This window comes from Pseudoalteromonas ostreae, assembly GCF_018069805.1.
Taxonomy (GTDB): domain Bacteria; phylum Pseudomonadota; class Gammaproteobacteria; order Enterobacterales; family Alteromonadaceae; genus Pseudoalteromonas; species Pseudoalteromonas ostreae.
Map to the genome: position 1 here is coordinate 57,672 of NZ_JAGPYN010000012.1, position 57,671 is coordinate 115,342.

Here is a 57,671-nt window from a genome sequence, read left to right on the forward strand (position 1 = left end):
CAACACGGGTGTCGAGTTTAATTTATTTAACCCCACCCGTTACAACGCTCTGGGCGTGGGTAATGTTTGGTGAAGCAATCACGATACCTGCTATATTAGGTTTAGCTATCAGTGCAGTGGGTGTTTACTTAACCTTGATAAAGACAAAAAATCAGAGCATCGCAACAACACAACCGTGCAGATTAACCAAGTAATATGAGCAATAAAAAGCGCACCGGGCAGGGGGCGCTTGGGGTATCCTGTGCAGCATGTGCAACTGGATCAGAACTCAGGCGAATAACGCACTGCAACACCTACGGTACGACCAATCACACTGTAATCACTCACTGTGTTAAAGTGGTTTGCGCCAATTTCAGGGGTTGGTGGTGCTTTATCAAACAGGTTATCGATACCAAAGTTAACCGCGATAGTGTCGGTTGCTTGCCACGATGCAGCAAAGTCTATGTAATCTTGAGCATCGATTGTTTCAGTTCTATCTACAGCATATTCTACTTCACCAATTCTACGCCAGCCTAATTGGAAATTCATGGTATCTAGCTGCCAATCAAAGGTAGCGCGGTGTTTATAATCGGCTTGTAAGATACTCGCAAAATCGCCTGAACACGTGCTACCGTAAGTGCCTTTACAATCAACGTCGGCCACTGTGCTATTATTTTGGCGTGTTTGCTTGGTTACAAAGTTACCTTGGTATGAGAGCCTAAAGCGACCGCCTAACGCCATTGGTGCATCAAATACATAGTTAGCAGCGACATCAATACCTTCTTGCTCAATCGCTGCAAGGTTAAAATCATTTGCGATCGCGGTGCTAATAAAGCCCGTGTTTGGATCGCGAAGCACAGCACCACATAATGGGTTGTTTGGATTTGGATCGTCGATATAGCAGCTTTGTAATGCAGCAGCAGGTTGAATTTGACTTACTGCATCGGTGACACGAATGCTGTAATAATCTACAGATACATCAAAGCCATCGATATAACTGGGAGTATAAACTAACCCTAAAGTATCTGATTCAGCTTGTTCTGGTTTTATATCTGGGTTACCGCCGTAAGTATAAGCGGCAGAGCTGCTATCAAATTCACTACCAACTGCAGGTGCGCCAAATGCGGCACATTGCGCTGCGTCCCCCGTACCTAGCAAACATGGATCGCCATTAAAGCGACCGGCATAGTGTAATAAAAATTGGTCACTGCTTTGGTCAAATAAAGCAAATGATAACTCCGTGATCGGACTTGCGAATTCGCCTAAGTTTGGTGCTCTAAATGCAGTGAGCTTATTAGCACGGATACGGATATCATCGTTAATTGCCCAGTTTATGCCAAGCTTATAAGTGTCTTCGGCTTCGGTGTTTGAATAATCAGAAATACGATACGCGCCTTCAAAACTAAGCTCTTTAGCAAACGGCATATCAACTAAAATTGGTACTAAAAGTTCCGCATAAAACTCACTACTGTCAAAGTTGGCGTCCATATCAAACGCGCTAACTGACGCAAAGCTAGTGCCATTTCTAAATGCATCCCCTGGAGTTTGCTTGCCCGTTTCTTTGCGGTATTCATAACCAATTGCAAAATCAACATAACCGGCGGGTAATTCAAATAAGGCACTTGAATCGCCAGAGAGAGTTGCAGCAAATACACTTTGAGTACGTTCACGGGTGGTATATAACAGTGGATCGCTAAATTCATTTGGATCTAAATTAGGATCAAAAATATCGCTGCTATTGGCAATATTGCCAAAGCGACTATTGCCACTGTTATCATTTTTATAGCCATTGTTGTAAATTGTAGCGACTTCGTCAGTTTGACCATACTGACCATAAATATCGTAACGTAAATAATCGTTAATATCGCCTTTTAAACCCAGTTGAAATTGTAATGAATCACGCATGGCTTCAGTATGCTGAACGCCAAGGCCTAAATTACGTTCAACATTGACTAGCGCATTTCCATCAGCATCAAAGGTGAGTTGTTGGCGTAGTTCATCAGGAATATATTGGTTATCTTGTGTGAGGGTTACTTGTTCATTAACAAAAATAGGTGTTTGACCGCTAGCGCCGGCGCCATTAACGGTTACTTTTGAATACATAGCGCGGCCGTAAATGATTGCGCTGTCATTGGCATCCACATCAAATAATAACCCAGCAGAAAATCTATCCATTGGCTGAGTTAAATAACGGTCGCCGGTAAAGTCACTGGTTTGACGGTCGCTCACGACTTGCCCTACATCATTAATTGCTAAACTGTTGCCGCTGGCAACATCGGTGTAAAACCCGCCGCTATTAATCATAGTTGCACCATTCTCTAAGGCATAATCACGTTCACCAGCAAGTAACTCTTTACGTTCAGAATAACCAAGGTAGCCAGTAATATGGCCACTACCATCAGCTATATCGCCACCAAAAATGGCTTCAAAATTAAGTTTTTCATTGCCACCATCAGCTGTTTCATAACTACTTGAAAACTCAGCGCCGGTAAAGTCATCATCAAGCACAAAGTTAACCACGCCAGCTACTGCATCGGCACCATAAACAGCAGCCGCACCGCCAGTTAAAACATCAACACGTTTGATCAAACCTGCAGGAATTGTATTGACGTCAACTGAGTTACGAAAACTAAATGGCACAGCGCGCGTACCGTCAATTAATACCAAAGTTCGGTTTTGACCAAGACCACGTAAATCAATAGTCGATGAGCCAAATGAGTCACCTACCGTCGCACCTGTACTATTAGCTCCCGCTGCGGCTTGTGGTAATTTTGCGGTAATATCTTCTACATTAACTGCGCGATCTAGGTGTATTTGTGCTTTATCAACACTTACTACTGGACTGCTTGAAACTAATTCTGTGCGCTGAATACGCGAGCCAGTAACCGTAATTACTTCAGGTTTTTTTTGCTGTACTTGTTGCTGTTCGGCGGCCAATAAAGCAGGGCTAGTAGAGGCAATAACTGCCAGTGCAATTGGTGATAGCAGGTGGAGTGGGCGCATTGAGTTAGATTTGCAGTGTTTCATAGTCTGTTCCCGTGGTTATGTATTTTTTGCTATTATGAATTTTATCGTTGTCGGTACACTCAGTGTGTTGGTAAGTTTTAAAGCATTTTTAACGTATTTGCAATAATTATTCTTTAAATGTTTAAAGTTAAGGTATAAAGTATTCTTTAGTTTGAAGTGAATGTACATTCATTAGTATTTTGATTTTTAAGGGTGAAAAGAATGCATCAGCATATATTACAACTGTATAACAGCGCTAAAAAACAACAAAGATTAATAATTGGTCTGATGAGTGGGACTTCATTAGATGGGTTAGATGTTGCATTGTGCAAAGTCTCAGGGCATGGCATGGACACCCAAATTGATGTGTTAGCCTTTGACACCGTTGATTATGATGATGATTATAAACAGAAAATAAAAACAGTATTTGCCAGGCGCGAATGTGATTTGGAGTTAGTTACTTTACTTCACCCTTGGGTGGGGCAATTACATGGCAAGATGGTATTGCAGTGTTTAGCTAAATGGAAAGTTGATGCAGCTGATATTGATGTGATTGCAAGTCACGGGCAAACTATTTATCACTGCCCTAAAAGTCAGCATAACCAGAGCGATTTTAATCATGGCACTTTGCAAATAGGTGATAGCGACCATTTAGCGGTTACGACAGGTATTACTACGATTGGCGATTTTAGACAAAAGCACATTGCAGCGGGCGGAGAAGGCGCACCACTTGCGGTATATGGCGACTATTTATTTTTTAGCAGCTTAATTGAAAATCGTATATTACTGAATATGGGTGGCATTGCTAACCTGACATTTTTACCACAATCTGCTGATGCGAGCGCTGTATTTAGCTCTGATATTGGCCCAAGTAATACCATTATGGACGCTTATATACAATGTTATTTTGCGCCGCTTCATTATGACAAAGATAGTTTAATTGCCAACCGAGGCCAGATAAATCAGCCGTTGTTGGATGAGTTATGCCAAGATGAATTTTTTAATTTAGACTTTCCTAAGACGACAGGCCCTGAAGTTTTCAATTTGGCTTATTTACACCAAGCACAAACGACAACCAACACCCTACAGCTAAGCCACGAAGATGTGATGGCAACACTAAATCGATTTTCGGCGATGATGATTGCACAGGCTATTAATCAATGCAGTGAAAAATTAGCCGATGTTACAGTTTATGCCAGTGGTGGGGGAATACATAATCCACTGTTGATGAAGCATATTTTATCTTTGTGTCCACAGTTACATGAGATTAAAAATACCCATGCTCTAGGTATCGACCCAGATGCGAAAGAAGCAGTTTTGTTTGCGATTTTAGCGAACGAGTGTTTAGCGGGTGGCCAGCAACGTTTTGGTAATCAAGCGCAGGGCATACCCACCATTACTATGGGTAAAGTCAGCTTTGCGGATTAAAATAATGATAAAAATGAACTACTAAAGCTTGCCATATATTGGCGCATAGAATGACTTTTAGACGCCAGAGCCGGCTCGTATTGTGGTATATAACCTGCGCCATACTGCTTGATTGCGACATCAAATTCAGCACTGTCTTTGAGGGTTGCATGTAAGCCATGTAACATTAATTGCAGCACATATTCGTCGCTTTCATCACTGAGAGTTATTTTTTCAAGTGTCAGCTTTACCGCACCTTCTTCTATATCGCTCAGACGCAGTGTGTATTGCATAAAGTAACGCGCATCACGCGCTGCTATATGTGTTGCACTTAACGAAATAGTGTCGCCTTCATGCGCATCTTCTGGTAATACACAAAGCAGTGTAATTTCATGCTGCGCGTTTGCATTTAGATGCAGCGTATCGTACTCCATAGTATGTGCCATGGCAGCTGATAGCGGATCTTCAAAAGATTGCAGTGCAAAGTTCAAGCGCACTAAAGGAGTGGTCATTGAGGTCAGTCGTCTTTTCTAGGTTAATTAAATCGAATGGAAATTATCCTATAGTTTAATTGCAGATTTATGACTAATTGAGCGTATTTTCATCATTTTAAGTATTTACTTAATAGCAGCAAGAATGGCTGATTTACAAACGGGTAATAGCACTCGCAATAAACTGTGATTTGGGTATAGTCAACTTAATATAAATAGCCGAGAATTATCATGTTTAAACGAATAGCGCTCTTTTTATCAGTATGTTTAGTGCCGCTACTGTCTTTTGCTGTAGATAATAAGCCGTTTGTAGGGCAGATAAGTGCGGCTGATTTACTTAACGATTATCAGCAATTTTCCAGTGAATATAATAACTTTGTGTCAACTGTTGCCGATACACAAGCCATGCAAACACTCAAAGGTAAAGATATTTTGGTGTTATTTGGCACTTGGTGTCACGATAGTCAGCGTGAAGTACCACGGTTACTTAAATTACTTGATAGCTCCAAGGTGGCATTGGCCAGCTTAAAGTTGGTCGCTGTCGGTTATGATAAACGCGATCCTGAAGGGATTGCAGCACGCTACCAATTAAAGTATTCACCAACGATTATAGTATTAACAGCAGGCGAAGAGCTTGGGCGGTTAGTTGAAAAACCAAAGGCGTCTATTGCCAGCGATTTAAGTCAATTTAATTAACAGGATTAGCTAGTTAGGATTTGATTGTTTTTCTCTGACTTATTAGTAACGTGCTGATTAAAATAAGCTATTAGTAAAATAAACATAACCAGTAACTCATGTTGCAACAGGTAATTACCCTAATCGATGAGGTAAATAGTCAGGATCCTAATCAAGAATACTATGCAGGTAAAGTGTGGCTTATATTGCTACAAAGTTAAACTTTAATGCTGTTTTGATGAAGGACTAGGCTTGTACTAAGCAGATCAAAGTACCTTCAATGGCTCTTACGTAGGCATAATATTGAGTTCCTCTACAGCTAGGGGGGCAAAGAGGCTCTGCGCCAGCAAGCACTGCTTTATCGTAACTTTCACTGAGATTAGTACAGCTAAAGCGCAGCTCAAAACCTAGCGCTGGTTGCTTTGGGTGAGCGCGGATATAACCTTGTTTAAAATGGGCTTGAGCAGACGGGTGATTCGCAAAAGCAATTTTTACATCGCCTGTGGCAAGCTCTCCATATTCGGCATCATCGCTGAGGGCATGAGTGCCAAAACCAAACGCCTGATAATAAAAATCCAGGGTTTCTTCAACGTTATCAACATAGATAACTTGATTGATTAATTCCATTGATGACTCTATTTAAGTTTACATCTTTTAAATAAAGCACAGTTTCCTAAGATTTGCGACACAAGGTAAAGCTAAACACTTAAATTGGTTTATAAAAAAACCTTGTAAGGACGTGCCCAACAAGGTTCAATTTTTACAGCTTACAGCTTACAGCTTACAGCTTACAGCTTACAGCTTACAGCTTACAGCTTACAGCTTACAGCTTACAGCTTACAGCTTACAGCTCTATCATTTATTGCGGTTTTCTTTACTAAATGCGCGGATCTTACGTTTTTGCGAAAGCGTCACTTTATTAGTACGTCCTGCAAATGGGTTATCACCTTCTCTAAATTCGATTTTGATAGGCGTGCCCATAATTTTTAATGCTTTACGGTAGTAGTTCATTAGGTAGCGTTTATAGCTATCTGGTAAATCATGTACTTGGTTACCGTGAATTACGATACGTGGTGGGTTATAACCACCCGCATGCGCGTATTTAAGCTTAACACGGCGACCACGAACCAGTGGCGGCTGGTGATCAGCTTGTGCCATGTCCATGATGCGGCGCAGCATAGCAGTGCTAATACGCTTAGTTGCTGATTCATAAGCTTCGTCAATTGACTCAAACAAATGACCAACACCTGTACCATGTAAAGCTGAGATAAAGTGTAAGCGAGCAAAGTCGATAAAGCCTAAGCGACGGTCAAGCTCCGATTTGATACGATCTTTCACGTAATCATCAAGGCCATCCCATTTATTCACGGCAATAACCAGTGAGCGGCCAGAATTTAAGGCAAAACCAAGTAAACTTAAATCTTGATCCGAAATGCCAGCGCGGGCATCTACAACCAATAGCACCACGTTACAATCTTCGATTGCTTGGAGGGTTTTGATCACTGAGAATTTCTCAACCACATCGCTGACTTTTTTGCGTTTACGTACACCAGCGGTGTCGATCAGCACGTATTCTTTTTCGTTACGAGTCATTGGAATATAAATAGAATCGCGGGTTGTGCCCGGCATATCATAAACAATAACGCGTTCTTCACCTAATATACGGTTAGTCAGTGTTGACTTACCTACGTTAGGACGACCGATAATAGCAAGTTTTACTGGCTTATCTGCAAATGCTTCATGGGCTGTAGGATCTTCATCATCTTCAGAATATAAATCGATTAACTCGTCGTCATCGCCTTTGCCATCATCATTTTGCGCACTCAGCTCTGCAAGTAAAGGCTGTAAGGTGTGTTCAAGTAATAAGGTAATACCACGGCCATGAGCGGCTGCAATATGGTGTACTTCGCCCAGTGACAATTGATAAAACTCAGCACAGTTTGAGTCAGCATCAATACCATCAGTTTTATTGGCAACAACAAAGCTTTTCTTTTCTTGTTTACGTAAATGGTTGGCAATAGCTTGATCAGCTACTGTCATACCTACGCGTGCATCAACTAAGAATAATACGATGTCGGCTTCTTCAATCGCCAGTAGCGATTGATCAGCCATTTCGATTTCGATGCCTTCTTCAGAGCCATCAATACCGCCCGTGTCTACCACGATAAATTCATAGCCATCGTAATTAGCTTGGCCATATTTTCGATCTCGCGTTAAGCCTGGAAAATCGGCAACGAGTGCATCACGCGTACGTGTTAAACGGTTAAATAATGTGGATTTGCCCACATTGGGTCGCCCAACTAGAGCGATCACGGGAAGCATAAACTACCTCTTAAAAAAACAACAAAAGGCTTCGCATAGCGAAGCCTTAAAAAAAATAAATTAACTATTAATAACTTATAGTTATTTAGCAAATTAGTCCGGTATTTTTACCGCACTAACTTCACCATCTCGGGTGTATAAAATCAGTTTGTCGTCAGCAACAATTGGCTCAATAAAAAAGCCTGAACTGTCGAAGTCTTCACGCGATACAAGTTCGCCTGATTCTTTATTTAGCCAATGTAGATTACCTTCTTGGTCACCCATGGCTAAGTAATTTCCTGCTACCGCAGGCCCTGTTAAGTACCAACCACGAAGGGCTGGCTGACTCCAGCGTTCAATGCCAGAGGTTTTATCTAATCCATAAACAACACCATTACTATCTACTACGTAAATAGTTTGGGTATCCATGGCAAGGTCACGGTAACTGCTGTATTCGCGTTTCCAGACAACATTACCAGAGCGAATATCTACAGCTGCTAAGTTACCATTATAGGCAATTGCATACGCATAAGGACCACTGATCAGAGGTTGTGTATCAACATCGACTAAACGTTCGAATTCTGATGCGCCTTTTGGTGTAGCAATTTCAGCACTCCACGCAGAGTAACCACTGTCAGAGATCAGTACGCTTAACTTGCCTGTTTCAAGGCCAACTAATACACCACCGTTAGCAACGGTCGGAGAGCTTTGCCCACGTAGTGTTAATGCGGGTACTTCTTGCTCATGGCTCCAACGCTCTTCACCAGTATCAGGGTGAAGGGCTAATAATTTACCTGAGCCTAGGTTAACATATATAAGGCCATCACCGGCAGCTGGTTTTGCTAACACTTCACCGGGTACTTTTTTACGCCAAACAACTTCACCCGTTTCACGGTCAAGGGCAACTAAATAGCCATGTTCAGAGCCGATAAAAATTTTACCATAAGCCTGTAAAATACCGCCTGATAATTTTGCACTAATGTCGCTTTGCCATGGCCAAAAGGTCAAATTTTCGCGAACATCGGTCTCCCAAAGAGTATTTCCGTTTTCAAGCGATAGCGCTTCGACTTTACCTGCACGGTTAGCTACAAAAACGCGGTCTTTGTAAACAGCAGGTGTTAAGCGAGAAAAGTAATGCCCAACACCGTCACCAATGCTTTCTTGCCAAATTACTTTGGTTTCAAACTGATTAACGATTTCAGGTAACACCAGTTCGTCTTCGTCATCGCTTGATGAACAACCGACTAAGGTTGCCATACATAGCGCTATGGTTGCCGCTGTTAATTTTTTCATGGTAACCCCTTACGCCGTTGGGCTAGTTACTGCTAAGTCATCAAGTTTGATTTGCAATAATGGGTTATTCTCAATACCACCCGCATCGGCAGCAGTCTGATAAGCGGTGCGAGCTTGATTTGCATCGCCTTGAGCTGTGTAGATATCACCTTTTAGCTCAGCGACTGTTGCAGTGAATGAATCTGCAAGTTTAGCGTTAAGCGTTGTTAAAGCTTGGTCGTATTGCTGCTGTGCTATTTGCACGCGAGCTAAACGGGTGGTCGCCGTTGCTTTTAAATCTGCATTGGTAACATTAGTCATTATCCAGCTGAGCTTTTCACTGGCTACATCAAGTTGACCTTTTTCTACGGCTTCTTTAGCAGCAACAAAGGCTGCAAGTGCGCTGTAGTTAGTATCTTTGTGCTCTGCGATAAATGTATCTGCAGAACCTAATACTTCACCACCTTCAACCAGCTGTGTATATGCATCAGAGGCACTTTCAGCAGTTGTAATTTGATTTTGGTTATATGCTTTCCAGCCATACAGACCACCTAATCCTAGCACTACACCTAGCGCCAGTGATACACCATTTTCACGAAAAAAACGTTTGATCGCTTCAGCTTGTTGTTCTTCTGTTGAATAAATATCCATTACTACCTCGTCTTTTTTAGCTGTTTATTAGCTCAGCTAAAAGCGTTTTAATTTGTTCTAATTCTAAGGTGACCTGTTCTTTACGTTCACGTAAATACTTAACTGTCACTACGCCTTGTTCTAATTCATCTTCGCCGATAATCAGTGCAACGAGTGCATCGCTTTTATCTGCGCGTTTAAGTTGTTTCTTAAAGTTACCGCCACCGGCATGTACCATGATACGTAAACCAGGTACTTCAGCACGTAATTTAGCTGCAATAATAGGGGCTTGAATGCTGGCTTTGTCACCCATCGCTGCCAAATATACATCAGCATTGCGACGAATGTCACCAACACACTCTAATGCTTGTAACATTAACACTAAACGTTCCAGACCCATAGCAAAGCCCACAGCTGGCGTTGCTTTGCCACCTAATTGCTCAACTAAGCCATCATAGCGGCCACCTGCACATACAGTACCTTGTGAGCCGAGGCTATCTGTAACCCACTCAAAAACAGTGCGGTTATAGTAATCAAGGCCACGGACTAACTTTTCATTAACCGTGTATATGACGCCTGCGGCGTCTAAACGTTCACATAAATTTTCAAAATGTTCTTTTGATTCAGCATCTAAGTGTTCAGACAGTTTTGGTGCATCAACTAAAACCGCTTGTACATCAGGGTTTTTGCTATCTAGCACGCGCAGTGGGTTGCTGTACATACGACGTTTTGAGTCTTCGTCTAGTGCATCAATATGTTGCTCAAGATAAGCTACAAGTGCATCGCGGTATTGCCCGCGAGCTTCGTTTGAACCTAAAGAATTAAGCTCTAAACGAACATGTTCGCTGATGCCAAATTGTTGCCATAATTGCGCCGTCAGTAAAATCACTTCAGCGTCAATATCAGCGCTGGCAATACCGAAGGTTTCTAAACCAAATTGGTGAAACTGACGATAGCGACCTTTTTGCGGACGTTCATGACGAAACATTGGGCCCATATACCAAAGGCGTTGCTCTTGGTTATACAGTAAGCCGTTTTGATTACCAGCACGTACACATACAGCTGTACCTTCAGGACGAAGTGTTAAGCTGTCGCCATTATTATCGGCAAAGGTGTACATTTCTTTTTCAACGATATCGGTGACTTCACCTATTGAGCGTTTAAAAAGATCGGTTGATTCTACAATTGGAAAACGAATTTCTTGATAACCGAACGATGCTACTGTCTCGCGTAAGATGTTTTCTACTTTCTGCCAAACTTGGGTATCGCCCGGCAGACAATCGTTCATTCCACGTATTGCCTGAATTTGTTTTGCCACTGCTAAATCCTAAAAACTGTTTTTTTGCGTAATAAAAGATGACTACACAACAAGAATGCTAAAAATTGACCCGTCATTATAGCTGGCATGCGAGCGGCAAACCACCCAGTTTGCCGACTATATTGTATTTATTCGACGATTTTAATGTCGATAGGGGTCTGTTTTTCTTTTTGTGCGATAAAGCCGCGTACATAGCCTTCGAGTTGATCAACAATATTGTTGTTATCAATGCGGGCTTTTTGACGTTCACCATTAATATAAAGGCCAGAGCGGCGATTTGCACCAGCTAAGCCAATATCACTGACTAACGCTTCGCCAGGACCATTTACCACACAACCAATAACCGATACTGATACTGGTTCGATGATATCTTCCAAACGCTCTTCAAGTTGGTTCATGGTACTAACCACATCAAACTCTTGACGTGAACAGCTCGGACAGGCAATAAAATTAATCCCACGTGAGCGAATACGCAGTGATTTTAAAATATCAAAACCGACTTTGATCTCTTGCACTGGATCAGCCGCCAACGATACTCGCAGCGTATCGCCGATACCTTCGGCAAGTAACATACCTAAGCCTACGGCTGATTTCACTGAGCCTGAACGCATGCCACCTGCTTCTGTGATCCCTAAGTGCAGAGGTTGGTCGATTTCTTTAGCAAGTAAACGATAGGCACCCACAGCTAAAAACACATCAGAGGCTTTTACTGATATTTTAAATTGATCAAAATCTAAACGGCGCAAGATATTCACATGACGCATGGCTGATTCAAGTAATGCTTCAGGCGTTGGTTCGCCGTACTTTTCTTGTAAGTCACGCTCTAATGAGCCGCCATTAACACCAATACGAATTGGAATGTTATGCTCACGGGCAGCATCGACTACCGCGCGAATACGCTCTTCACTGCCAATGTTGCCAGGGTTAATACGTAAACAATCAACACCATACTTTGCTACTTGCAAAGCAATACGATAATCAAAGTGAATATCTGCAACCAGTGGAATGGTGACTTGCTCTTTTATGCTCCTAAATGCTTCGGCGGCGTCCATAGTCGGCACGGAAACACGTACTATATCGGCGCCAGCATCTTGAATAGCTTGAATTTGCGCAACGGTTGCATCAACATCCATGGTATCGGTATTGGTCATTGATTGCACGGCAATAGGGGCACCATCACCTATCGGTACGTTACCCACATTGATGCGGGTTGATTTTCTGCGTTTAATGGGAGATTCTGAAAACATAGTGACTACTCTGTTAACGGTAAATTAAATTTGGCTAAACGATTTTTTGGAAAACTGGAAATATCAATTTTTTCACCGTTAAGCGTGATATCAACAGCTTGATGCTTACCAAGCACGATAGAAAAAGGCAGATGACCTGATACTGTCATATTATAACCCGCTTTTTTAACACCGAACGCCACTTTATCGCCTTTGCCGTCATGAATTTCAACCCAACTTTCTTCATTGAAATGCATAACTATGGTGCCAAGGCCATCATTTTGTGGCTCGCTAGAGGTTTCGCTCGGGGCAACGTCTAGTTCGGTGGTATCGGCTTGTTGCTCCATCATTTGCGACGCAGTGGGGTCATCAATCGCTTCATCAGGGCCAGCTTGTTCTAGCTGGCTGATTGACGCTGCGTTAGGCTCTGCCTGTGCGACTGCTGTTGTGTTTTTGGTAAAGTTACTTAAAGATTGCGTTACAACTTGTTCGTCAAGAGGGGTTGAGTTTTGCCACCACCATAATGCGGATGAACCAATAACAATTGCCAGAATAACGTAACTTACCAGCATCAAGCGACTATCATGAGCTTCTTTTTCTGTTCGTCTAGAAAAGCTTTGCATGTTGGTTTTTTTAACGGTTTCCTGCGGTTCAGGGAACAGTGCTAAAACGGCCGCAGTATCTAAATTAAAGGCGCGACAATAACTTTTTGCATAACCTTTAACAAAGGTAGCAGGGCCGATTAAGTGGTGTTCGTCATTCTCAAGACGTTGTAATTGCAACACCGATAATTTTAAATTTTTTGCCAACTCTTCTAAGCTGACATTCGCTTGCTCGCGGCTACTTTTTAAAGTTTGGCCAAGAGTGAGCGTTGTTGATTCTGTATTTTCATCATTCATAATGAGTATGATTCAGGGTCCACTAGTAACAGTCTATGCCCAGGTTTAAGTGCAACATCCGGGCTTAATTTATTCCATCGCATTAACTGATCAATTAACAAGCGACGCTTGGTGGCAATACTATACAAAGTATCACCGACGTTAATTTCGTAATAAATGTTGGGATCGTTGAGAAAAACTTTCGTCCCATTGACCACCCGATCAGATTCTTTCAGACCATTCCATTGGAGTAATTTCTGTAGTTTAACATTGTATCGTACTGAAATGCTAAATAGGTTTTCACCATCTTGCAAAACATGATAAGGCGTAGTTAACTGTGGGATCCGCGAATTTAGCAACGGTGCGTGAGTATTTTGTTGCGGATCTTGAAAACGGATCTCAGCTGCAGAGCTATGTCCTGATTCTGCGAAGACGGCGGCGTTGCGTTTTGGCTGGTAAAAAACCACCTTTTCGTCATCCGTTAATTCATCACTAAATTGTGCTTGGCTTGGGGTTGAAGCTTGGCTGCTATTTGCAATTGCTTGGCTATCCGTTGGTGCTCCAAAAGAAACAATTTTCACATCATCTTGTGTTTTGCTCGGTGTTTTTGCGACCACCAGAGCAGACATTACAGCGGAGGGATCATTATTGTTTTCAGGGGGGATGATCTGTACAGCGGTAGTATCAATGCTTGCTTGCACCGGTGTTGTTATTGCTGTGGTAGTACTTAAAGCCGCCAAAATACCTCTTGTATCGACAAGTGCCGATGCTTGCCTTTGTTGAGTACTTTGCGCTGGCGTACTAGTTGTTGGCGCTTTTTTCTTTTTTACAATGCGTATTTTGGGTGCAGAGATAACCTCTCCTGCAGGGCTATTTGCTTGTAGCTCATCTAATTTTGCTTGGCGATATTGTGAGCGCAGTATTTCAAACTCACTACGTTTTATTTTTTGCTCGCGAATGATCCCCGCTTCACTTGAGGTTGGGTAGGTTTGCAATATCATTGCCGCAGTGGTTTCGGCTTTTTCAATATGGCCCATGCGCTGCTCAACTAAATAGCTTAATAGCAATGAGCGAGACGATACTTGACCACTATTCTCATAACGCTCGAGTATTTCTTTTGCTCTATGTAAATCACTTTTTGCGTAATACAAAGCGGCTAAGCTGATCAGTGATGAGGCACGCATTGAACTGTGATTAATGGCCGATTTGAAATATTTTTCAGCGTTATCAAAATCATCAAACTCAATGGCGCACAGAGCTAAATTTTCATAACTTTCTGCTACTCGTATATAGCTGGGGATCTCAATGGCTTTTAGCAGTTGTTCTGTAGCGCGGTCGTACTCATCAATACCGCATAAAAACACCCCATAGTTATTGCGCGTGTTTGGATCGTTAGGAGCAATTTTTATGGCTTTTTGATAGGCTTTGTCTGCCAGTACGTTTTCGCCGACCTGTTGATAGTAATATGCAAACGAGTAGTGGACTTCAGGAAGATTTGGAGAGAAAGATGCGGCGCGTTCGAGGTTATACTTTGCTTGCGAGCTGTTTCCTGTACTTAAATACTCTAGTGCTAAGGCAATACGGGTACGTGCTGCGCCGGTATTATTGATTTTATTTTCAACAACGGGTTTGTCATTGCCATCATAACTATTTTCAGTTATACATCCTGTTAAAACCAGTGCACTGATAGTTATAGCAAGTAAAGATCGCATTACTTCGTCTCTTTATTATTGTCCATGCAGCTATATTACCGAAAAGCCCTTATGTTGCATCCTTTATTTAAAAAATAAATTGGCACAAAGGGCTTTATATGGTTAAAAAAATTAGACTTACTGAATATTTACTGCAATCGCATTATCTGCACGCATTTTCTTTTTCGCTAAACGCTTAGTACGGTCAACAACATCACCTGCTAATTGCCCGCAGGCTGCGTCAATATCATCACCACGGGTACGGCGTACAATACAGGTAATGCCAGCAGCTTGTAATACTTTAGAAAAACGGTCGATGCGGCTGTTGCTTGAGCGTGTGTATTCGTTACCTGGGAATGGGTTAAACGGAATAAGGTTTACCTTAGAAGGAGTACCTTTTAATGTTTTAACAAGTTCATGTGCTTGATCGGTGCTGTCGTTAACGCCATTAAGCATCACGTATTCAATTGTTACGTCTTTATTTGCTTTAGAACCATCAATATAACGACGACACGCCGCTAAAAATTCTTCGATCGGGTATTTTTTATTAATAGGTACTAAAATATCACGTAACGCGTTATCAGGGGCGTGCAGAGAAATCGCCAGTGCTACATCTATTTTTTCTTTTAATAAATCAAGCGCAGGCACCACACCAGAGGTACTTAAGGTAACGCGGCGTTTTGATAAACCAAAACCCCAATCGTCCATCATCAGTTCCATCGCAGGCACAACGTTTTTAAGGTTAAGCAAAGGTTCGCCCATACCCATCATTACCACGTTGGTGACAGGGCGTTTTTCACTATTGCCGTCAAGGCCTATGTCTTTTGCTACGCGCCAAACTTGACCGATGATTTCAGATACTTTTAAGTTACGGTTAAAACCCTGTTGTGCGGTTGAGCAAAAAGTACATTCAAGCGCACAGCCAACTTGAGAAGATACACACAAGGTGGCACGTTCTTTTTCTGGGATCCATACCGCTTCAACCTCTTGGCCGCCCTCAAGCACTAATGCGTACTTAATTGTACCGTCACTTGCTTGCTGACGAACTGAAATTTCAGGCGCGATAATCTCACACTCCGCTTTAAGTTTCTCTTTCAGCTTTTTATTAACGTTGCTCATTTCGTCAAAGTTATCAACGCCAAAATGATAAATCCATTTCATCACCTGATCGCCACGAAATGGCTTTTCACCGAACGATACAAACAACTCACGCATTGCATCTCGGTTTAAATCTAATAAATTAATCTTTTTTTGCTCAGTGGTCATGAAACAACCTTAATCAGTGACGGTGGTGATAAAAATTTACGGGGATGAATTGTACACAATTCGACCAGTTTAGTCATTAGCTAAACAGCTGTTTAATTGCTTAGCTAATGACTAAAAAAGGGCCCGAAAGCCCTTTTCTTACTTTGCATCACAGGGTTAGCTGTGAAACTCGAATTAACGAGTACGTGGGCAAAGTTCTTCGTCAGCGAAGAAATACGCGATTTCGCGAGCAGCAGATTCAACAGCGTCAGAGCCGTGAACAGCATTTTCGTCGATGCTATCAGCGTAGTCAGCACGTAAAGTACCCGCTAGTGCTTCTGCAGGGTTAGTAGCACCCATGATTTCACGGTTTTTAAGAACAGCGTTTTCGCCTTCAAGAACGGTAACCATTACTGGGCCAGACGTCATGAAAGATACTAAAGCACCAAAGAAAGGACGCTCGCTGTGCTCTGCGTAGAAACCTTCCGCTTTCTCTTGTGAAAGGTGAACCATTTTAGCTGCAACGATTTTAAGGCCAGCAGTTTCGAAACGGTTGTAGATAGCGCCAATGTGGTTTTTAGCAACTGCATCAGGTTTTACGATTGAAAAAGTACGCTCTAAAGCCATCTTTATGCTCCAATAATTTTTAAGTAAAAGTGTGAATATTAACGGGCGCGAATTATACGCGTTTTAGTCGGCAATGCCTAGTTTTATTAAAAACTAGCTTGATGACAATTGTGCGATTTTTAAATAACCGTGGACCGAGTATAGAAAATAGGGCTTTTATTAACAGGAAAATTGTTATTGCGCCGGTAAATGTTCTATAAGTTTTAGTTGCAATTAGGAAATTTAATCTTTTATGAACTATCATTCTAAACGTCAGGTGCAAGTGTTTATATTAAGATTAGTTTAGGTAATGGTAAACAATAATCACTAGCAAGCTCTGAGTTATTACTTGCTAAATTACTCTAAGGTGCAACCAAAAGCAGCATCTGTTTATTTAAAAGCAATAAATTTATTTGCAATAATTTATTTAAAAAATCACTAAACGTGGGTACTTGGTTTACACTTTAGTTCAGACTACAGAATAAAGTTTGTTAGTGTTGTATTTTGGTTTTATCTTATCCACTTGATTAATAGCAGGTTTGTATGTTTTTTAATAAATCTTTAAACTCTCAAATAACTGAATTAAAAAGTAAGCTTTTCAGGCTAATACAGGTTAAAAAAAGCTTAGATGAAGAAATGCTGGTATTAACGATGGATAAAACTGGACTGATTACTTCGCAAAATAAAAATTTTGTAAATGAATTAGGGTATTCAGATCAGCAGCTGTTAGGTAAAAAATTACTGAGTTTTGTACCAGATAACGCTAAACAGACTGCACACTTTAATAGTTTGAAGAATGCACTTGCACAGCGTGAACATTGGGTAGGTGCATTACAGTTTTTGCAAGCAAGCAAAGAGCAAGCCTGGCTAAGAAGTATTTTACAGCCGATCACTGATGAGCAAGGTAACTTAGTTGAATTTACTCTGCACTCCACTGTATTAACCCGCACAATTGAAACCTCCCGTGAGCATCAAGATTTAGTTAAAGCACTGCACCGAGCCATGGCAGTTATCGAATTTGATACTAATGGTATTGTATTAACAGCAAATAAAAATTTCTTGGCGGGAATGGGTTATTCTCTCAATGAGGTTGTTGGTCAACATCATCGTATTTTTTGTGAGCCAGAAGAGGCAAATTCACAAGAATATAAGGAATTTTGGCAGCAGCTTAAAAAAGGCGAATACGTTTCAAGTCGATTTAAGCGGATAGATAATTATGGGCGAATGGTTTGGCTTGAAGCATCTTATAACCCTATTTTTAACGAACAAAATGAACTGTATAAAGTGGTTAAATTTGCCACTGTTATTACAGAACAAGTTGAACGAGAGCTCGCAATAGCAGAAGCTGCCGATATTGCGTTTAGCACCTCAACTGAAACAGACCACTTTGCCGACCAAGGAGCGGCGGTGATCCAACAAACAGTGAAAGTAATGAACGAGCTTGCAGGGCAAATGTCGCAAGCAGGAGATGAGATCTCAGCATTGGATAAACAATCACAGTTAATAGCGAGTATAGTACAAAGTATTAGCAGCATTGCTGATCAAACTAATTTGCTAGCATTGAATGCCGCGATTGAAGCTGCAAGAGCGGGAGAGCAAGGGCGTGGTTTTGCAGTGGTCGCTGATGAAGTTCGCCAATTAGCATCTCGAACCAGTAAAGCAACAGAAGAAATTGTTGAAGTTGTGCAAAAAAATCAAACCTTAACGCAATCTAGTGTGAAAGCAATTAAGCAAGGTGAAGGTAAAGCACAAGAAGGACTAGAGCTTTCAAACGAGTCTGGCATTGTGATGAGCAATATTAAAAAAGGTGCGCAACAAGTAGTTGATGCTGTGAGTCAATTTGCTAATCAATTAAAGTGAGTTTTATGATTTCGATCAAAACATCCCTATTTAACAACCCCTATACTGCCGCGCTTAATTAGTTAACCTGAGTTCAGGTTATTCATGCAACTGGTTTGACCCCAGTTTTATGTAGGAGTGCGCATGTCACCAATTTTAACCCCGAATTCTTTTATCCCAGAGCTACTTTCGCCTGCGGGCAGTTTAAAAAATATGCGTTTTGCATTCGCCTATGGTGCAGATGCAGTGTATGCCGGGCAACCTCGTTATAGCTTACGGGTACGTAATAATGAATTCGATCTGCAAACGTTAAAAATAGGCATTGATGAAGCGCACACACTGAATAAAAAGTTTTATGTGGTATCGAATATTGCCCCGCACAACGCCAAAGTGAAATCGTATTTACGCGATATTGAGCCGGTAATCGCTATGGGGCCAGATGCGCTGATCATGTCAGATCCAGGCTTAATCATGTTAGTGCGTGAAAAGTGGCCTGATATGGCTATTCATTTATCAGTGCAAGCCAATGCGGTAAACTTCGCAAGCGTTAAATTTTGGGCCAAGCAGGGCATTGAACGAGTAATATTATCGCGCGAGTTATCGCTTGAAGAAATCGCTGAAATTCGTCAGTTATGCCCAGAAACTGAGTTAGAGGTTTTTGTACATGGCGCATTATGTATGGCCTATTCAGGGCGTTGTTTACTCTCGGGTTATATTAATAAACGCGATCCAAATCAAGGTACGTGCACCAATGCATGTCGTTGGGAATATGATGTAAAACAGGGCATTGAAAACGAAACCGGTGAAATGGTACATAAATATGATCCTAAGCAGACTATTCCTACGCTAGGTGCTGGTGCGCCAAGTAACGATATTGTTATGCTTGAAGAGCAAGGCCGTCCCGGTGAATACATGCCAGCGTTTGAAGACGAACACGGCACTTATATCATGAACTCTAAAGATTTACGCGCCGTGCAATACGTAGAGCAGCTTACAAAAATGGGCGTGCACAGCCTAAAAATAGAAGGCCGCACTAAATCGTTTTATTATGTTGCTCGCACAGCACAGGTTTATCGCAAAGCAATCGACGATGCCGCAGCAGGAAAACCATTCGACGCTGATTTATTTAAAACATTAGAAAACCTAGCCCACAGGGGTTATACCGAAGGCTTTTTAAAGCGCCATGCTCATCAAGATTATCAGAACTACCAATACGGCCATTCGGTATCGACTAAGCAACAGTTTGTTGGTGAAGTACTTGGTCGTAGTGACAGTGGTTTGGTTGAGATTGATGTTAAAAACAAATTCTGTGTTGGGCATTCATTAGAGCTGATGACTCCAAAAGGTAATATCAGCTTTGTGCTTGAATGTATGGAAAGCAAAAAAGGCGAAAGTATTACCGATGCCAAAGGCTCAGGTCATATAGTAAAAATTCCACTGCCTGACAATATCGATTTAGAACACGCCATATTAATGCGTAATCTGGATGAAAACCAAGACACCTGCAATCCATTTAAGCAAGCTGTTTAACGAGTAAATCATGGCATTACTAATAAACAGCAAATGCATTAACTGTGACATGTGTGACCCAGAGTGCCCAAATGAAGCGATTTATATGGGCGCTAAAATTTACCAAATAGACCCTGCCAAATGCACCGAATGCGTAGGCCACTACGACAAACCGACTTGCGTGAGCGTATGCCCCATTGATTGTATAAAGCCTGATCCGAATCACCGTGAAAGTATAGATGAACTAGCCGAAAAATATGTGAGATTGGCGGGTTAGTTTAGTATTTCTGTGTTATTAAATTTGCATGCCGTTTAAGGTGATAGACACAGTATCTTGTTTTAGTTTTTGTGCTGACTACTGTTTCATAGGTAATTCATACCTACTACTTAAATATTAAGCGCAACTATAAGTCTGACGGTGAAGGTTTGCGCTTGGCTCTAAGAACCAAAAATATACTGGTCCATCAAACCAACCATTTTACCTATTTCAGGTTTAGTGATTGTATCATTAGCGCCTAATTCAAGTGCCTTTTCTCGGTTATCTTCACTCATAATTGATGAAAACATGACAATAGGGGTATTGTTAAAAAATGTATTTTCTCGCAAACGCTTCACTAAATGCATACCATCCATGCGTGGCATTTCAACATCAGTAACAACCGCATTTACGATTTCATCAATTGAAGAGTTTTCTTCTTTAATAATACGTTGCATATCGTTCAGTTTCTCAAACGCTTCCCCTCCATCTTTACAAGTAATGACGTTGTATCCAGATGAGGATAAGGTTTCTTGGATCATACTGCGAATAAACGCAGAATCATCAACGACCATGACTGTTTTAGCATTACGTTTGCTGATCATTTTTTCATTCAAATCCACCGTTCGATCAAGCTTCACATCATACTTTTCCATACTAAGTTCAGGGTTAATATCGGCAATGATTTTTTCAAAATCTAAAATCATGAGCAGTTTGTTTTCCTTACGGACCACAGCAACAACACAGTCTTGCTCACCAGCTTCTAAAAATTGACTGGGTGATTCAACATCATTCCATGATATACGATGTATCCGGCTGACATTGTCAATCAAAAAGCCATTGGTCATCCTATTAAAGTCAGTAACGATCACGTATTTATTATCAAGTGTTGTCAATGTTGGTACACCTAACCAACCGGCAAGATCAACGAGGGGGGTGAGTATGTCTCGAGAAGAAAAGACTCCAATCATATGCGGTTGAGCATTAGGGTAGTCGGTAGTCTCTGGAACTCGTATTACCTCTCTTACTTTGGCAACATTAATTCCATAATAACAAGTTTTGGTTTTATCATTAGGTAAAGACTTTTCTAAATGGAATTCAATGATTTCCAGCTCATTAGTGCCACTTTCTAGTAAGATTTTGTTATTTTTATTGCTCATAGTTATTCACATTTCTCTAGCAAATCAGAAGTTTCTTTGTTTAGTATATACGCTAGTGCGGAGGATGATCATATTTTTAGGGGACTTATTTAATTCGGGATGTTCAGGTCGTACATTTCCTTTTTATGGCTATTAAGTACGCCCTTTTTAAACTACCTCGCTCAAATCGAAGACTCTATTGCAAGCCCCACTAAACATGGGGATTACCGTTTTGTGACTAGTAAATCATTAAAGCGGGTGTCAACTTAATTTATTAATTAACACTCAAAAAATAACGTTCTTTGCGGTATGATAACTCAATAATTTGCATTGATATTCTTGTCTGAGAGAGTTATGGAAGCCGCATCTAAAAAAACCATCACAAAGCAAGTTGTTAAAAAACAACAAAAAACACACAAGTTGGGTTATGGTGAAAAAAGCGATGTTGAAGAAAGTGATGGTAAATAAGGTTATGACCAATAATCAAACACAGCCGCCTACTCAAAACGAAGGCTTATTATTAAATATTCGTCATATTGTTGAGCAAGCGCGAGGGCAAATCAAACAAACAGTTAATACCGCTATGCTGCAAGCTTATTGGCAAATAGGGCGTTTAATTGTAGAAGATGAGCAGCAAGGAGAAGCACGCGCAGCCTATGGTAAAGCAATATTAAAACGGTTATCACAGCAGCTTAGTGCAGATTATGGTAAAGGATTTGATATTACCAACCTGCGTAATATGCGCCGCTTTTATCTGGCCTTTGAAAAACGAGACGCATTGCGTCTCGAATTGAGTTGGACGCATTATCGCGTACTCATACGCGTTGATAATGCAAGTGCTCGTGATTGGTATAGGGATGAAGCTGTTTTACAAAACTGGTCGGCACGCGCCTTAGAGCGTCAAATTGGCACGTTATATTATGAGCGCTTATTGTCTAGCAAAAACAAAGCGCCAGTAGAACAAGAGGCGCAGGAAAAAACAGCACCTTTAGCACAAACTACTGAAGATTATTTACGTGACCCCTACATTCTTGATTTTTTAAACCTGCAAGATAAAAGCTATCAAGAAAGTGACCTTGAACAAGGCATTATTAATAATCTACAGCAATTTTTATTAGAGTTAGGCAAAGGTTTTGCCTTTGTTGAACGCCAAAAGCGCATTCGTTTTGATGATGAAGACTTTTATATCGACTTGGTGTTTTATAACTTTAAGCTGAAATGTTTTCTGCTCATAGACCTAAAAATAGGTAAATTGAAACATCAAGATGTCGGGCAGATGGATACTTACATTCGCTTGTACGATGACTTACACGCAAGTTGCGATGATAACCCCACTATTGGCCTTGTATTATGTAGTGAAAAAAGTGAAGCCGTAGTGAAATACTCGGTATTGAGCGATCAAAAACAACTCTTCGCCGCAAAATATTTAGCCCATTTACCCACAGAAGAAGAGCTGCGCGTTGAACTACAAAAAGAACGCGAACGAGTACAAGCACAACTAAACAATGTCAGCAACGCAGCAGGGGATCACCTTACATAAGCTCAATGCATTTAGACTTTAAGAATTCTAAAAATACTTTTACCTTTTCTAGCGGGTATTTCCTGCCTGCATAAAATGCGTATAACACCAGATCTTCTGGTTCATGGTCGAGTTTAATATTGATCAATGAGCCGTTGTCTATATCTTCTTGGCATGCATGAGTGGGTAAAATGGCATAGCCGAGTCCTTTTAGTGCAGCGGCTTTGGCCATGTTGCCACTGTTTACTTTAAAATTAGATTTTACTTGCACTGCTTGTTGTTGTTTAAAACGCCAAGGCATACCTAGCAGTACTGATAAGCTAGTAATACAAGGAACTTTACTTAACTCTTCTAGCGAGCGAGGCGGTGGCGCATTGTTGATCAGTTGTGGCGCGCCAACAATGCAACTGGGCCAGCGCAGCAGTTCTTTAGCAACCCAACCTGAATCGTCTAATGGTCCACGGCCAAAGCGTAGCACCAAATCAAATCCCTCTAACAAACCTTCGGTTGGATTTAGTTGCGTATCGCAACTTAGTTGTATTTGTGGATGCACAGAGCAAAACTCTGCGCTTATTTCGGCTAAAAAAGGCAGATCAGGCATGATGATTTTAAGGTGTCCGGCAAGAGAATCACCATACACAGACACCTCTTCTAGAGAGTCATTCATTGCTTTTATCAGTGGGGTGATAGATTGATAAAGTTGTTTACCTGCAGCCGTTGCAATCATTTTTCGGGTGGTGCGTTGCAATAATCTTAAATTAAGTTGCTTCTCTAATAACGCGACATGGCGGCTAACATTAGATGTAGGCAATTGCAGTTGTTCGGCTGCGAGTTTAAAGCTCAGTTGTTCATAGACGCACTGAAAGCTGAGTAACCACTGAAGTTCGATTTTATCAATCATTAATTAACTCAAAATATGGGATTAATAACGCAATTATTACTAATTTATCTTAAAAAATGGCTTTGTGATAATGGTTATTCAGTTAATTATTGAGGTAAAGAATATGAACAGCAAGCGAATTGCCATTGTGGGTGCGGGCATCGGGGGAATAGCGCTGGCCATTCTTGCAGCACGAAAAGGTTATCAGGTGAACATATTTGAGCGCGATAGTGAGATTTCCTCTATTGGTGCCGGGGTAACGTTATGGCCTAATGCAATGTTTGTGTTACAGCAAATGGGCTTGGATAAACAGATCCAAGCGCTGGGCGGTATGCCTTTGTTTATGCGTCTGTGTGATCAGCATGGCACTGTGCAAAGTGAATTTGATATTGCAAAAGTAAATACACTCAGTGGTTTTTCTAGTATCAGTATATTGCGCCGTGACCTTATGAGTATGCTGGGTGGCACATTAGCTGATTTAGGGGTAAACATACATTTTAACTGCGCAATAACCGCATCAGAGATTGCTCAGCTAAAACAAGATTATGATTTAGTTGTGGGTGCTGATGGGCGGATGAACTCTGTGGTAAGGCAATTCTTATATGCTGAAAAAATCACGCCTCAGTATCAGGGATTTATTAATATTATTGCTATTAGCCAGTTAAAACTGGGCAGTTTAGATAACGTGATCCATGATTTTCGGGGCCGTGGCGAGCGTTTTGGTATTGTGCCTGTTAAAGCAGACCTTTGTTATTGGGCTGCGGGGTGGAGTACAAATATTGATAAAGTGCGGCCGCTATCTGCTTGGTATGAAGAAATGCACCAACGCTTTTTAACTTGGCCAGATGCGGTACAGCAGGTGCTTAAGTCTTATGATAAAAACTCACTCAAACGAATATTTGTGCATGATATTGACCGTTTGCCATATTGGCATCAAGGTAATGTACTGATTATGGGAGATGCGGCTCATGCTCCTTTACCAACTTCGGGGCAGGGGGCATGTCAGGCGCTTGAAGATGCTTGGCATCTTGTGCGGGTGTTAGAAAAGTATGATGATTTAGAGCACGCCTTAACGGCTTTTTATCAACAACGCATAGATAAAACCTCAGCCTCTCAATTTGTTGGTCGCCAAGTCGCGCAGAAAATTTTCACTACAGCAGCTGACACTAATGAGACACCAGCGCTAGGTATCTCTGCCCAGCAGTTAGTAACGTTATGGATGCAAGGCTTGAGTAATTAACTCATCGAGCTGTGTTATTTGGTGCGAGCAAGATTATTTATGAGGTGATTATTTGTTCGCTTATTCAGCTACCTGCAAGTTATGGTTAACAATCCATTAAGTTTGGCTGTGTACAATTGCCGCCTTTACAATTGTTAACCAGTAATGGACTCGTATATTTAATGTCAACCTCAACGTGTTACTCTCCTTTAGCAGCATCGCTGCGTTTTTCTGTTCTTAGTTTATCGGTTTTTAGTGCTATAAATGTGGCTGCTGCCGAGCAGTTAGTAAATATGCAAGCTGAAAAAGATATGGAAGTGATTGAGGTGCGAGGTATTCGCTCTAGCATGGCTGAAAACTTAGCGGTGAAGCGTTTATCGAGTTCTGTAGTGGATGCAATTACCGCTGAAGACATTGGTAAATTCCCGGACAAAAACGTGGCAGATTCATTAGCACGAGTGCCAGGTGTAGTGATTGACCGTGAAGGAGGTGAAGGATCAACGGTAAGTATTCGTGGTTTATCGTCTGATCTTACTTACACGCAGTTAAATGGTAATTTTATTGCCTCCTCACCAGGAGAGCCATCTCGTTCATTTGATTATGCTTTACTCCCATCAGCAATGATCGCAAGCGTTGAAGTGTTTAAGTCCCCAGAGGCGCGCCTTGATGAAGGAGGCGTAGGTGGTACGGTGTTAATGCATAGTCGTAAACCACTGGGTATGGAGGCCAATTCGGGGGTTTTTAATGTTGAAAGTACTTATGCCGATGTAACAGAAGAGTATGAGCCACAGTTTACTGGCTTATATTCATGGAAAAACAACAGTGATAGTTTTGGCTTTTTGCTTGGCTATACGCGCCAAGAGCGCACTAACCGAACGCTCTCTGGTGGTACAGATGCCAATGTTTGGCGTTACAATGGCGCGCAGCCCAGTGATGTGAATGGCAATGCGGTTGATAATAATAATGGCTGGGGTGCGGTGACTGATGCCAACGGGCAAAATTATGAGAATATGTGGTTTCCGCAAGTGGTGCGCAGCTCAGTAGTAAATGAAAAGCGTGAACGTGAAGGGGTGCAGTTTTCGACTCAGTGGCGGCCAACGAATCGCATTGAGTTAGGGTTTAATTACTTTGGTTTTAGTTTAAAGCAGCAACGCAGCGACTCGGTTGTTGATATGCCGGAATGGGCGTTAAATCCTGACTTTTTAACAGGTATTACACTTGATGAAACTGGTAAAATTGTAACGGGAATGGGTTATAACGCCGCTGCTAGCGGGATTGAAAAAGATATGCAATTGCCTTGGCTTCGCGGCAATTATGTGGATGAAGAGTCAACCTCAGATACCTTTGATTTTAATTTAACCTACGAAGGTGATAACTTTAAAGCGCGTTTTGTGGCAGGTAAAACCAAAGCTAAAGGCGGGCCAAAAGAGAGCTGGGAAGCCGCTTACAAAAGCTCAAATGCGGGCGAGGATCAAAGTACGATAGAAAATGCCGCGCAAAGTGCGACATGGTCACTGAGTAATGATCGTGTTTCCATGCAAATTGATCCTAACACGCTCGATAACTTACTTGCTGGCGTTGGCGGTGGGCGCGATGCAGGCTCATCAAATTCAAGTTTTATACGCAGTACTTTGGAAGAAAACTACTACCAAGGCGATGTTGATTTTTATGTTGATTGGGGCATATTTACCACCATTCGCACAGGCGCAAAATACCGTGATGCAACGCTTCACCGTGAAACCGGCAATAACTTTTTCCTCGACCCAAATTTTGATATTGCCGCAGGAGAGGCCAGTGAAGGTGGGATCACCAAGTTTGATAGCTACCAATGGAATGACGGCATGCCAGCAGCGCAAGATGTATTTAATCGTACAGGAGAGAGCAATCTGACCGGCGGCTTTAATATCAATTTAATGCCAACGATTAATTGGGATAAATATCGCGATTATATTTATAGCAACTATGTGCCGTATACTCGAATTGAAGATAACTTTGTCTATGATATTGCCGAGCAGATCAGTGCGTTTTATTTACAAGGGGATTTTGAATACAGTGATATACGCGGTAATTTAGGCGTACGGGTTGTAAAAACGAAAACAACCACAGCCTCTACCGATTTATATACATTTAAGTTAGATGAAACTAACGACGAAACGGGCGAGCAAATCACCGGTGGTGATCGTTTAGTTGAGCAATATCAGTTGATCACACAAAAAACAACAGACACCCATGTATTACCCAGTTTAAATATTGCATGGGATGTCAGTGATGATGTGGTGATCCGTGGTGCGCTTGCTAAAGTGATGTCGCGCCCTGATTATGGTGATTTAGGCAGGCAACAAGATATTACTTTTGTATCTGATGAATGGGCTGATGACCGAGCTGCGTTTAACGAGCAACCAGGGTTTAGCGGCAGCGGCGGTAATAAAAACTTAAAAGCGTTTGAATCGGTACAAGCCGATTTATCTTTTGAGTATTACTATGCGCCAGGCTCTGCATTAGGTGTGGCGCTATTTCATAAAAAAGTCGATAACTTTGTGGTACCGCTGGTAATTGATTCGCAGCGTGAATTTGCAGGCCAGCCAGGTATTATTGATGCTGGAACGATCACTATTTCACCTTACAGCACAGTAGGTAATGGTAGTGATGCAGTATCAAAAGGAGTAGAGGTGTTTATTCAACACGCCTTTGAAAGTGGCTTTGGTATTTACGCAAACTACACGTATAACAACACCAACCAAGCGGATGTGACAGTTGCAGGTGAAAAGTTAGCTGAGTCACCATTAATAGGCAGTGCTGACTATCAATATAACACCTCTGTTTATTATGAAGGGGAACACTTTAATATTCGCGCGTCATACAACAAACGAGGTGAAGCGGTGCTCGGTATTAACAGTGGTTTAAATGTCTACCAAGACCCATACCAGCAAGTAGATGTAAACGCAGCATATAACGTTACCGATAACTTAAGCTTTACCGCAGCGGTCATTAATTTAATGCAATCAGAATCCGTTACACGCTTAGGTAAAGATACCGATGCTCGTTTGTTGAATAGCAGTTATTCAGGACGTCGCTATTACGCCGGGATTAATTACAGCTTTTAAAAGCAGGAATGAGTGATGACTGCAACAAAATTAATTGAGTGATGGCTTAATTGATGCATCGGTATATTGGCTTTTGCGCACACTGGTACGCAATTTTTCTTGTTCTAAAACTTGTGTCGCGTCGATATCATTTAAAAGTATCGCATCTTCGCGGCTTAAGTTGCCATCGGCCACCAGCGATAAATAGCGCGAACAACAGACACGTAAAAATGAAGTGAAATTACCAATGTCGTGATCAGCATCAAGAGATTCAAGGTACAGCTTAGTGATCATTTGATTAACGGTCATTTGATCACGAAATGCCACTTCTTCTAAAATATCCCAAAAAAACTCTTCTAAACGAATCGACGTAACTACACCGTCAATCCGCAGTGATTTGGTCCGGCAGGTCCATAATCGACTGTCGGCATTAATAAAAAGTTGGCACATGATTAACCTCTTAATGCTGCTGAACTGCGATTATAGCAAGGCTACAAACTGTTTTAACATGGCTGGGTGTGCAGGCCATGCTGGTGCTGTTACTAGTTTGCCATCGGTAATAGCGCCATCCATTGGTAATTCAACGTACTCGGCACCCGCCATTTTCACTTCAGGTTGGCAAGTAGGGTAAGCGGATACTTTTTTACCTTCAATAACTCCTGCCGCTGTGAGTAATTGCGGGCCGTGACAAATAGAGGCAATGGGTTTATCCGCCGTAGCAAAATGCTGAATTATTTCGATTACTTTCGCGTTTAAGCGTAAATACTCAGGGGCACGGCCACCGGGTAAATACAGGGCATCGTAATCAGCGGCATTAATATTGGCAAATGTCGCGTTTAGCGCAAAGTTATGACCGCGCTTTTCAGTATAGGTTTGGTCGCCTTCAAAATCATGAATTGAGGTGGCGATAGTATCACCTGCTTTTTTATCAGGGCATACAGCATCAACTTGATGACCCATCGCCAATAATGCTTGAAAAGGCACCATGTTTTCATAGTCTTCTACAAAGTCACCGGTGATCATAAGTACTTTAGCCATGTTCTGCTCCAGATATTAATTGTGCGTAAACGTATCAGAGTGGAGATTAAGTGCACTCTAATGCAATGAGCTCCTAGTAAAACATACACTAACCAGTAACGGGTAATATTCTAATACTACACAGTCATTTTATAGGATATCCTGTTGCCATCGCTGCGCTAAAAAATCAATAAACGCTCTGACCACATTTTGTTGATAATGACGAGATAAATACACTGCCCATAAATGCTGGCCAGGTGATGAAAAAAATGGATTCACTTTAACCAGTTTACTCTGCTCTAAATAGCGATTTGCCAAGTCACACGGCAAATTTGCGATACCCATTCCTTTGATTGCTGCTTTTAGTAGCACAGACATATCATTAGCATAAATACTGCCTTTTACGGTGACTTTTTCATCCTCTTTCTCACTAATAATATGCCATGATGAACTACCGCTATGTACTAAACAATTGTGTTGCAATAAATCTTGCGGTTTAGTGATTGGACTGTTGTTCGCCAAATAAGTTGGGGAGGCGCAAATAGCCGTATTGATATACATAAGCTTACGCGCAATTAATTGCTCATCAGGCTCATGAGTATAGCGCAGTGCTATATCTACTCGCTCATCAACCAGTTGTGATAACCGATCTGAGAGTACTAGCTGAAAGTGGGTCTTTGGGTGTATAGCAACAAACTCTTCAATAGCATCAAATAACAGGTTTTGGCCAAGTCCAATAGGTGCTGCGACTCTAATGGTGCCAACTAGCTCGTTATTATGGTTATGTGCTCTACTTTGTAAATCCAATACGGTGCTGAGTATTTGCTTACAGTAGGCAAGCGCTTCTTCGCCCTGATTGGTTAAGCTGACTTTACGGGTGGTGCGGTGAAATAACCGCAAGCTCAGCCACTGCTCAATGTCTTGTACGTGGCGGGTGACTTGTAAGCGGCTGAGCTCTAAGTGAGCAGCTGCTTTTGTAAAGCTGCCACTGCGGGCGACTTCAACAAAGCTTTGGATTGCAGTTATCTTATCCATTAGTATCCTGAAATGAACCAATGTGTATCTATTAGGTTTATTTGTCATCAATTAATGAGCAAGTAAACTGATTACATCAACTCAGATGATTAATACTTTTTTAAGGATACAGACATGAATATTACTATTTTAGGCGCAACAGGTTGGATTGGTAGCCACATCATGGCGCAGGCAAAAGCTAATGGTCACAATGTGACGGCGGTTGTTCGTGATGCGGATAAAATAACGGATGGTACGGCAGTAAAAGAGTTTGATTTGCAATCTGAACATGACATTTTAGAGGTATTAACTGGCGCCGATGTAGTGATTGCCTCTATTGGTGGCCGTGCTGCTGGTGATCATGAACTCGTTCCCCGCACAGCAGAGCGCTTATTAGCGGCACTTTCAGGAAGTAACACGCGACTACTGTGGGTTGGTGGTGCAGGTAGTTTAGAAGCTGCACCTGGTGTTACATTAGTGTCATCTTCGGACTTTCCTGCTGAATATAAAGATGAAGCGTTGGCGCAAGGTGAGGCTCTTAGTGTATTTAAAGCAACAAACACAACCGCACAATGGACGTTTGTAAGTCCTGCCGCGGTTATTTACCCCAGCGAGAGTGAAGGTCCGTATCGCATTGGGGGCGATGCGTTTTTTACTAATGAGCAAGGTGAAAGCAAAATATCAGTGACTGATTACGCGATTGCTATGCTGGATGAAGTGCAAAATGCCGCGTATATTAATCAACGTATGAGCGTCGCTTATTAAGAATTTTTCGCAGGGCTTACTTTTAGCAACTATTTATTACTTTCACTTTTACAATGATCTCATGTCTAGACTATATTTGAACTGGTAACTGATTAATTATTTTAATTTTAGTGCAATCTTACAATCAGTTTTAGCATGCAACGATTGCCTTTACTATTGATAAGTGATGCATTGTATTGATGATTAGCTATTCTGATATGGCCGAGCGTAAACTTATTATTAGGTTATTCGCCGCAATAGGTACGGTAACAACGCTTTGTATGGCAATAATCGCTTTGTTTAATAATCAATCTACTTTGGTTTACCCTCTATTAGGCTCATCGGCTTTATTTGCCTCCTCTTTTTTTCTTGGCGATAGAGTTGAGATTTCCTCTTTAATTGTTCTGTATACTTTATATGCTTTAATGATTTATTTAGTACTTACAGGTGGGAGCCATGGTACTGGGCCTATTTGGGTTTTTATTGTATCTCCGGTAACTTTCTTTGTGCGCGGTTTTAAACGGGGAATTATAGATTTAATTATTTTTGTGCTCTGCGTAACTGGCGCCTTTTATTTATCGAACTACTTTAAATTTTACAGCGGTTACTCGGTTTATTTTCCAATTCGTATTATTGCTTCTTTTATAATTGTTGCGTTATTGAGTGGCTTTTATGAATATTTTCGGCAAATGTATAGCCACCGTTTGATTGAACTTGTACAAAAAAATGAATATTTAGCGACTCGCGACCCTTTAACAAATCTGCCCAATCGACGTTATGCTATGGCGGAACTCGAGCAATTTGATGCACAGCAGCAAACTGGGAGTATTATCATTGCGGATGTAGATAATTTTAAGGATATTAATGATCAATATGGTCACTCAGTTGGCGATGAAGTACTAAAGCACCTTGCTGATTTATTTGTTGCTCAGTTAAGTGAAAATGATATGGTGGTGCGCTGGGGCGGTGAAGAGTTTTTATTTTTTCTACGTCATAAAAATAAACAACAAGCGACACAATTTGCCGACGATATTCATCATGCTTTATCACAAAATCGTTTAGATATTGGTGTAAACCAGCTGGCTGTTACAGTGAGCATAGGGATCAGTAAACTAACTACGGATGTGCCGATTGATAAAGCGATGCACAAAGCGGATGAGTTGCTTTATCAAGCAAAAAAGCAAGGCAAAAATCAAACGTGTGTTTAGCGCTTATTGGGAACGCTATGAATACATTATATGTAACCGGAGCCGGTGTGAGTGCCGCCAGCGGTATTCCTAGCTTTCGAGATGAAGATGGGTTTTGGACTATTGATAGTAAAAACTATATCGCCATTCATGGCCGGCTTGATCAAATGACTTTGTTTCATCATCAAGGCGATGATGTGAAAGCGCATACGACACCGTGGGATAATGTAGACGAAAGCCGCTTACATGAGTCACTGCTTGAGCTGTTTAACATCGAAAACCAGCAGCCAGTGGTGGATCAATCTTTAAAGCCTTTTGTGTTGTTATTTGATGAATACTACACTGAACTTTATCGTATTAGCCAAGCACAACAGCGGATGTTATGTATAGTAATGTGAGTTATCATAAAATGATCGCATATAGACTATATTCAACGTCACTAAACATAGCAACACTGAAGAGATTTAAATGAAAGATTTAACAGCAATAACCAATTTATCAATATTATTAGTAGAGCCTTCGGATGTTCAGCAAAAGCTTATTATAAAGTCACTTACTCAATGCGGTGTGTCACAAATTGAAACTGCCACTTCTCAAGCGCAAACGTTAGCAATGCTAGAGAATTATCAGCCGGATTTGGTTATTAGCAGCATGTATTTTTCTGACGGTAGCGCTGACTCTTTATTGCAAAAAATCAGAGTAACCCCTGGTATTGAACATCAAGCTTTTATGCTGGTATCAACAGAGCGCAATAAAACCTATCTTGAACAGTTAAGGCAGTCTGGGGTATTAGCTATTTTACCAAAGCCATTTAGCGCTGAGGCAATTACGCGTGCGTTAAAGGCAACCTTAGATATCATTACTGAAGAAGAAGTTGAGTTAGAGCATTTTGATGTAACGCTATTGCGTGTACTTGTGGTTGATGACAGTCGTTTTGCACGTAAGCATATTATTAGGGTCTTGGCTGGAATGGGAATACCGACGCCTGTAGAAGCCGAAAATGGCAAACAAGCGGTTGAACACCTTAACACCCAATCATTTGATTTAATTGTTACTGATTACAATATGCCAGAAATGGATGGTAAAGAGCTAACGGAGACCGTAAGAAGCTCGAATGCTTACTCGCATATTCCTATTTTGATGGTGAGTTCTGAGGCAAATGATACTCATTTAGCTAATATTGCTCAAGCTGGTGTAGACGCCATATGTGACAAGCCATTTGAACCAGCCACAGTAAGAGAGTTGTTATTTAAAATAATGTCTTAGACATTAGTTAGAGCGGATAGGGTCTTAACATACAGGCCGGTGCCTCTTAGCTTTACAGTGCTGATTGTTACACTACTTTTTAATATGGCAGAAAAGCGCTTACGGTATGTAAGCATGGTGTGCACACGCTTTCTATTTATAATCGAGCGAATTACTGCCCAGCAAATTGATTTTATTTACCCTAATTCATTATTGTGAAACGGATCCACCGCACACACTAACGTTGAAATGGATACACAGAACCTAGTTGAAGATGTTGAGTCAACTCATCCAGTGCTTGCCAGCTTTCACGTAACAAGTTTGGATCTGCAAAATCATCATTACTAAGTTTGTCACGATAGTACTTATTCGCCCAATCACATAGTTGTTGGTACTTACTATCGTTTAAAATAACCGCAGGATTGACTGCCGCGAGTTCTTGTTGATTTAGCGCTACACGTAATCGTAAGCAAGCAGGGCCACCACCATTTTGCATGCTTTGTTTTAAATCAAAAAATTGCACTTTATCAATTGGATTGTCTGCAAGGATCATTTCTTCAATATAACTGTTAACTGCCTGATTGTTTTTACATTCTTGTGGAGCAACTAGTAACATTTTGCCATTGTTTAAACTAACCAGTTGGCTATTAAATAAATAGCTAGTTACAGCATCTTGCACGCTTACTTTGGCTGTTGGCACCTCAATAATATGCAGTGTTTTGTCGCCAATATATGCATCTTTTATTTGTTGTAGGGCGAGAGGCTGATTTAAGAAAGCTTGCTCGTGACAGAGTAATACATTGGCGTTACCCACCGCGATTACGTCATTATGGAACACCCCTTGATCAATCACCTCGGGGTTTTGTTGAATCATTAATTGGCTAGATGGTTTTAGCTGATGTAGTCGGCATATTGCTTGGGATGCTTCAAGTGTCTGCCTTGCAGGAAATTTAACTGGCTTAGGCAGTGCGCTGTTAAATGCGCTGGCACCATATACAAACAGCTCCAAACCTTGAACACCATGCTCGTCGCCTAAGCGAGTATGGTTAGCCGCGCCCTCATCACCAAAAAAACCTTGATCTGGCAAATGGGTATGATGACTAAAGTAGCCTTCGTTATTAAACATGGCTTTAAGTAATCGTGTTGTTGTTTGAGGCTCAAGGGAGCGATGAAATTTGTTATTCAAATTAGCAGCAGTAAAGTGAACTTTGCCATCAAGTGTGTCGGCTGATGGTGATACAGTGCCGGCATTGGCAGTCCACATTGATGATGCTGAATAACATGCGCGAACTAAAACAGGATCAGCTTTAAACGCTTTACTGATCACTTGTTCCGCAGTGCCTGTAAAGCCTAAACGACGCAGTACATTTATATCAGGGCGGGCATGTGGGGCAAATACACCTTGAGTAAGACCCAAGTCATGCATAGCTTTCATTTTTGCTAAGCCTTGCAGTACCGCCTCTTTTGGATTGGAATAACTTGCCGCATTATTTAATGAAGCTACGTTACCGTATGATAATCCCGCGTAGTTATGAGTCGGGCCTACAAGGCCATCAAAATTAACTTCTACAGCTGCCATAGTTATCCTACAATTTTACTAATTTGGGTGTATTTAAACTATACAGAAAATAATCTGTAGTAGGTTAATTAAAATTAGCTAACTCTAGCTCCACTGTTTGCAAGTTGTGTTGCAAACGTTTTTGCGCCGCGAGTAAATACGTTTTCTGTTGCGATATTCTTGCTTGTTGTTGACGCAGTGCTTTATAGATCACTCGTTTTGGTAAATCATAGTGCTCAGCGGCTTGGCTAATCGTTAATTGATGCACCGACAACTTTTTAAGCGCTTCATCTAAGTGCGGGTAGTTACTTAACATATTCACGCTCCTTTTCTGCGGTGGTGTGTGGATCATTGGCATGGTGTACATGCCAAATGCTTATATCTAAGCGCCATAATAAATACAACATATGATAAATGTTAGTCATAGCCCGCTCCCAATAGACGAGGTAAATGAAGGTAAAACTCATCATTAATGAGTTACTTTTATCTATAAGGAAGATCTATGCCAGCCTGCATAATTATTTTTAGTTATAATAAATCAATAGCTTAAGGTTTTTTCGTTGCTGTATGATTGAGTATAAGCACTAATGTAGTGAAAAATAATGATGGCTTTGCACTTTTGTGATGCATGTTTACTAGTTTTATGGGGTGCCTGTTGTGAATATCGCGAGGAGCATAGCAATATGATTCCCGTTAGCAGAAGGAGGGAGTAGGCGGATTTATTGACATTCAAGGTAAAAAATTAGAAAAACTGCATGCTGAAATGATTTTGAAAATGCAATTGGGTAAAGCATTTCAGCCTAAAGGTGTGAAAGTCGTTTTGATGTTATTAATTCAGGCTGATTTAGTGAAAGAGCCTTTGCGTACTATCGCTGATGTTTCAGAGGTTGTACTTGGCACAGTAAAACAGGTTATCGATGATTTAATATATCAAGGGTTCGTTGTTAAAAATGGACAAAACACATCGCTTAATGTAGTCAGTAAGTTACCACGCGGACTGGTTGAACTTTATCGGTTAATAAACGGTCAAGCAGATGCGTTGGCGACTTCTTATTTAGTGATTGGAGCTACCACAAGAGATATTATTTTGCATCATGGTTTTGGTGCTGTAATCGAGCGAGGTACACGAGATGTTGATTTTGCTATACAAGTAAAAAGTTGGCAGCAGTTTGAGCTGCTTAAGACTAAATTGTTTGCGAATGGTTTTAAAGCTCATGAAATGAAAGGCGCACCAATTAATAATATCGCTTTAATGATGAAGAATGGGAGAGCACGTTTGAATAGCACGAAGCGCTCAGCTAAATTTTCACAACAGGTAGTTCCTAGTGAATTGTCAGGTCTAATACACATAAATAATGACGCAGTGTTTGCATTAGTTATATGCTTACCTTTTAAATATATCGATTAATTTATTGGCGTTGTCTAAGTGGACCTGACATTGCTCAATTGATAGAAGCTGTTGATCTAATGATTTATTTTTATCTATATTTGCAAATGAATCAATATAATCAACTTGCGCATTAAAAAAGCTATGGCTAAGAACTGAATCTTTTTCTAACTCTAATTCTATGTAACTATTTAGCTTTCTATCTGTATTATTATATTCTTGTAACTTCTCTGAACTAACTTCAGTATTGAGCCGCTCACAAAGTATCAAGCCTGATGACGTTTTACCAGCAAGCTCAAAGTCAGAGTTTAAAAATGCAATTAGTAATAGGCTATAGATCACTTTTAACTTCCTTGGATAAAATATAGAAATATGAAACAATAAACTCAGCTAGAATAGCTAGAAATAGAATAAATAGTAGTAAAAAATCTGGCACTGAAAAAAGAGCAATTACTGGTAAAACTATACCTAACCCTAGCGCTGCACCGCAGTGGATTGTGTATAAGATAAATAGTTTATTTATTCCGTTTTTAGAGGCGATGCTTGTAGGCTTAGTAAATTTAATTTTTCCATAATAGATTAATATAACTAAGCCTAATATAATGAGCCCTATCATTTTGGCTCAATCATCCCTCTAAGATATAGTTCATTTAAAGCTTTCTCTTCATCAACTAAGGCCATTGTACGAACCCCACTTGCTAACACGGTGACTAAGGCTGCAAACATCCCAAGCTTCGCTGCTGCTGTTGTTTTAACTTTAGCTTGGCCGGCTAACTCGGCTGTTAATTTACTGTTTGAAATTGAATTGAATGCTGCTTTCCCCCCCGCTTTCATTCCACTTTTAGAAATCTCTAGTAGAATTCCACCTATTATTGGTGCTGATCCTACAAAAGTTCTCATATCTAAACCAATAAAACTTAAAGCAGAGGAAACACCATTACTACTTTCATAATGTGCTTTTAATTCAACATCACTTAATGACCATTTAAATTTGTATTTATCAGCTACGATTTGTGGAGGAATTTCAAAAAGAGCACCATGGAGCCTAGGGTTAACTCTACGAACTTTTCGGATTTCGGCCATCACTTGTTGGCGCGCAATATGATCAAGTTGCTTATAAACTACAATACCTGTCAAAATATAATATATATTATCAATCTGACGTAATTCTTTTTCATGCGTTCTTAAGCCTATTAGCTTTATGTAAAACCCTAAAGGATCAGATTGTGATAATTTAGTTGCGTAACTCCGTTCGCTCATACTTCTTCCTTAATTTTATAGTTTGCAGGAAATCATCATATTTGATTAATATACTTTATTCCAAAGTCTACTGTTGGTACCTAAAAAAATACCTGTACAAGCAAAAATAACAGATAACTTTTCAGAATTAAAGTATTTTTTAAATCTTATAGTTAGGACATTCGAGATTGTAATATACAGCGCTTTAAAACCCTTCAAGTACCAACTTACCGCGTGATTGATGAGACTCTAATATTGCGTGCGCTTTGAGTAGGTTTTCTATATTAATTTTTCCTAAATGTTGGCCTAAGGTAGTTTTAATGGTGCCGTTATCAACTAGCTCTGCTAATTCAGTAAGTAACTGATGTTGTGCTATCATATCGTCAGTTTGGAACATTGAACGGGTGTACATAAACTCCCAATGCAGTGAGATACTCTTGCGCTTGAGCGCTAAAATATCAAAGCTGGCTGGGTCGTCTATTAAAGCTAATTTACCTTGTGGTTTAATCACTTTAATAATTTCATCAAGATGTTGCTCGGTATGAGTGAGACTAACGACATAATCAAATTCAGCAAGGTTATGCTCTGTTCGTTGTGCATCTAAGCTTTGTGAGTGATCAAGCACTTGATCAACACCTAGCCCATTTAACCAGCTAACACTATCTACGCGTGATGCTGTGCCTATCACCGTTAAGTTGGTTAGCTGTTTAGCCAACTGCACTAAAATTGAGCCAACACCGCCTGCGGCACCAATAACTAGTAATGAAGCTGGTTTTGCATTGTTAGAACGTGATATTTGCAAACGATCAAACAGTAATTCCCAGGCTGTAATACTGGTTAGCGGTAACGCAGCAGCTTGGGCGTCGTTCAAGGTAGTAGGCGCACGGCCAACAATACGTTCATCAACTAGTTGAAATTCAGCATTACTGCCTGAGCGCGTTAAATCACCGGCATAATAAACCCGGTCGCCCAGATTAAATAAACTTACTTTATCACCAACAGCTTTTACGATCCCAACAGCGTCCCAACCAATGACTTTGTGACCTTGTTCAGGGCTAACATTTGCGCGGATCTTCGCATCGACAGGGTTAACTGAAATTGCTTTTACTTCGACCAATAAATCGTGACCGGATGCTGTTGGAATAGGTAACTCGATGGCTTCGAAAGAATGATTGCTAAGTGTTTTGGTTGCTGTTTGGTATCCAATGGCTTTCATGAGTTGCTCCGTTAAATTGTTTTGCTGCACCCACTATAACGCAGTTTTATAATAGAAAAAGAGTGGGGTATGTATGCACGAATCTCTCTCAAAATTTTTGATAATTAACTTAAGTCAGTATTGAGTTTATCAAGTAAAGTAATTAGTTGTGTGGCTTCTTGCTGCGTAATAGATGGAAAACGGCAACGAATTTGCTCAGGGATGTTCGCTGCTTGTTGTTGCAGCTGTATGCCATGTTTGTGTAACTTTACGACTCGCTTACGTTTATCTGTTTCATTTTTAACCACGGCTAATAAGCTTTTATCGGTCATTTTTTTCAAAATTTGCGTCATGGCGCCGCCATCAATTGCGGTTTTTTCCAGCAGCTGTGCAATACTGATCTCATCTTCTTCCCAGAGCGCCATCATCACCACATACTGTGGATAGGTCAGTTCAAGTTCGTTGAGAGCATCTCGATAGGCGCGTACTACAGAATTGGATGCCATATACAGACGATGACAAAGTTGATTCTCTAATTTTAGTTGTGGATATTTCATAATGACTCTCAAATAGTGATGTTGCATTTTAGTTTGTGTGCAAAGTATTTGCAATATTCAATAAATTGGCCTACTATTTTGCATGCAAAGTAAGTTTAGCCCCAACCTTAAATAAGGAAACATCATGAAAGAATTACTGCAAGTCGCGTACACAGCTAAAGCAACTGCAACGGGGGGCCGCGAGGGCACGGCAAGATCCAACGATGGCCGTTTAGATGTGGCACTTTCAACACCTAAAGGTTTAGGCGGCGATGATGGCCAAGGCACTAACCCTGAGCAGTTGTTTGCAGCGGGTTATGCAGCCTGTTTTATTGGCGCATTAAAATTAGTGGCAGGCCAAGCTAAAGTAAAACTCCCAGCAGATACCCGCATTGATTCAGAAGTATCGATTGGTCCTATCGAAGGTGGTTTTGGTATTGCGGTAAAATTAGCTGTTTTTGTAGGTGATGTAGGTAAAGACACCGCAGAAGCGTTAGTTGCTAAAGCACATGAAGTTTGTCCATATTCAAATGCTACCCGTGGTAATGTCGCAATTGAATTATCGATTATCTAATTTATTGTAAATTTAGATAATTTATATTTAAAGGCGTATTTAAAATAAAATACGCCTTTTTTGTGATTACTTTTTATAACTATGATCTTTTTAGAGGCTATTTATAACAAATAACCGCAATTGTGATAATCCGAATTTAACTTTCAACCTGCAATTAATACAGTTTTTTTTCAATGAAATAGATTAACCTATGAATAATTGAACTAGAATATAAACGTAGTTTTAATTAAAGGATAAGTGGAATGCGGCAATTAGCGTTGGCGAAAAAGTTACTATGGCTTACTTTAAGTAGTATTTTTATCACCGTTGTAGTGCTATCAAGTGTGCTTTGGTGGCAATTATCAAGCAGTAATCAAGTGTTATCAGCACAAGCTGAAAAATTGATAGTTACTGAGGTTGAAGAAAAGCTCACCAGCAATGCTGCAGTGTACGGTGAAAAAATCGCAGGGTTTATCAACGAAGCTTATCGAGTGCCTTTTTCACTCGCTGCAATACTTGCTAATGAATCAGCGAAAGATACTTTAACGCGTGACTCAGTAGTACAGCTTAATCGCTCTATTATAGAAGGTAATTCGATACTTTCTTCAATCTACTCGCAATTTGAAGCTAATGGTTTTGATGGTAACGATCAACAGTATAAACATGGCTATGATCATTCAGTCGCAGGACAAGGCTCCTTAGAGGTTTACTTTACTCGTAGTCGTGAAGGTATAATTGAACAACAAGTTGTTGAAGATGCAACAGAAAAGTATGTTACGACCTTAAACGAATTTGGTCAACGTGAAGCTGAGTGGTACTTGTGTGCTAAAGACACTACAAAACCGTGTATTATGGAACCCTACCTGTACGAAATATCCCCCGGTAATTCAGAAATGATGACCTCTTTGACGGTGCCAATACTTCGTAACGGGAAGTTTATTGGCCTCAGTGGTGTTGATATTACACTGCCAGTTTTTCAAACCATGACCGAGCAGTTATCAAAAGAATTATATAATGGTCAGGCGCGAGTTACCTTATTAAGTTCGATGGATTTAATTGTGGGTAGCAGTCATTACAAAGATAAGCTTGGCCGTCCACTTAAAGAAGCCGCCTCTGCTTCGGTGTTAAAAAATTATACTAGTTTGAAAGAACTCACTGGAGTACAAAAGAGTGAAAATGAATACTTAGTTAATTACCCAATAAATATCAAACTTGCTGGCCGCAAGTGGACTTTATTAGTTGAAGTACCAGCAGAGCTGGCTCTACAAGGACCGCAACAGCTTAGCGCGAGTATGCAAGAAAATGCCAATACACTTGGTGGGCTAATTTTAATATCTGGCTTAGTGATTGCTGGCGCTGCCTTTATTATTATGACGTTAGTTGTTAAAAGCATTGTTGCACCCCTGCAACAAATTCAGCTACGGGTTGATAATTTAGCTAGCGCGGATGGAGATTTAACACAAACGTTAACCGTTGACACTCATGCAGAGTTAATTGCGCTCGCTGTTGGATTTAATGCATTTTTGGAAAAATTACGAGATTTAATTGCACAGCTTAAAGATGTATCAGGGCAGACGAAAGAGCAGGCGCAAATTGCCGCGCATGTAGCCGTTGATACTAAGCAAAATGTGCAAGCTCAGTTTCAAGAAATAGAAAGTGTCGTAACAGCAATGAATGAAATGAGTGCCACCGCACTTGAAGTTGCTCGGGCTTCGGAGCAATCAGCGCAACAAGCCGATGAAATCAATTCATTAGTGGTCAGCAGCGAAGCGAGTTTATCGTCTGCGGTATCACAAGTGAAAACGATGTCTGAAGAAATAAAACAAGCTAATCAAGCCGTAGCCAAGGTAGCAGCACGTAGTAACGATATTACACAAATTTTAGATGTGATCCGTACTATTTCAGAGCAAACTAATTTACTTGCACTTAATGCTGCGATTGAAGCCGCTCGCGCTGGTGAGCAAGGCCGTGGATTTGCTGTAGTCGCTGATGAAGTGCGTGCTTTGGCATCTAAAACTCGCGCGTCAACAGATGATATTAGTGGCTTAATTGATAATTTACAGCTTGAAGTGGGTAATGCTTCAACAGTGATTGAAAAAGGGGTTGTGCGAGCACAAACTGCGGTTGATGAAACCACCATTGCCTTTGATGCTTTGCACAGTGTGGTTATTAAGGTGGAAGAGATCACTAATCAGATCACCCAAATAGCGACGGCTGCTGAGGAGCAAAGCTCTGTAACCGAGGAAATTAATCGTAACTTAACGCTGATCTCCGATGCTGCATCACAACTTGCAGATCTATCAACTCAAGCCGGCGATGGTAGTCAAATGCTCAATCAGCTTGTTGCACAACAAGACGATGAATTAAACAAGCTAAAAACGTAGTGCTATTATAAGTTATTGATTTTTTAATTAACAAAGTAAATGTTTAACCGTTTTAATTTAGTTGAGCTAATTGGTTAAACATTTACTTGATAAGCATGAGTGTTAAAAAAGGGGGACGTTAGGACTATTCAAATACCTGCGTACCCACATAAGTTGAATTTGAAAATAACGAACATAATCAAATCATCGCGTTAGTAAATCGGCAAGCACCTTGAGCGCTGTTAGATAAACTCGATAATAAGACTTTTATTGCACAATTTTATAGCCTGTAAATTGACATATTTAAAGGCGTTAACTTAATTAATTAAATTTCTGCAGCTTTATCTAATTCAACAGTTAAAATAGTTCTCTTATCAACTACTACCCATTCGCGATATGTGGTGTAACCAGGTTTACTAACTTCAACATCGTATTTGCCTTCTTTTAACTCAATACCGTTTTCATATTTTGGTTTGATATTCATAATACGTACGCGTGCATCAGAGGGCTGAGTTGCGACAGTTAAGGAAATTACTTCAACAACTTCTTCGACAGGTGTTTGCGCTTGCGTTGTGGTTTCTTCAGATACTTGCTCTGTTTCATCAACCGTAGCAGTCGTTGAGCAACCACTTAGTAATAATATTGCAGCTAAGGTGCTTATCTTTTTCATAAAAACTCCGTATAAATTTAAAATGCTGAAAGCCCTTAAGGATTAAGTGGAAGTGAGACAGCCACCAAGTTATCCTTGACTCTTGTTATACTAATCACATCGAATTAGTGGTCTATTAGAGAGTTATTTAACTCGCTAGAATAATCATATTTTTAATAAAATTGCTATTAATGATAGTAGAAAACATAACAGCCTTGGCTGGTTTATAATATTAAACAGCTGCTATCAGTGACTACTATTTTATAGCAAACTGTCAAGCAAACGAGTTATCTCCTCACTTCGTTCAACTAGCTTTTCAGCTGTCTTGTACATTTTTTGTTTTAATAGACTATTTGCCATTGTGATATATCGTTTGGATAATTCTTCTTTAATAGCTACTAAAGGAGCAAAGTCTTCAGGTAACATCGTTGACTCAGCATTAACTAGTTCTTCAAAGGCTAACAAATCTTGATAATTATCGATCGTGGCTAATCTTTCAAAGTAATGATCAAATCTCGGTTGATAAAAAGTTATTGCATCTTTTGTTGGAAAAGTGGCTTGCTCACCTAAATTTAATTTGTTTTGATAAAGACTAAGCACGTCTATAGCTGACTTTCTTTTTAGTAACTCATCAAATTGCAACTCTGATTTTTGTTTAGCTGTGAAGATAGACTCTCCTACATCTAATAACACTTTTTGAGCAACAACATTATCATGTTCGATTGATTGCTCTAAGGCTGTTTTGAAGTTGTTGATGTGCACCTCATTTGGTTGGTACACATAACTACTATCAACATCTTTTAAATCATAAATCAATTTAATAATGTTGTTATTATCAAGTTCATCATAACGCGATTGCTCTAATAACAAATTGATTCTTGATGTTATATCAAAGACTATTGATTGACGCTCTCTTAAAATACTTTCTAATTGAGCGGTTAGCTTTTCAGAGTCTGGATAGTATTCCAAAGCATTAGAGTAAAGGTTAATTGTGCCATCAAAATCCTTAAATTTGCCAGACTGATTATTTAATTGATTAGCTTTGGCGTTAAAGTCTTGTAAAATGCTCTCTTGATTGACTCTTAATAGACCCTGTTTAAGCACATCATATTGAGGAGGTATTTCAGTAAGTTTATTCAATACCTCAAAGCCATGCCACGACATCCAAGTTTCAACTTGTTGGTTAATTGCATTGGCATTTTCAAGTTTTGCTTCTAACTGTTTTAGTTGGGTAGAATTTGAGGCATAAAATTGGCTAATAAAAACAGCAACGGCAATAACACATACACTCGCGGCAATAGCTGGTTTGAAATTACTTGTAAGTTTGGTTGATATAGCCTGTAATGATCCTAGTCGTTTTGTTGCATCAAGCGACATCGCGTTTTGTAAATTACCCCAAAGCCATAGTGGGCAATTACTAGGGCGTTTAGCTGTAGTCCCTTTTGGTAGTTTATCTGCTGCAACACGATCATATGGGTGTTTGCTGCTCAACAGCTCATATGCAATACATGCATATGAAAATATATCATCTTTTACAGATGCATCAGCTCCTTGAAGTTGTTCAGGGCTTGCATAGGTTGGTGTGTAACCGCCTACTGCTGCGACATTCTTACTATTGTTAAAAGCATATGCGTCTTCGATTGTTTTATGTTTAGCAATACCAAAGTCGAGAACTTTCAAACGCCCATTTGAATCAAAAATAATGTTAGAAGGTTTTAAATCATTATGAATAACGTTTCGTGAATGGGCATAAATCAGTGCATCGGCAAGTTGTTGCAGGATGATATTTGCTTTTTTAAAATGCATTCCCGAAGGTTTATTACGCTTTATTATTTGTTCTAATGTTTCGCCATCAACGAGTTCCATCGTCACATAATGCAAATCATTATCAGAACTGGCTGAAAATACTTTGACAATATTAGGATGCGAAAGTTGTTGAGTTTTAGTCGTTTCATCTTTAAGCAATGTTATAGCTTCTTCAGATTGACTAAACTCTTCGAGTAATACTTTGAGCGCAACGTGTACTTCTGGACTGGCAGGACTTTCTAGAAATAGATCCCTAGCTCTGAAAATGTAGCACATGCCTCCTTGACCAATGAGTTCCTCAACTAAATATCGTCCAGATATTTTTTTACCAATTAAATTGAGTTTACTTTTTGGTTGGGAAGAGCTAACACTAGAATCCAGCGAAGCGATTTGAGTTTTATCATTTGAGTTATTGATACCGCTCATTATAAATCCTTTTATTGTATATAGTTAAATAATTGCAAAGGTAGCTTTTTGTAATTTTTATCAATATTCCCTTTGATTAGCTCGCTATTTTTACAAAAATTAGCGCTATAAGCAATGCCTCTATTGCAGTACTTTTGGTAATTAGATGTTATTTTGAATTTCATATGCATTAAAAACAGAGTAGTAGGGAGGTTTTATTGATTTCAAATAGGGGCATACACACTTAAAATTGTTGGCTTTAAGAATTAAAATAAACAAAAAATAAGACTATATCATTAATGTTTTTTGCAGTATTGACTGACCCCTAAATAGTCCTATATATTAATTTCAATGTTGACAATAGTTTCTCTTCTAATTTATCCTAATGAAAATGTAGAATATGGGATTAACACGTCAAATGGAACTGATACTAAACATTACTAGTTATCATCGACTCTCGCCTGAAATTGAAGCATCTAAAATAGTAAAAGACTCACTTATATTCGGTCGTTCAGAAGCATGTGATTGGCATCTACCTGATCCTGAAAAAATCATTTCCAGTAAGCATGGTCGTATCGAGCGGGACGGTGATTCATTTACTGTGATTGATACTTCTACAAATGGTATTTATTCAAATTACAGTGTTTCAGCTATTGGTCAAGGTAATAAACAAAAGTTATCTGATAGTGATATTTTAACGGTAGGTGATTTTCAAATTGAAGTGAAAATCGCAGCAGCGAAGTCAGTTACTCCTGTTATCGATGAGTTTAGTTCAGTAACCACTGCAAAAGCAAACAACGCAGCTGCTCAATCTCAATATTTTGATTCTAATGGCAATAATTCAAATTCTGAGCATTTTTATAATGACTCAATTATGAATGAACCAATGCCAGAAGCTTCTATGACTCAAGCTGTAGATTCGCAATCGCAGAGTCATATCCCAGAAAATTGGGATGAGATCGCACATTTGCTGAACCCTGAAATGGTTAATATTAGCAATCAACATGCAATATCTAGTCATGCGACGGCTAATATAGCTGAGCCTAAAATCGAAGTTCCCGCAGCTGTAAATACACAGCCAGAAGTAGCAAAGGAAGCTCATGTCTTGGCTCCTACAGTACAACCTACGGTAGAAACCAAATCAATAGCAAATAGCGCAGGATTAACAGGAGCTTTTTTAAAAGGACTCGGCGTTAAACCAGAATTGCAAAATGCTTTAACGACTGAAAAGCTATGGTTTGAAATGGGCCAAGGGCTAAACCTTCTTTTGACAGAGTTGATGGAATCGTTACGCCAAAGAGCATTGGTGAAAAACCAATTACGTGTAAATCAAACTATGTTTCAAACCCAGCAGAATAACCCAATTAAGTTTTCGGCAAATATAGATGATGTTATTCAGAACTTATTCATAATCAATAGTGCAAGCTTTCTATCTTCTCGGGAATCGATTAAAGAAAGCTTCATCGACACTCGCAGACATGAACATGCTTTATTAGCAGGAGCTGATGGTGTATTGAAAGGAATATTAGAGCAGGTTTCACCTTCTCACATAAATCAGCAAGTGAATAATCACGCTAATATTTTGAAAATAATTCCTGGCCAATCTGAATCGAAAAGCTGGAAATTGTATCAAAATCTGCATGACGAGTTATCACGTGACGTTAATGCTAAAGGTGCGATGGCATTATCAGATGATTTCCTCAAAGCATACAATGATAAAATTCAAGAAACTTTTTAAAAAGGAAAGTAAATGATGCGTAACATTAAGCTCTACTTACTGAGTTTTAGTTTACTATTTTTGATCATGGGTTGTTCAACAATGAATAAGTTTGTCCCACCATCAACAGAATTAATCATTAATGTATCAGAAAACGTAAATCCTGATACTTCTGAGCGACCGTCTCCAGTTGTAATGAAAATTTTTGAGCTTAGTTCAAGAACTATATTTGATACGCAAGACTTTTTTAGTTTATATGAGTCGCCTGAAAAGTTATTAGGCCCTGATTTACTTAAAAAAGATGAGTTAGAATTACAACCAGGTTCAGTACAAAAGTATGAGATGAGTCTTAATCGTAATACTCGCTTTGTAGGAGTCGTGGTAGCGTATAGGAATATAGATCAAGCCAGATGGAGAGCGGTGATAGAAGTCGATCCTACTGGCTATGACGATATCGATGTAAATGTTGAATCAATTGCAACATACATGAGAGAGCATTAATAAGGATATAAAATGAGTGATACCACTCGTGTTGCTTGGACTGAAGGGATGTTCTTAAGGCCACAACACTTTCAACAATCAGATAAACATTTTTCACATTTAATCAAACAAGTGTGCAATGGTAATTTAGCTGATCCTTGGGGAGTTCTAGAGTTAGATATTGACACTGAGCTGTTAAATACTGGGCAGTTTGCAATTGACTTTTTGTCGGCAATTACTCCTGACTTACTGCCAATTGATATGCCAAGGTCAACGTCATTACCTGAGCCTCTGGTTGTTAACAAGGACACCTATAATGAAATTGTTTATTTGGCAATTCCAGCGCTTAAAGCCAGTGGTATTAATATCTCAGCGGCCGACGAAAACTTAGTTACGCGTTATAAGCTCACTGATTTAGCGGTAAATGATGATTCATTAGGCCCGCAATCACAAGAGACTATTCAGGTTGCAAAGATTTATAGCAAACTGGTGTTAGGGTCAGATGATCACGCTGGATTTATACTTTTACCTTTGGCTAAGATTACAGAAGTCAGTACTGAGGGTAGGATCAAGCTTGATAGTAAGTTTATTCCTGCCTCGTTGAAAGTTGCGCAATGTAAGCCTCTGCTAGGGTTAGTTAGAGAGATAGGCTCCATGATCAAACAGCGTTCAGAGAGTATTGCTGTGCGTTTATGTCAAGGTTATGCGGGCAGCACTTCGGTTGCTGATTTTATAATGCTGCAAACACTCAATAAATATGACGCGGTATTTGATAGTCTGTTAATGGTTAATAATTTACATCCTAATATTTTATATACTCGTTTAATTGAACTGTCGGGTGAACTGGCAACATTCAGTACTGCTAATAAACGAGTTCCTAAACTGCCTAAGTATGAGCATGACAATTTAGGGGCCGTATTTGGTGAAATCGTTAACTTCTTATATCAATCTTTAAGTCATGTGATTGAGCAAACCGCAACAGAAATTAAGCTTGAGCAAAGTAAATTTGGTATTTCCTTTGGTGCATTAAAAGATAAAACGATCCTTGATTCTGGGCAGTTTATTCTCGCTATTAAAGCGAGTGTGCCCCATGAGGAATTACGTCAAGTTTTACCTTCTCAGGTTAAAATCGGTAGCGTTGAAACTATTCGTGATCTAGTTAATAACCAGATACCAGGTATAACAATAAGCAGTTTACCTACAGCACCAAGGCAAATTCCGTACCATGCAGGTTTTCATTACTTTGAATTGAACAAGCATGGTCAGCATTGGGATAAGCTTCGCACAAGTGGTGGCATCGCTATTCACTTATCTGGTAGCTACCCAGAGTTACAATTAAGCCTTTGGGCTATACGAACTTAACTGTTAAAAGGAAGAGTTTCAATGGATGAAACCATTATCAAACCACGCCCTGGCAGACTAGGGCGTGACACATCAAATAACTCAAAAACAGCAACTGATCCTGAAAAGACAGTTATGTCTATTGAGCCTATATCAAATGCTGTTTCTAGTAATGCGAAAGTTTCTATTTTCAAAAACCCATTACTAGAAGCTGCTACCGATTGCTTTTCACTGGTTATATCGATCAACCAAGCTAAAGAAATGACTAATTTAGCCGCTTTGAAGCATCGCTGTGTTGAAGCGATTAAGCGTTTTGAGGTTGAAGTTAGAAACCAGGTGCTTCCCAAAGAAGTAATTGAAAATTCACGCTATTGTTTATGTGCAATTTTGGATGAATCAGTTTTAAACTCTAAGTGGAGTTCGATGGAATGGGCTGATGAGAGCTTGCTATCAACCTTCCATAAAGAAACCTTTGGTGGTGAGTATTTTTATACCTTATTAGATAATGCACTTGGGCAACCAGAGCAACATAAAGCATTTTTAGAATTACAGTATCACTGCTTAAATTTAGGTTTCAAGGGCAAATATCGGGTTGATAGTGTTGGCGATAATAAAGTTGAAGAATACCGTTCTCGTATTTATCACCTGTTAAATCAGCTAGATGGGCCTATTAGCAACAAGTTATCACCTACTTGGAAAGAAAGAGTTGCAGCAGGCGTTGAACTTAGAAGCCAAGTACCTCTTTGGGTTATTTTTTCAGTTTTAGGTTTAGCATTATTAATTGTGTATCTGTTTATCAATATGAAACTTAATGACCAGGTTGTATTGGTGAATGAGAAGCTGGCGGTGATCCATCCATTAGCGCAAACGCAGAGTGTTGATAAGAAAGATCAGCAACTACAAGTGTTAGAGCAACTTTTACAGACTGAGATTCAGATGGGGATTGTCTCTGTCGAGAAGAGCAATGATCGCATTCGGATCACTATCAATAGTGAAAGTTTGTTTAACCAAGGTGATTCAAAATTATTACCATCATTTCAGCCAATACTTGAAAAACTAGCACTGAGTTTAGAAGGTACAAAGGGGCGAATTTTAATTACAGGCCATACAGATGACACGCCTATTCGCACGGATAAATATCCCTCTAATTGGCATCTATCTTTAGCTAGAGCAACTCAAGTTGCTAATTCTATGGCTAAAAGCACTAACCTTAGCGGCCGCTTGTGGCCTGAAGGTAAAGGTGCTGCCGAACCAATCGCTAGCAATTCAGATTCAGCTTCTCGGTCATTGAACCGACGAATTGAAATTGATTTATTATTTTAATGGGGCTGGAATGAACTTTTTACAGAAACTCAAATATTTACTTACATCGCGTACAGCAATCCTAATTATTGGCTTTAGCGCACTGTCCTTACTCATTTGGTTTGGTGGCCCCTTGATTGCTATTGCTGGTTATGTACCACTGGCGAGTGTTGCCTCAAGATTATTTACCATTTTAGTGGTTATTCTTATTTTTGCGATCACGAAAATATACCGTTTGACTCGACAAAGTAAACGAGATGAAAAAATGGCTAATGAGTTAATCGATAGTGATGACTCAAACAGTAATGAAGTAAATGAAGAAATTACGACCTTAAAAACAAGAATGGGTGAAGCGATTGATTTACTTAAAGATGTAAAACTCTTTAAGGGAAAAAATATCTATCAATTACCTTGGTACATTATGATCGGACCACCGGGAGCTGGAAAAACAACGGTGATCAACAATTCAGGCTTGGACTATCCATTAAAAGATAAGCTTGGAGTTGATTTGATTCATGGCGTTGGTGGTACTCGAAATTGTGATTGGTGGTTTACTAACAAAGCGGTACTCATTGATACGGCAGGACGTTACACCACTCAAAGCAGTCATGCAAAACATGACTCGCGTGCCTGGGAAGGCTTTTTAGGTTTACTGCGCAAGTACCGCCCATTACGACCAATCAACGGTGTAATGATCAGTATGGGTATTTCTGAGTTAATGAGCCAAACTAAAACAGAGCGAAACCTCCATGCGCGCGCAATCAAGCAACGTCTACAAGAGTTACAAAATCAGCTAGGAATGACTTTTCCTGTCTATGTTATTTTCTCAAAAGTTGATTTAATCGAAGGTTTTAGAGAGTTTTTTGCCGAATTAAGTGAAGAAGAGTGTGAGCAAGTTTGGGGGGTTACTTTTGAACTTGATTTAGATAAAAACACCCAAGTTGATGCTTTTAATAAAGAGTTTCATACACTTATAGCTAAGTTAACTGAGCTGCTAAATCGCCGTTTGATTAATGAGCGCAATGAAGAAATCAGAGCGAAAATTTTCGAATTCCCAAGACAGCTTCGTGTATTGCAAGGTGTTGGTGATGCATTTTTGAAAGAAATTTTTACCCCTAATGCGTATGAAGAACTACCTATGTTTAGGGGGGTATACTTAACCAGTGCGACTCAAGAAGGAACACCGGCCAGCCTTTTAAGTGATGCAAATAACACCAGCGGCAGCTACATAAATCAATCTAAGAGCTTTTTCATCAAAAATGTATTAGAAAAAGTCATCTTTCCTGAGCAAAATTTAGCAAGTACCAACAAACACCATGATAAGCAAAACAAATGGTTACGTATAGCAAGTATCTCTTTGGCTTGTGCTTGTGTGGTTGGTTTTTCAGCATCATGGTATTTTAGTTATGCATGGAATAATAACCTAATCACGGTCACTGAAGATGCAATTGAGTCATATCAAGAAATAGATGCGGCATCCTTTGATCGCAGCAATGTACTGGTACTCAATGACAGGCTTAATTCACTACGAGCACTTCCTGCGCGTAGTGATGCTTTTAATAATGAGCAAGACTCGTCATCAGTTGGGTTTAATAAATTAAATGAAATTAAACAGTCGTCGAACGATGCCTACGACAGAGCATTACAAACGTTCTTGGCGCCTTTTATGCTTAATACCTTAACGAAGGAAATGGAAACTCACCCTGAGCACTTGAGTTATTTGTACGAAACATTGAAGTGTTATTTAATGTTGTTTCAACCCGAGTATTTTGAGCATGAAGATATAATCGTATGGTTTAATGCATACTTAGAGCGTAGCTTCTCAGGTGAGAAAAATACACAAACTCGACTTGATTTAATGGACCATATAGCGGCATTACTTGAAAAAGGTGTTGCCTATGAAGAAGTTGATAACCAAGCAGTTAAAATTGCACGTGCAGAGCTTACTAAATTACCTATTGCTGAGCGGGCATATCAAAGACTTCAAGCTGACTTTCTCGATAGTAGTATTCCACCATTTAGGCTGACGGATATTATTAGCTTTGAAAGTGCCCAAAAGTTTTCATTTCGCAATAACAGTGAGCTAACTCGTAGTATTCCTGGTTTATACACATTCAATGGCTTCCACGGCATTTTTAATATCGAAAAGAGTAAGATGCTAGGAAACCTAATGGCGAGTAGCTGGGTTTATGGAGAAGAAGCGTCTGGAACGTATGATATTTCTAAAGATGAAATAGAAAAGAAATTAGAGCAGCGTTATTTTCAGGATTATATCTATTATTGGCAGTCATTCCTAGATGACCTAAATTTAAACCAATATAGTTCTCCTGCTGAAGGGGTCAATATTACAGATGTGTTAGCAGGTTCAGAAGCCCCGATCAAAAACATCATTTTAGCGGTGCAGAAAAATGTTCAATTAACTCAATTACCAGTCTCTGAAAATCAAAAAGCTGCTGGGAAAGTTGCGGCTAATGCTGCTGAAATTGCGATGCAAACTAAAGCGAATAGAATCAAACGGTTCTTGCCTGACGAAGCGCCAAAATTTGATATCAAGCTACCAGGGTATCAAGTTGAAGAGGCATTTGAGGATGTACTTAAAATAGACGCTCAGCAGTTAGATAATATGCAAAAGAATCTCAGGGAGCTGAATGTTTATTTGACCAAACTTGATCGAGGCGATCAGTTAAAGTCTTCCATCAAAGATCAAATCAGCGGTAAAAGTAAGCCTAGCTTTATCCGCCAATTAGAGTTTCAAAGCCGTGATTTACCTTATCCTTTTAATAGCTGGCTGTTAGATATTAGCCGAGATACCAGTAACATTACTAAAAATAGCGCCAATAGACACTTAAATGAGATTTGGAAAAGCAAAGTATTACGAGAATACAATGCAGCCATTGTTGGACGCTACCCGTTTTCACCTAATGCAGATAAAGAAGTGAATTTAAAAGACTTTACTCGATTTTTTGGACCTAGCGGTACGATTGATAGTTTCTTTAATAGCTATGTTGCACCTAGTGTTGACATGAACTCACGACCATGGAAGTTTGAAAAAGACATTGGTATCAGCCGAGATACTTTGGCAATGTTTGAACTTGCGAATCAAATACAGCTCGCATTTTTTGATGGTGGTAGCAGCACACCAAGGATTGAGTTCGGCTTGAAACCTTTAGAATTAGATCAAACAATCTCGAGTTTTATGCTTGAGATTGATGGTCAATCAATGACCTATAGACACGGGCCATTAAAAGTGAGTAATTTTGTTTGGCCTGGAGCCACAGGACAAAGTAAAACACGCGTTGTATTTACTCCACCGAGTGGCGGACGCTCAATAAATACCACTTACCAAGGTGAATGGTCGTTATATCGTATGCTTGATGAACTAAGCGCCAAACGAAGTAAAACACGGAAAGATCTGAAACTACACTTTGCGCTTATGGGTAATAACGCAAAAGTAGAGCTATTACCGAAGTCAATTAGGCATCCATTTTGGAATAAGAGTATAGAGAAGTTTTCATGTCCGACCCGATTATAAATATTGGCTATTTGGGTAAAGTCCCTAGTTTAGGTGACTTTGTTCAAGATAGTGTATCCAAAGAGTTCTCAGAACATTGGGAAAAATGGCTACAAGCTGCTATTGCTGTAAGCAAAGAGCAGCTTGGGGAGCTGTGGCAAGATAATTATTTAACTGGCCCGGTTTGGCATTTTGCTTTGTCAGCGAATATTGTTGGTGATAAGGGAGTCATGGGGACTTTAATGCCAAGTATGGATGCGGTGGGGCGTCATTATCCATTTACCGTAGCCAGCACACTAGAGTATGCACCTATTGATGTTTTAAACTCTGGCGTTTTTTCATTAGCTTATGAAGATGTTGTGTTGAAAGTACTTGATAACTCAGTTGATCTTTTCTCTTGGAGGAAAGAAGTTGCGAAAACCTTGAATGCAGTTCAGGGCACTCGTAAAGCACTGAGTTATTTTAATACCGCAGATAAAAACAAAACAGGCGAGGCATTTGAGTTTTCAGGTGATGAACTGACAGAGACGGTTTTACAAGATGTAATGCATGCTGCTTTGTGTAAGAAATATGGTGATTATAGTGTTTGGTGGACTCATGGCTCGTGCAATATAAAACCTATGATGCTGGTAACGGCTGGACTCCCAGCAATTAATCAAGTTGCAGCAATGTTAGATGGCAGATGGAAGCACTGGGAATGGAATTATACACAGGTAAAAAAGACTGATGAGTAACTTGAGTAGCAGTTATGCGATTACCCATCGCGGGGTTGTAAGGCAGCTAAATGAAGATGCCCATGTCGAAATAAACAGTCATAGTCTTTGGGTTGTTGCTGATGGTATGGGGGGCCATGAAGCGGGAGAAGTGGCAAGTCAGCTCGTCGTCGATACCATTAAAGGAACAGTTGAAGAATTGACCTTTGAAGAGCTAAATGTGTCGCATATTGTCGTTGCTATTGAGAATGCGAACCGCCAATTAAATGAATACAGTGCACAATATTTAGGGAGCAAAACTGCAGGTAGTACAGTGACCGTTTTGTTTATTAAAAATGAGCAGTATTATGTGCTTTGGGTGGGTGACAGTCGAGCTTATTTGCTGCGCAATGGTCAGCTGCAACAAGTTTCAAAGGATCATAGCCAAATCAACGATCTGATCGATGAAGGGGTTATTTCTGTTGAAGAAGCTAAGGACCATCCATTATCTAATGTCATAACTCGTGCTGTGGGTGTTACACAAGACGTTAACGTTGATATGGTACAAAATGAAGTGAAATCAGGCGATATTTTTCTATTGTGCTCAGATGGATTAACTGGCGAATTATCTGATAATGATATTCGCCGTTCATTAGAGCCAACGAGTATAATCGACTCTGGTATGGCACTTATGCATTCATCTCTTGTTCGTGGTGCGAAAGATAATGTAACTTGTATTTTGGTTAAATACGATAAAGAGCTTAGTAATTATAAATCTCATTCATTTAATGTTCAGGATGAGGCTACAATCCCATTATTTACAAAGTAAATATTTAGATTTATTTTTAATGGCTATATACTAAAAAAAATAAATTAGTTTATAGACTTAGACATAATAAATAGGTTTGCTGTTCTATTTATGGGGGCAAGCTAAAGAGTAACTATGCTTGTAATTTTAAATAAAAAATGTAATATGGTATCCGCTTTACTTTGTTTGGTTTTTATGGACAATTATTAGGACAATGGAATGTTTGTTTTTGAAGAATATGTTTCCCCTATTTCAGACACTGAGGTTGCAGGTATTGACCCGCGCTCAGATGTCACTCCTGCGTCTACTTATTTTGCATTAAAAGATTTACGAAACCAATTACGTGCGGCAGAAAGAAATGCCCTTGTTGATGAAGAAGGCATTGCAACTTTAGCTAGAGACTGGTTGCCGTTGCTAGAGCAATCCAGTAAAGCCTTAAAAACAGAAAGCAAAGATATTGACTATTTAGCATGGTTTATTGAAGCATTGTGTCGCGTACATGGCTTCAAAGGATTAGCATTTGGCTTTCAAGTTGCCCATACCTTACTCGATAATTATTTTGAATATTTATTTCCGGCTCTTGACGCCGATGATGAAATTTCCGACAAAGTATCTGCGCTAGTTGGTTTAAATGGTGTCGCAGGTGAAGGCACCTTAATCATACCGATTAAAAGTATAGCGCTGACAGAAAGTGTAAGTCTCGATTCATTTTCTTTTTGGGAATATCAACAAGGCTATGACATATCTAGGTTGAGTGAAGAGAAAAGAGACAAAAAGTTAACGCAGGGTGCTGTCGACTTTGAGCTCATCGAAAAAAGCGCAGCAGAAACGAGCACTGAATTTTTTGTTAACTTGAGAAATGATATAACGACTGCAATTGAGCAATTTGCAATATTAAGTGACGTACTAGATCGCGTTACAGCTCAGCCACAACCGACTTCTAATATTAAACAAGCATTGGAAGAGAGTTTAGCCGCTGTGAATCACATTGCAGCTGATAAACTCGCAGCCGCCCAAAAAGCGCAAGACTTAGCACAACAAGTACAAGAAGTGGTGTTAGAGGATGGTGAGATTACTTGCACACAAGTGAGTAAGGTACACAATCTAGAAATTAATTCTAGAGAAAATGCCATTGAGAAACTGAAAGAGATAGCCTCTTATTTTCGAAAAACAGAACCACACTCACCTATGTCTTACACCATAGAGCAGGTAATTCGATGGAGCGAATTGTCGCTACCTGAATTATTAAATGAATTAATTACAGATAGTGATGCTAGGACTGGATACTTTAAGTTGTCTGGCATTAAGATCAGCGAAACTGAAACATAAGTAAAAGGAGTTCTCAATGAGTATCCACGATAAATTAAAGCGAGTACGTAAGCCTCGAGTGCACATCACTTATGATGTGGAAACCGAAGGTCTTGCGGTAAAGAAAGAATTACCGTTTGTAGTCGGAGTTATGGGTGACTTTTCAGGTGATAATACTGATGCAATAAAACCACTAAAAGATAGACGATTTATTCAAATAGATCGCGAAAACTTTAATGATGTTTTAAAGCGTATGAGCCCATCTTTAAAATTAAAAGTAGATAATACGCTTAATGATGATGGTACTCAATTTGAAGTTAACTTGAACTTTAAATCGATTGATGACTTTGAGCCTGCAGCCGTTGTAAATCAAGTGGAGCCGCTGCGTAAATTAATGGAAACGCGTAATAAATTACGCGATCTCATGACTAAAATTGATCGCTCAGAAGAACTTGAAAATGTTCTTGAAGAAGTTTTAAGTAACACAGCAAGTTTAGATTCAATTGCTAAGGAACTAAAATTAGAGGAGACTGAAAAATGAGTACAGAACAATTAAGTACTGAGTTAGAGTCAACTTCAGAAGTAACTTCTTCGTTATTAGAACAAGCTATTGGTGCTACCAAGCAAACAGATGCGAGCCGTGCACAAGAGTTACTGAGAACTTTAACTGAAGAAGCAATGAAAGGAACAGTTCAATGGAATAAAAACATGACTGTGACATTCAATGAAGCAATTCAGCTAATTGATCAAAAAATATCAAAGCAACTGAGTTTGGTAATGCACAGCGAGGAGTTTCAGAAACTTGAAGGTTCATGGCGTGGTCTACACCACTTGGTAATGAACTCTGAAACGAGTTCAACGTTGAAAATTCGCGTGCTTAATATGAAGAAAAAAGAACTTCATAAAGACTTAAGTAAAGCAGTTGAATTTGATCAAAGCCAAACGTTTAAGAAGATTTATGAAGCTGAATTCGGCACGCCTGGCGGCGAACCATATGGCACGATTGTCGGCGATTTTGAGTTTACAAATCATCCTGAAGATGTTGAAACTTTAAGTTTAATGTCTAATGTTGCTGCTGCTGGTTTTTGCCCATTCATTTCTGCGTCGTCTCCTTCGTTATTCGGGTTTGATAACTGGGAAGAGCTTACTAAACCTCGTGACCTAGAAAAAGTATTCGAATCATTAGAGTACACCAAGTGGCGTTCATTTAGAGATAGTGATGATTCACGCTTTGTATCTCTTACTATGCCTCGCTTCTTATCTCGCTTGCCATATGGTGCAGCTTCTAAACCAGTTGAAGAGTTCAACTTTGAAGAGTTTGATGTTGAACATAAAGACGGCCGCTCTTTAAGCGCTGATAATAATGACTACTGTTGGAGTAATGCTGCGTATGCAATGGCTACAAATATGGCTAAAGCATTCTCTCAATATGGTTTTTGTACAGC

The 57,671-nt window shown here is 39.9% G+C and carries 50 protein-coding genes and 1 pseudogene (2 of these 51 cut by a window edge); 26 read left to right on the forward strand and 25 right to left on the reverse strand.

Annotated elements, in window-relative coordinates; all coding sequences use genetic code 11:
• Positions 1–194, forward strand: the final stretch of a protein-coding gene (locus J7338_RS11235) for a DMT family transporter (RefSeq protein ID WP_210797141.1). Its footprint begins 712 nt before the window's first position; the window shows 194 of its 906 coding nt (coding positions 713–906); the start codon falls outside the window, past its left edge; its stop codon occupies positions 192–194.
• A gap of 67 nt (positions 195–261) precedes the next feature.
• On the opposite strand, the gene J7338_RS11240 is transcribed toward J7338_RS11235, so the two are convergent.
• The gene (locus J7338_RS11240) at positions 262–3,006 is read right to left on the reverse strand and encodes a TonB-dependent receptor domain-containing protein (RefSeq protein WP_210797142.1); all 2,745 of its coding nucleotides are present in this window, start codon (positions 3,004–3,006) and stop codon (positions 262–264) included.
• 201 nt (positions 3,007–3,207) lie between these two features.
• Between J7338_RS11240 and J7338_RS11245 the strand changes: the two genes are divergently transcribed.
• Positions 3,208–4,413 (forward strand): anhydro-N-acetylmuramic acid kinase, encoded by a 1,206-nt coding sequence (locus tag J7338_RS11245; RefSeq protein ID WP_210797143.1) that lies wholly within the window; start codon positions 3,208–3,210, stop codon positions 4,411–4,413.
• On the opposite strand, the gene J7338_RS11250 is transcribed toward J7338_RS11245, so the two are convergent.
• A complete protein-coding gene (locus tag J7338_RS11250; protein ID WP_210797144.1) occupies positions 4,410–4,904 on the reverse strand; it encodes a hypothetical protein in 495 nt (164 codons plus the stop codon). The two genes, J7338_RS11245 and J7338_RS11250, sit on opposite strands and share 4 nt — an antisense overlap.
• A gap of 210 nt (positions 4,905–5,114) precedes the next feature.
• Between J7338_RS11250 and J7338_RS11255 the strand changes: the two genes are divergently transcribed.
• Entirely contained in the window at positions 5,115–5,579 is a 465-nt protein-coding gene (locus J7338_RS11255; protein WP_210797145.1) for a TlpA family protein disulfide reductase, read from the forward strand.
• Between the two features lie 225 nt (positions 5,580–5,804).
• On the opposite strand, the gene J7338_RS11260 is transcribed toward J7338_RS11255, so the two are convergent.
• The 10 genes from J7338_RS11260 to ndk all read right to left on the reverse strand — a co-directional run bounded on the left by J7338_RS11260 (position 5,805) and on the right by ndk (position 16,746).
• Entirely contained in the window at positions 5,805–6,185 is a 381-nt protein-coding gene (locus tag J7338_RS11260) for a VOC family protein (RefSeq protein ID WP_210797146.1), read from the reverse strand.
• 228 nt (positions 6,186–6,413) lie between these two features.
• Entirely contained in the window at positions 6,414–7,880 is a 1,467-nt protein-coding gene (gene der / locus J7338_RS11265; protein WP_210797147.1) for a ribosome biogenesis GTPase Der, read from the reverse strand.
• Positions 7,881–7,973: 93 nt separating this feature from the next.
• Entirely contained in the window at positions 7,974–9,152 is a 1,179-nt protein-coding gene (bamB, locus tag J7338_RS11270; protein WP_210797148.1) for an outer membrane protein assembly factor BamB, read from the reverse strand.
• Between the two features lie 9 nt (positions 9,153–9,161).
• Positions 9,162–9,782 carry a YfgM family protein gene (locus J7338_RS11275; RefSeq protein ID WP_210797149.1) on the reverse strand — a complete coding sequence of 207 codons (621 nt, stop codon included), beginning with the start codon at positions 9,780–9,782 and terminating at the stop codon, positions 9,162–9,164.
• A gap of 16 nt (positions 9,783–9,798) precedes the next feature.
• Complete coding sequence (gene hisS / locus J7338_RS11280; protein WP_210797150.1) at positions 9,799–11,079, reverse strand: histidine--tRNA ligase; 1,281 nt, start codon at positions 11,077–11,079, stop codon at positions 9,799–9,801.
• Between the two features lie 128 nt (positions 11,080–11,207).
• Positions 11,208–12,326, reverse strand: a complete 1,119-nt coding sequence (gene ispG, locus J7338_RS11285) for a flavodoxin-dependent (E)-4-hydroxy-3-methylbut-2-enyl-diphosphate synthase (protein WP_210797151.1) — start codon at positions 12,324–12,326, stop codon at positions 11,208–11,210.
• A gap of 5 nt (positions 12,327–12,331) precedes the next feature.
• Positions 12,332–13,204: a RodZ domain-containing protein gene (locus tag J7338_RS11290; RefSeq protein ID WP_210797152.1), complete on the reverse strand. Its 873-nt coding sequence runs from the start codon at positions 13,202–13,204 to the stop codon at positions 12,332–12,334.
• Positions 13,201–14,895 carry a type IV pilus biogenesis/stability protein PilW gene (gene pilW, locus J7338_RS11295; RefSeq protein WP_210797153.1) on the reverse strand — a complete coding sequence of 565 codons (1,695 nt, stop codon included), beginning with the start codon at positions 14,893–14,895 and terminating at the stop codon, positions 13,201–13,203. The genes J7338_RS11290 and pilW overlap by 4 nt, the downstream gene beginning before the upstream one ends.
• Positions 14,896–15,012: 117 nt before the next feature.
• Positions 15,013–16,140 (reverse strand): dual-specificity RNA methyltransferase RlmN, encoded by a 1,128-nt coding sequence (gene rlmN, locus J7338_RS11300; protein WP_210797154.1) that lies wholly within the window; start codon positions 16,138–16,140, stop codon positions 15,013–15,015.
• Positions 16,141–16,314: 174 nt separating this feature from the next.
• Positions 16,315–16,746, reverse strand: a complete 432-nt coding sequence (gene ndk / locus J7338_RS11305) for a nucleoside-diphosphate kinase (RefSeq protein ID WP_008111339.1) — start codon at positions 16,744–16,746, stop codon at positions 16,315–16,317.
• Between the two features lie 522 nt (positions 16,747–17,268).
• Here ndk and J7338_RS20940 point away from each other — a divergent pair.
• From J7338_RS20940 to J7338_RS11320, 3 genes are all read left to right on the forward strand, one after another.
• Positions 17,269–18,585 carry a methyl-accepting chemotaxis protein gene (locus J7338_RS20940; RefSeq protein ID WP_210797155.1) on the forward strand — a complete coding sequence of 439 codons (1,317 nt, stop codon included), beginning with the start codon at positions 17,269–17,271 and terminating at the stop codon, positions 18,583–18,585.
• A 123-nt stretch (positions 18,586–18,708) separates the two neighbouring features.
• Positions 18,709–20,094: a prephenate-dependent tRNA uridine(34) hydroxylase TrhP gene (trhP, locus tag J7338_RS11315; protein ID WP_210797156.1), complete on the forward strand. Its 1,386-nt coding sequence runs from the start codon at positions 18,709–18,711 to the stop codon at positions 20,092–20,094.
• A 10-nt stretch (positions 20,095–20,104) separates the two neighbouring features.
• Positions 20,105–20,350 (forward strand): YfhL family 4Fe-4S dicluster ferredoxin, encoded by a 246-nt coding sequence (locus J7338_RS11320; protein ID WP_210797157.1) that lies wholly within the window; start codon positions 20,105–20,107, stop codon positions 20,348–20,350.
• 161 nt (positions 20,351–20,511) lie between these two features.
• Here the strand turns inward: J7338_RS11320 and J7338_RS11325 are convergent, their stop codons facing one another.
• Positions 20,512–21,489, reverse strand: coding sequence for a chemotaxis protein CheV (locus tag J7338_RS11325; RefSeq protein WP_210797158.1), 978 nt, complete (start codon positions 21,487–21,489; stop codon positions 20,512–20,514).
• Positions 21,490–21,940: 451 nt separating this feature from the next.
• Between J7338_RS11325 and J7338_RS11330 the strand changes: the two genes are divergently transcribed.
• Positions 21,941–23,008 carry a PDDEXK nuclease domain-containing protein gene (locus tag J7338_RS11330; protein WP_210797159.1) on the forward strand — a complete coding sequence of 356 codons (1,068 nt, stop codon included), beginning with the start codon at positions 21,941–21,943 and terminating at the stop codon, positions 23,006–23,008.
• Here the strand turns inward: J7338_RS11330 and J7338_RS11335 are convergent.
• Entirely contained in the window at positions 23,001–23,888 is an 888-nt protein-coding gene (locus J7338_RS11335; protein WP_210797160.1) for a LysR family transcriptional regulator, read from the reverse strand. The two genes, J7338_RS11330 and J7338_RS11335, sit on opposite strands and share 8 nt — an antisense overlap.
• A 103-nt stretch (positions 23,889–23,991) precedes the next feature.
• On the opposite strand from J7338_RS11335, the gene J7338_RS11340 reads away from it, so the two are divergent.
• On the forward strand, positions 23,992–25,107 hold the full coding sequence (locus J7338_RS11340) for an FAD-dependent monooxygenase (RefSeq protein WP_210797161.1): 1,116 nt from the start codon (positions 23,992–23,994) through the stop codon (positions 25,105–25,107).
• 161 nt (positions 25,108–25,268) lie between these two features.
• On the forward strand, positions 25,269–28,190 hold the full coding sequence (locus J7338_RS11345; RefSeq protein WP_210797162.1) for a TonB-dependent receptor: 2,922 nt from the start codon (positions 25,269–25,271) through the stop codon (positions 28,188–28,190).
• 30 nt (positions 28,191–28,220) lie between these two features.
• Here J7338_RS11345 and J7338_RS11350 read toward each other — a convergent pair whose 3' ends face one another.
• From J7338_RS11350 to J7338_RS11360, 3 genes are all read right to left on the reverse strand, one after another.
• Positions 28,221–28,619 carry a ribbon-helix-helix domain-containing protein gene (locus J7338_RS11350; protein ID WP_210797163.1) on the reverse strand — a complete coding sequence of 133 codons (399 nt, stop codon included), beginning with the start codon at positions 28,617–28,619 and terminating at the stop codon, positions 28,221–28,223.
• A gap of 30 nt (positions 28,620–28,649) precedes the next feature.
• Positions 28,650–29,207: a DJ-1/PfpI family protein gene (locus tag J7338_RS11355; RefSeq protein ID WP_210797164.1), complete on the reverse strand. Its 558-nt coding sequence runs from the start codon at positions 29,205–29,207 to the stop codon at positions 28,650–28,652.
• 129 nt (positions 29,208–29,336) lie between these two features.
• Complete coding sequence (locus J7338_RS11360) at positions 29,337–30,221, reverse strand: LysR family transcriptional regulator (RefSeq protein WP_210797165.1); 885 nt, start codon at positions 30,219–30,221, stop codon at positions 29,337–29,339.
• A gap of 114 nt (positions 30,222–30,335) precedes the next feature.
• Between J7338_RS11360 and J7338_RS11365 the strand changes: the two genes are divergently transcribed.
• From J7338_RS11365 to J7338_RS11380, 4 genes and pseudogenes are all read left to right on the forward strand, one after another.
• Complete coding sequence (locus J7338_RS11365) at positions 30,336–30,965, forward strand: NAD(P)-dependent oxidoreductase (RefSeq protein WP_210797166.1); 630 nt, start codon at positions 30,336–30,338, stop codon at positions 30,963–30,965.
• A gap of 179 nt (positions 30,966–31,144) precedes the next feature.
• On the forward strand, positions 31,145–32,152 hold the full coding sequence (locus J7338_RS11370; RefSeq protein ID WP_210797167.1) for a GGDEF domain-containing protein: 1,008 nt from the start codon (positions 31,145–31,147) through the stop codon (positions 32,150–32,152).
• Between the two features lie 17 nt (positions 32,153–32,169).
• Positions 32,170–32,514 (forward strand): annotated as a pseudogene (locus J7338_RS11375) (Sir2 family NAD-dependent protein deacetylase); the annotation flags it as partial.
• Positions 32,515–32,599: 85 nt separating this feature from the next.
• A complete protein-coding gene (locus J7338_RS11380) occupies positions 32,600–33,397 on the forward strand; it encodes a response regulator (RefSeq protein WP_210797169.1) in 798 nt (265 codons plus the stop codon).
• Positions 33,398–33,614: 217 nt separating this feature from the next.
• On the opposite strand, the gene astB is transcribed toward J7338_RS11380, so the two are convergent.
• Together astB and J7338_RS11390 are read right to left on the reverse strand one after the other, a co-directional pair.
• Positions 33,615–34,955 (reverse strand): N-succinylarginine dihydrolase, encoded by a 1,341-nt coding sequence (astB, locus tag J7338_RS11385; RefSeq protein ID WP_210797170.1) that lies wholly within the window; start codon positions 34,953–34,955, stop codon positions 33,615–33,617.
• Positions 34,956–35,019: 64 nt separating this feature from the next.
• Complete coding sequence (locus J7338_RS11390) at positions 35,020–35,250, reverse strand: helix-turn-helix domain-containing protein (RefSeq protein WP_210797171.1); 231 nt, start codon at positions 35,248–35,250, stop codon at positions 35,020–35,022.
• Between the two features lie 459 nt (positions 35,251–35,709).
• Between J7338_RS11390 and J7338_RS11395 the strand changes: the two genes are divergently transcribed.
• The gene (locus J7338_RS11395) at positions 35,710–36,342 is read left to right on the forward strand and encodes a hypothetical protein (RefSeq protein WP_210797172.1); all 633 of its coding nucleotides are present in this window, start codon (positions 35,710–35,712) and stop codon (positions 36,340–36,342) included.
• On the opposite strand, the gene J7338_RS11400 is transcribed toward J7338_RS11395, so the two are convergent.
• The 4 genes from J7338_RS11400 to J7338_RS11415 form a co-directional block, all read right to left on the reverse strand.
• Positions 36,319–36,663 (reverse strand): hypothetical protein, encoded by a 345-nt coding sequence (locus tag J7338_RS11400; protein WP_210797173.1) that lies wholly within the window; start codon positions 36,661–36,663, stop codon positions 36,319–36,321. The genes J7338_RS11395 and J7338_RS11400 overlap by 24 nt on opposite strands.
• A 270-nt stretch (positions 36,664–36,933) precedes the next feature.
• Entirely contained in the window at positions 36,934–37,581 is a 648-nt protein-coding gene (locus J7338_RS11405; RefSeq protein WP_210797174.1) for a hypothetical protein, read from the reverse strand.
• Positions 37,582–37,765: 184 nt separating this feature from the next.
• Positions 37,766–38,776: a zinc-binding alcohol dehydrogenase family protein gene (locus tag J7338_RS11410; RefSeq protein WP_210797175.1), complete on the reverse strand. Its 1,011-nt coding sequence runs from the start codon at positions 38,774–38,776 to the stop codon at positions 37,766–37,768.
• 104 nt (positions 38,777–38,880) lie between these two features.
• On the reverse strand, positions 38,881–39,312 hold the full coding sequence (locus tag J7338_RS11415) for a MarR family winged helix-turn-helix transcriptional regulator (RefSeq protein WP_210797176.1): 432 nt from the start codon (positions 39,310–39,312) through the stop codon (positions 38,881–38,883).
• A 124-nt stretch (positions 39,313–39,436) separates the two neighbouring features.
• On the opposite strand from J7338_RS11415, the gene J7338_RS11420 reads away from it, so the two are divergent.
• Entirely contained in the window at positions 39,437–39,865 is a 429-nt protein-coding gene (locus J7338_RS11420) for an organic hydroperoxide resistance protein (RefSeq protein WP_210797177.1), read from the forward strand.
• A 242-nt stretch (positions 39,866–40,107) separates the two neighbouring features.
• Positions 40,108–42,228 carry a methyl-accepting chemotaxis protein gene (locus J7338_RS11425; protein WP_210797178.1) on the forward strand — a complete coding sequence of 707 codons (2,121 nt, stop codon included), beginning with the start codon at positions 40,108–40,110 and terminating at the stop codon, positions 42,226–42,228.
• A gap of 304 nt (positions 42,229–42,532) precedes the next feature.
• On the opposite strand, the gene J7338_RS11430 is transcribed toward J7338_RS11425, so the two are convergent.
• Both J7338_RS11430 and J7338_RS11435 read right to left on the reverse strand, forming a co-directional pair.
• A complete protein-coding gene (locus tag J7338_RS11430) occupies positions 42,533–42,877 on the reverse strand; it encodes a PEGA domain-containing protein (RefSeq protein ID WP_210797179.1) in 345 nt (114 codons plus the stop codon).
• Positions 42,878–43,117: 240 nt separating this feature from the next.
• On the reverse strand, positions 43,118–45,088 hold the full coding sequence (locus J7338_RS11435) for a serine/threonine-protein kinase (protein WP_210797180.1): 1,971 nt from the start codon (positions 45,086–45,088) through the stop codon (positions 43,118–43,120).
• Between the two features lie 397 nt (positions 45,089–45,485).
• On the opposite strand from J7338_RS11435, the gene tagH reads away from it, so the two are divergent.
• The 10 genes from tagH to tssC all read left to right on the forward strand — a co-directional run.
• Positions 45,486–46,805, forward strand: a complete 1,320-nt coding sequence (gene tagH, locus J7338_RS11440) for a type VI secretion system-associated FHA domain protein TagH (protein ID WP_210797229.1) — start codon at positions 45,486–45,488, stop codon at positions 46,803–46,805.
• A 15-nt stretch (positions 46,806–46,820) separates the two neighbouring features.
• Complete coding sequence (tssJ, locus tag J7338_RS11445) at positions 46,821–47,285, forward strand: type VI secretion system lipoprotein TssJ (RefSeq protein WP_169021084.1); 465 nt, start codon at positions 46,821–46,823, stop codon at positions 47,283–47,285.
• Positions 47,286–47,297: 12 nt separating this feature from the next.
• Positions 47,298–48,626, forward strand: coding sequence for a type VI secretion system baseplate subunit TssK (gene tssK / locus J7338_RS11450; RefSeq protein ID WP_210797181.1), 1,329 nt, complete (start codon positions 47,298–47,300; stop codon positions 48,624–48,626).
• Positions 48,627–48,647: 21 nt separating this feature from the next.
• A complete protein-coding gene (gene tssL, locus J7338_RS11455; RefSeq protein ID WP_210797182.1) occupies positions 48,648–49,928 on the forward strand; it encodes a type VI secretion system protein TssL, long form in 1,281 nt (426 codons plus the stop codon).
• Between the two features lie 10 nt (positions 49,929–49,938).
• Positions 49,939–53,439, forward strand: coding sequence for a type VI secretion system membrane subunit TssM (gene tssM, locus J7338_RS11460; protein WP_210797183.1), 3,501 nt, complete (start codon positions 49,939–49,941; stop codon positions 53,437–53,439).
• The gene (gene tagF, locus J7338_RS11465; RefSeq protein WP_210797184.1) at positions 53,421–54,152 is read left to right on the forward strand and encodes a type VI secretion system-associated protein TagF; all 732 of its coding nucleotides are present in this window, start codon (positions 53,421–53,423) and stop codon (positions 54,150–54,152) included. Before tssM ends, tagF begins: the two co-directional genes overlap by 19 nt.
• Positions 54,145–54,939 (forward strand): PP2C family protein-serine/threonine phosphatase, encoded by a 795-nt coding sequence (locus J7338_RS11470; RefSeq protein WP_415837800.1) that lies wholly within the window; start codon positions 54,145–54,147, stop codon positions 54,937–54,939. The genes tagF and J7338_RS11470 overlap by 8 nt, the downstream gene beginning before the upstream one ends.
• Before the next feature lie 198 nt (positions 54,940–55,137).
• A complete protein-coding gene (gene tssA / locus J7338_RS11475) occupies positions 55,138–56,247 on the forward strand; it encodes a type VI secretion system protein TssA (RefSeq protein WP_210797185.1) in 1,110 nt (369 codons plus the stop codon).
• Between the two features lie 16 nt (positions 56,248–56,263).
• Complete coding sequence (tssB, locus tag J7338_RS11480; protein ID WP_210797186.1) at positions 56,264–56,767, forward strand: type VI secretion system contractile sheath small subunit; 504 nt, start codon at positions 56,264–56,266, stop codon at positions 56,765–56,767.
• Positions 56,764–57,671, forward strand: the 5' portion of a protein-coding gene (tssC, locus tag J7338_RS11485) for a type VI secretion system contractile sheath large subunit (RefSeq protein WP_210797187.1). The gene runs 583 nt beyond the window's last position; the window shows 908 of its 1,491 coding nt (coding positions 1–908); the start codon lies at positions 56,764–56,766; its stop codon lies off the right edge, out of view. Before tssB ends, tssC begins: the two co-directional genes overlap by 4 nt.

Coding starts and splice junctions, on each gene's coding strand:
- J7338_RS11365 (WP_210797166.1), top strand. CDS start 30,336: ATGAATATTACTATTTTAGGCGCAACAGGTTGGATTGGTAGCCACATC.
- tssB (WP_210797186.1), top strand. CDS start 56,264: ATGAGTATCCACGATAAATTAAAGCGAGTACGTAAGCCTCGAGTGCAC.
- J7338_RS11325 (WP_210797158.1), bottom strand. CDS start 21,489: ATGAGCAATAAAAATAACAAAATCTTACTAGAAAGTGGCACTAATGAG.
- J7338_RS11430 (WP_210797179.1), bottom strand. CDS start 42,877: ATGAAAAAGATAAGCACCTTAGCTGCAATATTATTACTAAGTGGTTGC.
- rlmN (WP_210797154.1), bottom strand. CDS start 16,140: ATGACCACTGAGCAAAAAAAGATTAATTTATTAGATTTAAACCGAGAT.
- J7338_RS11405 (WP_210797174.1), bottom strand. CDS start 37,581: ATGAGCGAACGGAGTTACGCAACTAAATTATCACAATCTGATCCTTTA.
- J7338_RS11340 (WP_210797161.1), top strand. CDS start 23,992: ATGAACAGCAAGCGAATTGCCATTGTGGGTGCGGGCATCGGGGGAATA.
- pilW (WP_210797153.1), bottom strand. CDS start 14,895: ATGCGATCTTTACTTGCTATAACTATCAGTGCACTGGTTTTAACAGGA.
- J7338_RS11250 (WP_210797144.1), bottom strand. CDS start 4,904: ATGACCACTCCTTTAGTGCGCTTGAACTTTGCACTGCAATCTTTTGAA.
- tssL (WP_210797182.1), top strand. CDS start 48,648: ATGGATGAAACCATTATCAAACCACGCCCTGGCAGACTAGGGCGTGAC.
- tagF (WP_210797184.1), top strand. CDS start 53,421: ATGTCCGACCCGATTATAAATATTGGCTATTTGGGTAAAGTCCCTAGT.
- J7338_RS11435 (WP_210797180.1), bottom strand. CDS start 45,088: ATGAGCGGTATCAATAACTCAAATGATAAAACTCAAATCGCTTCGCTG.
- J7338_RS11380 (WP_210797169.1), top strand. CDS start 32,600: ATGAAAGATTTAACAGCAATAACCAATTTATCAATATTATTAGTAGAG.
- J7338_RS11425 (WP_210797178.1), top strand. CDS start 40,108: ATGCGGCAATTAGCGTTGGCGAAAAAGTTACTATGGCTTACTTTAAGT.
- tssM (WP_210797183.1), top strand. CDS start 49,939: ATGAACTTTTTACAGAAACTCAAATATTTACTTACATCGCGTACAGCA.
- J7338_RS11240 (WP_210797142.1), bottom strand. CDS start 3,006: ATGAAACACTGCAAATCTAACTCAATGCGCCCACTCCACCTGCTATCA.
- ndk (WP_008111339.1), bottom strand. CDS start 16,746: ATGGCTTTAGAGCGTACTTTTTCAATCGTAAAACCTGATGCAGTTGCT.
- trhP (WP_210797156.1), top strand. CDS start 18,709: ATGTCACCAATTTTAACCCCGAATTCTTTTATCCCAGAGCTACTTTCG.
- J7338_RS11355 (WP_210797164.1), bottom strand. CDS start 29,207: ATGGCTAAAGTACTTATGATCACCGGTGACTTTGTAGAAGACTATGAA.
- J7338_RS11390 (WP_210797171.1), bottom strand. CDS start 35,250: ATGTTAAGTAACTACCCGCACTTAGATGAAGCGCTTAAAAAGTTGTCG.
- J7338_RS11410 (WP_210797175.1), bottom strand. CDS start 38,776: ATGAAAGCCATTGGATACCAAACAGCAACCAAAACACTTAGCAATCAT.
- J7338_RS20940 (WP_210797155.1), top strand. CDS start 17,269: ATGTTTTTTAATAAATCTTTAAACTCTCAAATAACTGAATTAAAAAGT.
- J7338_RS11395 (WP_210797172.1), top strand. CDS start 35,710: ATGCAATTGGGTAAAGCATTTCAGCCTAAAGGTGTGAAAGTCGTTTTG.
- J7338_RS11320 (WP_210797157.1), top strand. CDS start 20,105: ATGGCATTACTAATAAACAGCAAATGCATTAACTGTGACATGTGTGAC.
- der (WP_210797147.1), bottom strand. CDS start 7,880: ATGCTTCCCGTGATCGCTCTAGTTGGGCGACCCAATGTGGGCAAATCC.
- J7338_RS11290 (WP_210797152.1), bottom strand. CDS start 13,204: ATGAATGATGAAAATACAGAATCAACAACGCTCACTCTTGGCCAAACT.
- J7338_RS11415 (WP_210797176.1), bottom strand. CDS start 39,312: ATGAAATATCCACAACTAAAATTAGAGAATCAACTTTGTCATCGTCTG.
- J7338_RS11335 (WP_210797160.1), bottom strand. CDS start 23,888: ATGATTGATAAAATCGAACTTCAGTGGTTACTCAGCTTTCAGTGCGTC.
- J7338_RS11370 (WP_210797167.1), top strand. CDS start 31,145: ATGATTAGCTATTCTGATATGGCCGAGCGTAAACTTATTATTAGGTTA.
- J7338_RS11350 (WP_210797163.1), bottom strand. CDS start 28,619: ATGTGCCAACTTTTTATTAATGCCGACAGTCGATTATGGACCTGCCGG.
- J7338_RS11420 (WP_210797177.1), top strand. CDS start 39,437: ATGAAAGAATTACTGCAAGTCGCGTACACAGCTAAAGCAACTGCAACG.
- tssK (WP_210797181.1), top strand. CDS start 47,298: ATGAGTGATACCACTCGTGTTGCTTGGACTGAAGGGATGTTCTTAAGG.
- J7338_RS11360 (WP_210797165.1), bottom strand. CDS start 30,221: ATGGATAAGATAACTGCAATCCAAAGCTTTGTTGAAGTCGCCCGCAGT.
- tssA (WP_210797185.1), top strand. CDS start 55,138: ATGTTTGTTTTTGAAGAATATGTTTCCCCTATTTCAGACACTGAGGTT.
- J7338_RS11345 (WP_210797162.1), top strand. CDS start 25,269: ATGTCAACCTCAACGTGTTACTCTCCTTTAGCAGCATCGCTGCGTTTT.
- tssJ (WP_169021084.1), top strand. CDS start 46,821: ATGCGTAACATTAAGCTCTACTTACTGAGTTTTAGTTTACTATTTTTG.
- J7338_RS11255 (WP_210797145.1), top strand. CDS start 5,115: ATGTTTAAACGAATAGCGCTCTTTTTATCAGTATGTTTAGTGCCGCTA.
- bamB (WP_210797148.1), bottom strand. CDS start 9,152: ATGAAAAAATTAACAGCGGCAACCATAGCGCTATGTATGGCAACCTTA.
- J7338_RS11275 (WP_210797149.1), bottom strand. CDS start 9,782: ATGGATATTTATTCAACAGAAGAACAACAAGCTGAAGCGATCAAACGT.
- J7338_RS11330 (WP_210797159.1), top strand. CDS start 21,941: ATGACCAATAATCAAACACAGCCGCCTACTCAAAACGAAGGCTTATTA.
- J7338_RS11260 (WP_210797146.1), bottom strand. CDS start 6,185: ATGGAATTAATCAATCAAGTTATCTATGTTGATAACGTTGAAGAAACC.
- ispG (WP_210797151.1), bottom strand. CDS start 12,326: ATGTTTTCAGAATCTCCCATTAAACGCAGAAAATCAACCCGCATCAAT.
- astB (WP_210797170.1), bottom strand. CDS start 34,955: ATGGCAGCTGTAGAAGTTAATTTTGATGGCCTTGTAGGCCCGACTCAT.
- J7338_RS11245 (WP_210797143.1), top strand. CDS start 3,208: ATGCATCAGCATATATTACAACTGTATAACAGCGCTAAAAAACAACAA.
- J7338_RS11470 (WP_415837800.1), top strand. CDS start 54,145: ATGAGTAACTTGAGTAGCAGTTATGCGATTACCCATCGCGGGGTTGTA.
- tagH (WP_210797229.1), top strand. CDS start 45,486: ATGGAACTGATACTAAACATTACTAGTTATCATCGACTCTCGCCTGAA.